We start from the raw sequence: 51,791 nt of genomic DNA, 5'->3' as shown, positions 1-51,791 counted from the left end.
ACAGCGATGATTTGAGCGTTAAATTAGAGAGACTTGCGTATGATACTCATATACGTTTTGAGTTCGCAAAAGCGGGACAACTCAAAGCGATGGAAATGTTTGAAAGTCAAAAACAGTTTATGTTACTTGCAAAAATTTTACAGGTTATATAGGGGAATTGAATGTATTTATGGTTTCAAAGAGGCGCAGCCTGGGCATCAAAAAAAGGGTGGAAAAATGCTCAAGCACTTCAGCGTGAAGAAGTTAACCAGATAGCTATTATACGTCATGGTGCTATTGGAGATCAAGTTTTAACACGCGTTTTTATTAATGAAGCTAAACGTTTTTTTCCAAATGCAAAAATTACTTTAAGCCTCATAGATACCCGAAGTTACGGAGCACCTGTAGATATGGTAGATAGTATCCATGTTGTAGAAAAAGTGCGTAATGGTAAAAAAACTTCAATTTTTGAACGTTTTAATCAAATCAAAGAATTAGGAAATCAAGATATCATTTTCGATTTAGCAAATACTAATGTTTCAAAATGGGTTTGTATTTTAAATAAAGCTTCTTTAAAAATAGGTTTTCCCTATCGAAGTCTAGAAAACTTTTTTTATCATGTAACTGTCAAACGTTCAGATTTGGTTTTAGAGACAGAAACAATGCTGCATCAACTATGTATTTTAGGAGCGAAAACACAGAGACCTTTTGATTATGGATTTCCTAATTATGAAGTGAATAATGCAAATCCTTATATTATTTATTTTACCAGTGCTTCGAATGATGGAAAAACTTGGCCTAAAAATAACTTTATAGACCTTGGATGGAAAATGGCAACCGCTTTCCCTCATTATAGACATATTTTTCTTGATGGGTTAGATCAGCATGAAAAAGTTGATGATATTATTGAACAGCTTTCCAATTTAAACAATATTGAAAAACAAGAAGTTTTACCGTATGAAAAAGCGATGGAATATCTTGGAAAAGCTACTATGGTCATTTGTAATGATACTGGTGTGAGAAATATGGCTATCACGGTTAATACTCCAACTGTTGGAATTTTCTTTAATACGGTTCCTTATCGTTATTGGCCTAGAGATGGGTTACATGAGATTGCTTTTGGAGAAAATCATACTGTACCGACTCCCGAAGATGTTTTTGAGATTGCTTCAGTTCATTTGAAAACAATTAGAGGCATTGTATGAGTTTGAAAGGTTGGTTATTAAAACAGATTAGGAAAAGAAAAGAAGTATTTGACCCTAAAAAAGTAAAACGTGTTCTGGTAATTAGAAATGCGCGTATCGGTGATGCTATATGTGCTTTTCCTCTTTTGCGTGAGATAAAGAAGGCCTATCCACATTTTGAGATTGATGTATTTGCTACTATTCATTGTGATTTTTTATTTGAAAAACTTCCCTATGTGAATAAAGTATTTATAAAATATAAAAAACGGCAGTTTATAAAAACATGGATAGAAATTTTAAAAATGAAATTTCGGAATTATGATTTGGTTATTGATGCCATGCCTTTAAGATTTGATCAATCAATGACAATCCTTTTTTTAAACCCAAAATGGATAATTGGATTAGGAGTTGAAAAACGATATGGTATAGAAAAAAAAGAAATTTCTTTTTATGATAAAGTATATACCCCTGATGTTGGAAAAGAACACATGGTAGAGGAATTATGTGGTTTATTGTATTTAATCAATATTGAGCATTTTGATACTACAATGGAGTTCCCAAAGGATTATGAAAAATCAAAAAGAGCAGAACAATTTATTCATTCAGTAAAGAGCAATATTATTATTGGATTGAATGTGGATGCAAGTAGTTTAACACGTAATTTATATGAAAAACAAATTGTTGAGATCATAAAAGGATTGAATGATTACAAAATAATTTTGTTGTCTTTACCTCAAAGACGTCTTGAGTTAGAATCAATTATCTCAAAATATAAATTGTTAAATTGTCAATTATCTTACCAAACGGATTCGATTTTTGATGTTGCAGAACTCATGCGTGTTTTTACTTTGGTCATAACGCCGGATACTAGTATCATCCATATAGCCTCTGCAATAAATACTCCGATAGTTGGTATATATCGTGATAATAATGAACACATATCAGAATGGGGCCCTCGAAGCGAATTGCAAGCAATTATTCGTTCATCATCAACAGAAGAAAATACACTTGAAGGATTCAGTACTGAAGAAACAATAAAAAAGTGTTTAGAATTGTTAAAAGTTATGACTTCCAAATAATATTTTCTTTGATCACTTTTGCCGGTATGCCTACGATTATTGAATTTGAGGGCATGGACTTTGTTACCAACGAGTGTATTCCAACAACAGAACTTTCACCAATACTGACACCCTTTAATACGGTTACATTATCCGCTAGCCAAACTTTATTTTTGACCATGATACTTTGAGCAGGATTGATTCTTGTCTCATTGTGAAAAATCGGATGCCCATCAGAAGTTAAAATATTGACATTACGTGAGAACATACAATTTTCACCTATCTGTAAATGAATATTTTCTTCTTTAGCACTGAGATAGCATCCCTGTCCAATGATACAGTTTTTTCCAATATTTATAGAACAGCTATTCCCAACAATTTCAATTGTCATATTTCTTAGTCTTGAACCGTCATTGATTATGAGATGATTATTTTGCCCTTTAATGATAATTGTACATCCGGATAATCCAACATCATTACCAATTGTTATATGGTTGTTTTTTTGGATTTTAATTTTGTTTCTCAAACGTTTAAAAAAAAGTGTTCCTATCATTTTAGAACTCTACTGAATTGGTGAAATTTCAATTTATTCGAGAAAGCCTTCATAATATTGCTGCATTTTTTAAATAACTCTTTAAATCTTCCGGTGTACCAATTCCATGCATTTGTTTGAAATCAATATTAAAAATACCAATTTTCTTCCCTTCTGCGATTTCATAATTATAGGTAGGGCAAGTATAAAATTCATTATTAACGCGATCATTCTCAATGATCATATCGATCGCTGCATTTATAAAGTCATTACCTTTTGAGTAAAGATAAATACCAACAGTTGCATACTCCGAAATAACTACTTTTTCTTTTACTTCACTTACAAGATCATTTTCATTCAGTTTAGCAAATGACCATTTTGGATCTTGATGCTCATCTATAAAGGTTAAGATTGAACCATCAAGATTTCTATTGATACAATCATCAATGAAATCACTAATATTTATATCGACAATTTGATCAGAATTGGCAATCAACAGAGGGTAATCATTATTGATATATTTGCGAGCATAAAGGACAGTACAGGCTGTTCCTTCTGTCAGTTTATCAATAGGGATAAATATTGCATTGTATTCTTGCTCGATTTGTTTTACAAGTTCTTGCTCTTTTTCAATATGCTCTTTTCTTGCAATCAGGATATACCGCGCTTCTGGATATGACAAGTTGTCCAATACCCGTACAATCATTGGTTTACCGGCTACATCAATGAACGGCTTTGGTTTTTCGTATCCTGCTTTAGCAAAGCGGCTACCTAATCCTGCCATAGGTATAACAATATTAATCATTCGCGGGTTCTCCTAAATATTTATCATTGGTCGCACCTGGGTATTTGACGACGGAATTGACACTGTCTTCAAGTGCTTCAAAGTCCGTTGATTCTCCCGGTTCAATAATGATGATATCCCCTTTAGAATATTCTACACCATTCATTCGAATGCGACCGCTGACAACCACGGTAATTTCAGTTGCAACTTTGTGATAGTGGCGTTTTTCACAATCGCCTTTTTTGTATTCTTTAACTGCTACTTCAACATCGTTTGTTTTTAAAAGAGACGGTTCGAAGTTACCGACAAACCATCCTTTGATCATATCTTCAAGTTTGGCTGTTTTCATTTTGGGATATCCAGATATGCTCGTAATTCAGTCATTTGATTTTGCTCATTCCACTCAATGATATCAGTACCGGTTAAAATGGTTTCATCAAGTTGTAAAATAAATTCAATAATAGTTGTCATATGATCTTGATAAATATTTTTTGCTTTGAAATTGAGTTTCTCACATGAATCAAATATACTTTGGATAGCTTTTAACACTTCTCTTTTACCTTCGATTCGTTTGACAACCGGGTCTTCCAATGCAAATGTTTTTGATAAAAGTTGTTCGATACTTTTTATGTCTTTGGTATCAAAAGCCTTTATGTATTGAGTGGTCAATATTTTTAGCATTGGGTATTTCTTTCATATTCATAGATTTTAGAAGGAGTATAAAAAGTATGGTAGTGATTGTTTGCTATAGGAATAATTTTCATTTGCTTATTACTCAGCACCATTTCATTAAGTACCGGAGCAATAAAATACACTCCATTAACATTAGCATCTTTTTTTATCATTTGCATTGCACTGTTAATAAAATCTGATCCTTTTGCAAAGTAGTAGAAACCGGCAATTGCATGTTTGCTAATCGGTCGTTTTTCAGCTGTCTCAGTGATGTGTTTATTGTCATCAACACGAGCATATGACCATCTAGGATGAACGGATTCAAATGTCAGAACTCCGGCATCATTTCCATGAAAATGGTTAATCAACTCGCCTAGATTTTCATCAAAAATCTGATCCGCATTGGTGATGATCAACGGCATTTCGTTATTAATATACTCAATTGCCATCATGGCACTACAAGCCGCACCTTTTGTTTCTCGATCAATTTTAATGACCTTACACGAATGATCGGTCAAAAGGTAAAGTATATTATCCAAATGATATTTTTTACACTCTTCTGAATTAACAATAAAAATAAATTGTTTCTTTTTTTGGATTGTAGCAAAATTATCAATAACATGTTCAATCATTGTTTTACCATTAATTTCGATTAATGATTTTGGATATGGGTACTCGGTTTCAGGAAAAAATTGATTTCTTCCTGCAAGAGGAATGAGGATATTGATCATTTTATACTCATTTCAAATTTTTTAATGTGTTGACTAATATTCTCGTAGTTAACATCTTCAACGGTTTCAACCTCCATGACGTGAGCTCCACTTGCTCGTGCAGCTTTGATTCCATTTTCATTATCTTCAACAATCATACACTCTTCTGGGGCTAATCCCATTTTACTGATTGCTTTATTATACATTTCAGGATCAGGTTTACCGTGTGTGACGTCTTGATTTGAGATATAAAAGTCTAAATAGGACTCTAAAGAGGCTTTTTGCATCATAACTTCGATCGTATTTCGGATAGAATTTGAACATACTGCCATATGATACCCTGCATTTTTCAGCTTTGAAAGGGCATATTCATGATTAAATTTTGGTTTGCACTCGGCATAGACGATTTCCATAGTATATTGCTGCTTCATATCATTAATAAACGTATGGAGCCCTTTTGGAAGACCTCGTTCAGCAGTAAGCATTTCTAGTTTCTTTTTGGTAGGAAGTCCATCATAGGTTACGAGGTGGTCGTAACGGCTTATTTCCATTCCAAAAAGCTGTAATGCTTTATTTAGGGCTTCATAATGCCAATCTTTTGCCTCGATTAATACTCCGTCCATATCAAAGATGACGGCTTTAATTTTACTCATAGAAAAATTCCTTTGCTTCTTCTGGATAATCAGTACAGAGCATAAGATTCATGACCCCTAGCTCTTTTTCTATTTCTTTATAATGAACCCATTCATTCTTGTAATCTCGTTTATGTAAATCAGGAGAAACTATACAAATTTGTTTTTTATTTTTAAGATGATTTTCAATAATTTCTTTCGTTATCCAGTGAGTATGAAATTCATCAAGCCACACCCCGCAAGCTTCTTCATAAAATGGTTGTTCTTTTTCGTACTCACTTTGGCGTGTAAAAGTATTAATCCCTTGTTTAATATAGCCTAAACTATCAGGAACTGACATGTCAAAGACAAAATAGTTAGTAATTTTGAAGTGATCCAATAACTCTTTGAGTTTAGTTTGTAGGCCATCAGCTTTAATATTTAAGGCCAAAGGTACAGATAAGTTATAGCTCATATAAATTTCAAGAAAATTAAATACACTGATACAATTTTCATTTGCGATATCATGTGAGATAACTAACTCTCCTTTATAATCACGGATATCAGTTTCGGTTCCAAACCCAAGTGAAAAACTACGTTCAAATGCAACTTCTAAGTTTTTTTCATCCACTTCTTTCCAGAAGCCTCGATGCGAGAGAATAATCATTATATCTTCTTTGTTGTCCTATTGAGTTTACCTCTTATATAGTGTCTGATTCGTCGTTCAGGGTATTTTATCACCATATAGAAAAGTTTCATATAATAAAAGACTTTTTTTGTTGCAAAATATATAAAAGATTCTAAATCTATCTTCTCATTACATATCTTATTATAAAGATAGATATAGTCATTCTGAGAGATTAAGTCTTTATCTTTTATTTTATTGATGGGATATTTTAAACAATCAATGCCACTTTTTTTTAAGTCAATCAAAATACAATTTGATACTAGTATCTTATCATGTAAATCTATTAGATATTTGTTTGAATCAAATCGATGTTCTATATTAATTGGATGAAATTTTTGTATAAAAGAAATCCAAATATATTGTTCTGGAAAATATTTACAAAATATTTTTGTGTTCTCTTTTGGATTGAACTTATGATCTCGAAAGTATAAAGCAACATTTTGAGATGCTAGTTCAATATCGAAAATCGTTAAGATATCTTCTTTCAAACCAAAATAAAAAAAATCACCAATGTGAAAAAGCATTTTGTCGTAACTATGATGCGGATTTCTTGTATATATATTTCCAATTAATATTTTTTTGTTTAAAAATGTATATTTCGTTTTAGTCGGAAAAGAATGAAAATAATTGATAAAATCATTGCTATGAAGTTCCATATCAGATCTTAGTTTTAGTACATAACGTCTTTTAGCAATTTTAACACCTTCACGTGTACTGACAATCAATCTATTCACATTATACAATTGGCCACAATCGAGGCAAAATTCATATCCTCCTGGGTCATCATTTAATTTTAGCGTATCATAATCAAGATTTTTTAGATCACTTTCTTTCCATGTACTAAGTATAAGTTCAGCCCCAGGTAAAATTTCACGGACTGATTGCAATGTCCGTCTTGTAAACTCATTAATAGGGCCTTGTACAACAACAGAAATATCACTCGTTGAAACCATTGTCATTCTTTATAGACTATAATTTTAGAAAAATAGTTTTTTTTAATTTAATTGCATATTGTAGCATGATATCCTTATCAATCTGAAAAGAAAAAGTTATTTTCTAAGTTTTTTTAAATAAGCTACAAGAATGGAGAACTTAGATGTATCGTATATTTGGAATCACAGTGAAAGTAATTATTGCATTCAACGAAAAACAAATAAAAAATATTATATAAAAGGTTATATAAATGCAATTTACTATTAGGGCTATAGAGGATATTTATACCATTCAATTTGTTTATGATCAATATGACGAAGTCGTAATTGATACTAGTTTATTGAAGTATTTAGGAGTAATGCGATATGCAATAAAATATGCTTTTTGGGCATTAAAAATTAATGGAAGTTTAATTATTGAGGAAGATTTTTCTAAAAACTCAAAAGCTTCACATAAACGCATTGCCTTTTGGCAAGTAAGATTAGAGTTTTTTAAATCTTTAGGAGATGATATTGAATTAGTTGAGTTAGATGATTCGAAAGGATATTTAAAAGCTAAAAAAATTCAGGATAGATATACCAATAATGGGTTCTCATTCGGGATCATCTACGGTGCAGCTAATAATGAAGAAGAACAATTGACGAATTCAATTTTAAGCATTCTAGAAAATATCAATTTGAATCACTATGAATATGAAATTTTAATTTGTGGCCCTTCTAATTTTGAAGCTAATGATTATTTAACACAATTCAACTCCAAAAATATATACTATATACCTTATGATTTAACTTCGAATAAAAGATTTCTGATTACGGCTAAAAAAAATTATTTATTTTTACAAACAAAATATAATATTGTTGCAATCAGTCACACTCGTATTTTATATGCAAAAGATTTTGCGATGGAGACATTCAAGAAAAAATTTGATCTTTCAACCACTAAAGTTTTAGTAGATCAAAAAGGGTCTAAAGAAAAATATTTAGATTTTAGTTTAATTACTTCATATGATATTATAAAATATCCTGTTGATGGAATTCCTGCTGGAAATATTACTCATGATTTTTTATATTATATGCAAAAAAGGGTCCCATATATTGATGGAGGTTTGACAATTTTTAATAAAAATATTATATTGGAATCTCCATATAATGATAAAATTGCTTGGGGCGAAGCGGAAGATGTTGAAATGTGTGCCAGTATGTATTTTAAAGGATTGCTAATAGATTATTTTGATTCAATAGAATCGGAATCTTCTACTTGTAAAATAAAAATAAAAACAAGTTTGAGATATAAAATTAAACGGTATATTTCAAATTTTTTAATTCGAAATGGATTGCTTTAGAAGGAAGCTATTAATAAAGTACTGTAATCATCGTCATTCTTTATTTAATTGGCTCTGAATATATTCAATCGTTTGGGTTTGATAGGTTACTTTTCGAGAAAACTGTTCACTGTCATTTGCTGCAATGAGGTTAATACACCAGAAACAGATAAAAGTTGGGAGGAGGTACACTAAAAACCGTTGCGTATTATTTTTACGATAGTGATCGATAAAAGCGGTCGGAACTTTTTTCCAGCCGTTCCGTACCGGTATTTACTGAATCCTAAGATGCATAGCGATGTACATAATGTGGATGGTTCGATCCCATTAGTTGAGCTTGTTTTAGCAACGTTTCAAACATTTGTAGAGAGGGGATAAAAATTGGATACGATTCACATAGCATTTGGATGCGATGATAATTATGTCAAACATTTGAGCGTTGCTCTACTTTCTCTTTTGGAACATGCTGATCCACTTAGAGAGATTGTTGTTCATGTCATGATTGTCAAACTGAGTAAGAAAAATAAAGCGGGATTGCGAGCGATCGTAGAAAAATTTGCAAAAGAAATTGAATTTCTTATAATAGATGCTTCTCTTTTTGAAAAAGTATATTTGAGGGGTCATATACTTTCTCCTGTTACGTATGCGCGAGTACTTATTCCTGATATTATAGATGTTGGAAAAGTGCTTTATTTGGATTGCGACATGCTCATTAAGCAGGATATCTCCCAACTTTATGATGTCAATATCGAAGATTGGTATTTGATGGCAGTTCGGGAACCTATGATGGACCGGAGTCGAAACCGTGCGCTTGGTATGCCGGAAACGGCACCGTATTTTAATTCCGGTATGCTATTGATCAATTGTAATAAATGGCGAGAGGATAATATTCCTCATAAGGTTCTTGAATTTGCCAGCAATGAACATGAGAGAATGTTTTTTCATGATCAAGACGCATTGAATGTAATATTGCAAAACAAATGGAAGCTTCTTCATCCAAAATGGAACCAGATCGCAAATATATACGATTTCGAATCTTTTATTCAGACTGATTATTCAGAGAATGAATTTGAAGAGTGTCTTAATAACCCTTATATCATCCATTTTACCTGGATAAAGCCTGACTCTTATACATGTAAACATCCATCAAATGTAGAATATGGGGTATATCTGCTTCAAACGCCATGGGCAGGAGCTTTACACAAAGATAAGCTGAAGGTCTTATATAAAGAGTGGAGAGCACGGATTAAACAAAAGAGAAGAAAGATTAAGGCGAAGTTGAAGGAATTGCTCAATATTTAGAAATAATTTTAAACTGTTTATGCTCGCTTTTTAGCTCTTTCGGATAAAATTTCTAAAAACATATATGGGATAAAATTTGCAGAATAAAAATATTTTATTCGTTATTGATTCGATGGGAATAGGGGGGGCTGAGCAAATCACCCTCACGCTTGCCCGGAGATTTGTGGACAACGGATATGATGTGGATCTGATAGTATGTGACAATGTTGTCCTATTGGGAATTCCGAGTGAGATAAATCTTCATATCCTAGATTTTAAAAAATCGTTTATGGATTACACACGATATCGCAACAAACTCCATCGCAAGATAGATAATCTCATCAAAGAAAACGGCTATGAGTATGATTTGATACTGGTTGAATTGCAAAAAGCAACGAGATTGATGCGTGGATATAATCATCCGAACCTCTATCATTGTATCCATTCGACACTCTCCCAGACCGCATTTAAAAACCGAAAAGGGGTAAGACTTTTTTTTAAAAAACGTTCATTGCACAAGATTTACAACGGGCTGAATATTATCACAGTTTCTGATGGGATCAAAGATGATCTGCTGACGACCATAGGGGTTAAACCTCAATCCATACAAACGATCTATAACCCGATTGATCGTGAGCGTATAGCTCGTTTGGCGTTAGAACCAAATCCGGTTCAAGAGGACGACTATATCGTCCATGTCGGACGGTTTGACCCGGCAAAACGTCATGATATTTTACTAAAAGCATTTGCCTTCTCAGGCCTCGATACAAAGCTGGTACTGGTTGGAGACGGAAACCAGAGAGATAGGATCATCGCATGGATTGATGAGTTTGGAGTGAAAGAGAAGGTGATAATATGCGGATTTATCCAGAATCCGTTTCCAGTCATAAAAAATGCAAAGATGCTGGTAATGTCCTCTGAATATGAGGGCTTTGGTAATGTTATCGTAGAAGCGTTGATGCTTGGGACTCCTGTCGTCAGTACCGATTGCAAATCAGGACCGAATGAAATTATGACAGACTCACTTGTAGAGTACTTGGTTCCTATTAATAATGCAGAAAAACTCTCGGAAGCTCTACAGATGGTCTATTGTAACCCTTATGTTATCCCTAATACGTTGATGGATAGATTTTTGCCTGAAACCATTATGCGTACATATATGGAATTAATGGAGCCGTAACGTTTTTTATTTTAACAACGTGAGGTAATCCCTGATCACTCGCTCTGTGTTAAAGATATGTTCTATTATCTGTCGGTTAGCGGAAGCGGATGATATTTCTTCAGAAAGATGGGTGCCACTTTCCAATAAAGTATTTTTGACGGATTCGATATTTCGGTTGTCGCATAAATGACAATATAACCCAAGTTTTTGGAGCTCAGGGAATGAGGTATTGTTATAAGTGATACAGACCAAATTATTGGCAAGAGCTTCCAAAAAGGCGTTACTCAGACCTTCTCCGTGACTCGGAAAGAGAAAAATATCGGCTTTTGCATAATACTCGGAAACATTTTTTGTAAATCCGACAAGTATGATTTTTTCTTTGTAGGGTAGGGAATTATAGAGTTCCATAAACGGTTGTTCATAACGTGCATCAAATCCTCCTACAAGATAAAAAATAAAATCGATCCCTTTTTTTATGGAGGATTTCACACGCTTGGATCGCATCGGCTTGTCCTTTACCTTTTGCAATTCTGCCTACATGGATGAGAGTAAGGGTATCATGGGGTGCTTTTTCGATCTTTGAAAGTTCTAAAGAGGGATAGATCATGACCGATTTGGTCTGCTTCCCAAAAGGGATGATGTGTTCGACATTTTTTTGCAAATGTTTGCAGATAGAGATGTGAGTATTAACGTTGCTGTAAATTAGACGGTGAAACCAATCTTTTTTTGGGCGGGACTTGGTCGTACCGTGGCGGACGATGAGGTTGATATCAAGTCCAAGGAATGAGAAATAGAGTGATTTGAGTTCACTTGCACCGAAAAAAATTATATTTTTGATCCCTTTGTCCTGCACAATGCGCCGTACGCCTAAAACGATTGACAAACTCATAGAAGATCGAAAAGAAATGGTTTCGAGCTCAATATTGTTATACCCTGCATAGTCGTCTTTGGAATTTGCGATAAAGCAGTTCGTTTTGGCTATAAGTGTGATCGGAACGTGGGCACTTAGTTTTTTTGCTAACTTGATACTGTCGATTTCCATCCCTCCGGAATGGTGAGAGAGGCAAATAATAGCGGTCGGTTGTTTGGTTGACACAGTCTCTCCTGAACGTATTAAAAAAATATTTTTCTGAGTTTTCTGAACGTATAAATCATAGGGTGGGCAAATTTGTTTTCATTTTTTATTTGAGTCGATACGATGAATTTTTCATCATTATGGATAAAAAACAGGTCTAATTTTGAGAGGGAAAGATTCCTTTTGATCTCATTATAGATTTGTGCCGTTTCAGGGAATTCTCGATAATTGAGCGATAAATAATAGAATCGAAAGAGATAGTCGTAAAGGCGTTTTTTGAGGTATTTTCGAAATCCACTGTGTGATTCTTTTTGGAAGAGTGTGTTATAGCTTGCAATTACAGCAGCAAGACCATGAAAATGTTTGAGAGAAATTTTTTGTCTCATGATCGAGTTTGAACGTTGGCGGTAGGCGTATAGGAGCGTGTCAAGATGCATAACTCGCGAAGCATTGATATAAAGTCTTGGCAGAGATTCATCATCTTCATAGATAATCTCAGCATAAAGAAAATGAATGGAATCGAGATAGCTTCGTTTATACAGCTTGTTCCATACCATCACGATATTGTCACTCTGTATTAAAAATTCTTTTCCATCACTGATGATATTTGCTTTGCTTTTCGAGCGATATTCGCTTTCTATTTCACCGACCAAGGTAAAATCGAAACTCAAAATATCTAAATTTTGTTCGGACGCAGTAGTGTATAGAAGGAATAAAGCAGTCGGTTTAAGCAGGTAGTCGTCACTGTCAGAGATGAAAATGTACTCCCCCTTTGCTTGTTGCAAACCGGTGTTACGAGCACTGCCCACTCCGTTATTCTCTTTGTTGAAAAGGATGATTCTTGAATCTTTAGACGCGTAATGCTGGAGTATCTCTAAAGAAGTATCGGTACTGCCGTCATTGACACAGATAATTTCGATATCGTTTAGATCTTGTGAGAGTATAGAATCCAGACACTCTTCGAGATATGCTGCAACATTATAAACGGGGAGGATAACACTTACTTTTGGAGCCATTAAAAGCCTTTAACCGTTATGAAAAAGAACATTAGGGAAATATTCTTTTAAAGTAGACAAAAAAACTTCTTTGTTTTTGAAATAAGAACCTGCATATAGATGTACTTCTTTGCCCATCAGGCTGGATGCTATAGCAACATGCAATCGATCTGTCATTATAATGGAAAATTGTGCAAGCTCATCGAAAAAAGAATAAATCGGTGTGTTATGATCTCCTATAGCACTGATATCATGGTTTGATGGGGGTATTTCCACCTTGTTGGCACTCTCTTTATCTGTCCTGAAAAAATAGCCGGTTCCGTTTCCCTCAGGTGCTGAGATGTTCCCTAGATAGAATGCCATATCATGGCAAAACAAAGCTTCCGGGAGGTACTCTTTACTCTCAAACTTACCACGGCAAAAAAACGTTGCGTTGGAAATGGAGGGAGTTATTTCATAAGTAGAGGGCAAAACAATGACATGTCTAAAACGTTTGCTTATCTTTTTTACTAACTTTTCATGATTCCATAAATTGCACCATGCTCCGCCACCGCCAAATATTAATGTGGCATTGGATTGGAATAGGGTAGGCCACCATTCACGCTTTTTCATTTTGAATGATTTTAATTCTGTAAAATTCAAACCGATGTCACGAAAAAATTTTAGCGTCGCATAGCGTATCAGGGAGTCTCCGTAATTTCCGGGGTTGGCTATATAATAAACTGGTCCATCTTTGGATTTTTCTTTTATCACTTCTTCCAGTAATAAAAATTCTTTTTGCACTTAATACCTCAATTGTGTTTGAATGTATTCAATCGTTTGGGTTTGATAGTTTACTTTTCGAGAAAACTTTTCACCGTCATTTGCCGCGATCAGATTGACACACCCGAAATAAATAAAAGTCGCGAGGAGGTACACCAAAAACCGTTGGGTATTATTTTGACGGTAGTGATCGACAAAAACCAAAATCGGGAATAATGCAAATCCAAATGCGATAATCAGATGCCAGTGACTAAATACGATCGGTGAGAGCCCAGCACTGATAATAATGGCGATAAAGGCACCGACACTGTAAAGCAGTAGCCACTGCAGCGGTGAGGGAGGTACAGATCGTGAAAAAGCGATAGGCTTAATGCTTTTCCAGCTATAGCCGTTTGCTTTTAAGGCTATCCAAACGGTTATGACACCGATAATATCAACGATCGCTCTGTAGGAGAATACTGTCGCTTTTTGTATTTGTACAGAAGTCGAAATCCAATCGAACGTAGTGCCGAGAATCTCTTTGTTACTAAAGAAGAATGAAGCATATCGGAACCAGTAGAGGATAGCCTTTAAGATGGGATAAACGTGCACAAGTCCCCATCCGATATAGCGTGCTCCGTCTTTGTTTCCGGGATTTTGTCGGATTTCGGGGTGGGAGAGATAATCATGAAAATAGGGGATCAATGATGCTACGGTGACAATCAGGGCACTTAGAATCGCAAACCAGTTGACTTTGATAACACCTCGTAGGAAAAGATAGAAAGAAATCAGTGCGAGGATAATCCACGAATAATGCAGCTGCATCGCCATCGCTATCGAAAGAACATGGATAAAGGTATAGCCGAATGATTTATTTTCGCGCATGTGATATGCCGACCAAAAATGCAAAGCGCTAAAGACGAAAAGATACGAAGGATTATAGAGCATACTTTCATATAAAAACCATGGATTGAGCCAATACAGAAGTAAAAACACCAGACGGATCGTAGGGTTAAAAATATGTTTGATGACAGAGTCAAAGAGGAGAAAAGAGATCAAATGCAGTGTGATTAGAAATACCATAGGTGCCCATGGCGAATCCCATACCATGAGAGGGACGCCGATAACCAATGCTGAGAGGGTACCGGGGACATTTCCGACGACACTGGCAGCATTCCCATACCCCATCCATATACCGTTTTTGGCTCCGAGATAGCCTTTCTGGAGCATCTGAAAATGATCCCCCATCAGTATCTGATGATCTGCGTAAAGGAAGGAAAAAAATAAGCCAATTAGTAATCCGAGAGTAAAGAGAAACGTGAAGTTTTTTTCAAGGATATTAGGCTGCAAAAGTCTCCTTTAATGACGACGAAACGTCCAAAGTTTATGTATAACAAATGTTATCAATGGCAACAGTATAACAACGATGAGCGTCTTTATATAACTATTATACCCAACTAGCATATCAGAAAGAAACAATGAGACTAAAAGGGCTCCGAATTGAACTAGAAAATAGCGAAATGCTTTTGGGAGGGAGAGGGGATGGAGAAAAACATACCGTGATTGCACCGTATAGGAAAATAGATATGCAACGCAAAATCCGGCAGCATTGGCAAAAAAGAACGATTTGTTAACAGCATAGAGCCATAGAAAAGCGATGCTTAGATGGATCAGCGTTGAAGTTCCTCCTATCACTGCATAACGGATCAGTTTGCTGTGATAGAGTTTTGTAATCATCGCGTTAATATTCATTTTCGATAATGTATGCCGGTCTGCGTTTGGACTCCATATAAATACGCCCGATGTATTCTCCCAAAATTCCGATACCCATGAGCTGGATACCGCCGATAAATAAGATAATGGTGATAAGAGAGGCATATCCCGGGCTGTCGATTCCGTAAATTAGGGTTTTGACGATGATGACACTGCCATAGATAAATGCCAAAAAGGCGATAATCATTCCCATATAGAGCCAAATTCTCAAAGGAACGGTACTAAAACTGGTGATACCGTCCAGTGCAAAATTCCATAGCTTCCAACCATTAAAACTGGTGTTGCCGGCTTTGCGCGGCGGACGTACGTATTCGACAACCGCTGTTTTAAATCCGACCCATGCGAATAGCCCTTTCATAAAACGTTGGTTCTCGGGGAGTTTTTGAAGCTCTTTGACTACTTTTCGACTCATCAGCCGATAGTCGCCGACATTATCTGGGATGCTAACGTGTGAGATCTTATTGTGCAGTTTATAGAAATATGACGCACTCAGTTTTTTAGCCAAAGAATCAGACGTCCGATCAACCCTTCTTGCCACCACGACATCGTAGCCGTTTTCATATTCTCGGATAAAATCTTTGATCAATTCGGGAGGGTCTTGGAGATCGACATCGATGGGAATGACAACTTCACCTTGGCACACATCGACTCCGGCGGTCATCGCCGCTTCTTTACCGAAATTTCGGGAGAGATTGATTATACGGATATTGGGATAATCCCTTTTTGCATCCAGGAGAACATTAAAGGTATTGTCCCGACTGCCGTCATTGATAAAGATAATCTCATACGGTTTTTTGAACGACTCTAAAATAGGGGTAACAGAGGAGAGAAAATAACCGATAACCTCTTGTTCATTATAGCAAGGGCAGATAAGTGAAATAAAAGGTATGTTTATTGGATTCATGTATATTTTCCAAAATACCATTGGATAGTTTTAATGATACCCGAATCGAAATTCTCATCTGCTTTCCATCCCAGTTCTGTCTCGATTTTGGTCGCATCAATGGCATAACGTCGATCATGTCCGGCACGATCTTGGACGTAGGTGATCTGCTGTTTATAGCTTTCACCATCTGTTCTAGGTTTTAGAGTATCCAGCAATATACAGATTCGTTCGGCGATTTGATTGTTATTATGCTCATTCCGTCCTCCGATATTATAGACCTCTCCGTTTCTTCCAGTGTGAAAGACCAGATCGATTCCTTTACAATGGTCCAGGACATAAAGCCAATCACGGATATTTTTACCGTCACCATAGATAGGGATATTTTCTCCGGAAAGAGCTTTACGAATAATAGTCGGGATTAGTTTTTCATCATGCTGTTTTGGACCATAATTATTGGAGCAGTTAGTAATGACCGTATTCATTCCATATGTATGGTGATAGCTACGAACGATCATATCGCTTCCCGCTTTGCTCGCACTGTAAGGTGAATTGGGTGCATAGGGAGTCTCTTCGTTAAAATAGCCCGTTTCTCCGAGCGTTCCATATACTTCATCGGTACTAATATGATGAAAACGGCATCCTTCATACCCATGTTTGTAAATGAATGGTTTTTCCATCCAAAATCTGTAAGCGACATCGATTAAGGTAAAGGTGCCATTGACATTTGTTTGGATAAATACACCGGGATTTTTGATCGAGTTATCAACATGACTTTCTGCGGCGAAGTGAATTACACCACGAATGTCATACTGTGTGAAAAGAGATTCAACCAAAGTTCGATCACATATATCCCCTTGAACAAAGATATGGCGCTCATTGCCTTCGATTTCTGAAAGATTAGTTATATCTCCGGCATAGGTAAGCAGGTCAAGATTGATAAGTTGGATTTCAGGATATTTCCGAAGAAAATAAGGAACAAAATTACTCCCGATAAATCCGGCACATCCTGTAACTAAGATAGTATTCATTCATTGACCAATGCTTTTAAGTATTCACCGTACCCATTTTTACTAAGCGGTTTTGCTATTTCAAGTACCTCTTCTTTGGTAATCCACTTTTGATTATAGGCAATTTCTTCCAAGCATGCAATTTTATATCCTTGACGATGTTCAATCGTTTGGACAAATTGACCTGCATCAAGTAGAGAATCATGAGTTCCTGTATCAAGCCATGCAAATCCACGACCTAAAAGTTCAACCCTAAGCTCTCCTTTCTTGAGGTATTCTTCATTGATAGATGTAATTTCCAATTCTCCACGATTTGATGGCTTAACATTCTTAGCAATTTCAATAACTTGATTATCATAAAAATAAAGCCCTGTAACGGCAAAATTTGATTTGGGTTTAGAAGGTTTTTCCTCAATTGATATTGCTTTACGGTTTTCATCAAATTCTACAACGCCGAATCTTGAAGGATCTTTGACTTGATAGCCGAAAATTACTGCTCCGTTTGTTAGATTGGCACATTCTCTTAGTAAAGGAGAAAAGCCTTGTCCGTAGAAAATATTGTCACCGAGAATCAGACATACAGTGTCATTACCGATAAAGTTTTCACCAAGTATAAATGCTTGGGCCAATCCGTCGGGAGAAGGTTGAATTTTATAGCTTAGTTTTAATCCCCATAAACTACCATCTCCAAGCATCTCTTCAAACTTACCGATGTCTTGGGGTGTAGAAATAATTAATATTTCTTGTATTCCAGCCAGCATCAGAACAGATAGAGGATAGAAAATCATGGGTTTGTCATAGATTGGTAAAAGCTGTTTACTAATTGACTTAGTGATCGGATAAAGTCGAGTTCCTGAACCACCCGCTAAAATAATCCCTTTCATACTGCCTCCGCTAAACTCATATTTAAAGTAATTATAGTCAAAGAAGATTGTAGATCGGTTTAATCAACTTTAACGGTTCTTTCGCAATAATAACAACATGAAATTATTAATGATAGATCGAAGCGGCTTTCAGCTTCAAACCCGGAAAATGTTGTTAGAAGAAGCGATAAAGGGAACAGTTGATACTGCTTCTACACTGGGTGAAGTTTTTATCACCTATCAAAAAGGGAAATATGATGTTGTCATTATTGATCACAATATCGAAAACGGCCAACAATGTATCGATCATATTCTTCAGATAAGTCCTGATCAGTCTATTTTGGTCGTTAGCGATGCTATCCAATGTGTTATACCGAGATGTGAAGATTGTGTGAATAATCATCATATTCGTCGTTTATTTAATCCGACACCGATAAAAAATATCGTCCGAATGGTAGAAGGGTTCAGGGGTTATGAATGTGATCATTATGATGCGGAGACAAATCGAATATAAGGGCAAAAAGGATTTTTATGGGTTTTGAATCGGATAAGTCAATCGTGTTTCTCATAGCAAAGGTGAGAAACGTACTCAAAAAAGAGTTTGAAAACGTACTCAAACCATATGACCTTTCTTATGCCCATCGCGTGATTTTAATCCGATTAAGCGAAAAAGATGACTGTACACAGAAAGAGTTAGCCCAAGACACCTATTTTGAACAATCCAACCTTACTCTGATGCTGGATAAACTGGAGGCAAAAGGGCTTGTAAAACGTGTACCGAAAGAGAACGATAGACGAGCCTATATTATTAAAATAACTCCGGAAGGAGAGAAGCTTAGAAATGTTCTGATTCAAATGGGTGAGAATGTTATGGATAAAGCGTTAAATGGGGTTAATAAAAAGCAAAAAGAAGAATTGGCCAATTTACTGGAATTGATGTATCAGAATTTAAAAAGTTAAAAACAGTAAAAGAATAAAAAAAGTAGTGCATAAAATCCCAAGAAGATAGGGGTTTTTGCTAAAAAAAGTGGCTCCGAATGCTGGATTCGAACCAGCGACCAAGTGATTAACAGTCACCTACTCTACCGCTGAGCTAATCCGGAACAGAAAAATAGAAGTATCATAAAATGGCTCCGAATGCTGGATTCGAACCAGCGACCAAGTGATTAACAGTCACCTACTCTACCGCTGAGCTAATCCGGAATGTTTATGAGGGCGTAATTATACGTTATGAAGGCTAAATTGTCAATAAAAACGGGGTTATTTAGAGCGTTTTCGGTTTATATTTTCACTTGGAGTGAAAAAGATTACGTTTGAACGTTCGATTTGGAGAATTTTCCCCTGATTCAGGAGAATTTGGAAGCGTTCTTTAGATTCAGAATCAAAGAGGGCATCGATATCATCACGGGTGAGCGGACGCTTATCGAGTGTTGATAGGATATCGCTATCGCTGTAACTGCTCGGAGTTGCTTGTGCATGGGTACGTGAAACGATATGAATCGGAAGTGTCGGATCAAAATGGTGCGAGAGAGCATACAGCTCCTCAAAACGCAATCCTTGAACTGCATATGCCGGAGGACGATCGATCGTGCCGATATCGATACGTTCACAGTGAATCCCGAGTAAAGCACTATTAAGCGCTTCTATTTCACTGAGGGAATCATTGATCCCTTTGACGAACAATATTTCCAAAAAAAGCTTTCCTTTAAATACATGAGAAAATCGTGTGATACTTGCGATGATCTCACCAATCTCGATCCCTTCAGCCGGACGGTCGATTTTTTTGAATGTTTCGGGAGTTGCCGCATCGAGCGAAAGTTTAACTTGATCCAGATTTAAAAGAGAATTGAAAACTTTCTCATCGTTCAGGCAGGCACTGTTAGAGAGAATCAGGGTTTGAATGTTCCCTTTGATCGTGTCGATTTGTTCGATCAGTGTATTTAAATAGGGATACATGGTCGGCTCGCCGTTTGCAGTGATCGTTATGACATCAATAGAGGGGTGTTTGGCCAGAGCTTCTTTTAAATCCGCAATAACGGCTTCTACGGGAGTGATGGTATGCTGATGTATCATTGCGGGTGCAGGGGCAAGTTCGCAGTAGAGACAGTCAAAATTGCATTGTTTAACCCTAGACGAGAGATCGATCCCGAGCGAAACGCCGAAACGGCGTGAATGCACAGGTCCGAATATGGTAGACATAATCAGGCTTTTTTGCTCACACGTTGGCATTCAGAGACAAAATGCTGAGCATTTTCAACAGGTACATCCGGGAGAATTCCGTGACCGAGATTGAATATATGACGTTTGCCGCCCATGATCTCTTGGATTGCTTCGACGCACGCGGTTGTTTGTTCTTTTGAGTACAAACGGCATGGCTCCATATTTCCTTGGAGAACGTAACGATCCCCGAGTTTTTCTTTGGCTAACGCCATAGGGGTACTCCAGTCGACTCCGAACACATCGAAGTTTCCGTACACTTTGTCCAAAAATGCCGGGATCCCTTTCGGGAACATAATAACCGGAACATGCGGATATTTTTCTTTTAAATACTCCGCGATTTCCACCATGTAGCTCCATGAGAACTCATCGTATTTACTCGGTTCGATTGCAGCAGCCCAGCTGTCGAAGATTTGTACGACATCGATACCTGACTGAATCTGTTTTTCCATGTAAAGTTTAACCACTTCGGTCACTTTACGGAGGATTTTATGGAGAAGTTCAGGGTTTGAATACATCATTTTTTTACAAATGTTGTACGTCTTTGTCCCTTGCCCCTCGATCATGTAGGTTACCAGTGTCCATGGTGCACCGGTAAATCCGATAAGAGCTTTGTTGTCATCACGTGCATCGAGCTGCGCTCTTAAAATTTTGATGGTGTCGTAGACATAGGTGAGTTTAGATGCCGCTTCATCTCCACCGATAAGTGCATCTAAATCTTCTTCCGTTGCAACAGGGTTTTCAAAAACAGGACCTTCCCCTTTGATGAAATCGAGTTTCATCCCCATTTCGTTCGGAACGACCAGAATATCGCTGAACAAAATCGCCGCATCCACTCCGACTATATCTACAGGTTGGATGGTTACTTCCGCTGCCATATCAGGTGCATGACAAAGGTTTAAAAAGTTTCCGGCACGTTTGCGAACTTCCATGTATTCCGGAAGATAACGTCCTGCTTGACGCATCATCCATACAGGGGTATAAGGTGTCTCTTTCCCGAAACACGCATCTACGAAAATCTTACTCATGATGACCTACTTTGCTAAGAAAATAAAGACCGACGGCAACGGCCGTGATCGAGAGTGCAAGATAAAATAGTTCTAACGCACCAGTAAATACGGTATGTCCTACTTTTTGGAAAAAACCGACGACAAGAACCATCACGATGACTTTTGAAATCTTGTCTTTGAGTTGATCCAGAGAGTGAACCGCCAAAAGTTGATTTTCTTTCCCATCTTCGTCTTTTGCCGGATCAATATCAGAGATAAAGAGTTCATACAGACCGAAAGAGAAGATGATCATAACGACACCGATGAGATATAAATCAACCGCACCGATAATACCGCCGACAATTTCTTCGTGAAAGTGTTCCGGATGCGCATGGGTTGCATAGGTATTGATAACGTATCCGGCAGTTTGGAAGATATCAATACTGGCAATCGCAAAGAGTAAAACTGCCCCGACAAGACCGAAAATTACCGCTAAGACGATGATGAAACGTGAGTTCCAAAGTCCGTGTTCAAATATTTTTTCGATCAAATTCATGATTATTCTCCTTGCATTTCTACCCATTTTTGGGCGATTCGAACGGCATTTGTGGCAGCTCCGACACGTAGATTATCGGCTACAACCCACATGTGCAGTACATTTTCTCGATAGATATCATTGCGGATACGTCCTACGAATGTCTCATTTTGATCCATACACAGTGACGGCATTGGATAAATACTCTCTTCCGGAGTGTCCATAATAATGATATTTGGAGCTTTTCGTAAAAGCTCTCGTGCTTCATTAGCATCAACCGCACCGTCAAACGTAAGAGTCAGTGTTTCGGCATGACCGCGCAATGTCGGGATACGGACACAGGTTGCACTCACTTCGATCTCTTTGTGCATGATTTTTTGGGTCTCATTCACCATTTTGAGCTCTTCTTTGGTATAGCCGTTATCGGTGAATGAATCGATTTGCGGAATAGCATTTAAGGCGATTCGGTGAGGGAATTTTTTAGGTTCCACACTATCGAGTTTAAATGCAAAAAAGGCCTGCATTTGTTCAACTAACTCTTCCATAGCTGTTTTACCTGCACCTGAGGTAGCTTGGTAGGTGCTGACATCGATACGTTGCAGATCGTATGCATCATCGAGAGGTTTGAGTGCTTGAACCATTTGGATGGTAGAACAGTTCGGGTTTGCAATGATTCCGCGGTTGCGCCATTGTGCGATGTCTTCAGGATTGACTTCAGGAACGACAAGAGGGACGTCCTCATACATACGGAAATGACTGGTATTATCGATGACGACTGCACCTGCCGCAGCGGCATAAGGGGCAAATTCTGCCGATACACTGCCGCCGGCACTGAAAAGAGCGATTTCAATGGCTTCTTCATCAAATACGGTTGGTGTCAACTCTTTAATTACGAGTTCTTTATCATTGAATGTAACGGTACTTCCTGCACTGCGTGCACTGGCCAAAGGGACAAGTTTGGCAAGAGGAAAATCGATCTCTTCGAAAATGCGTAAAATTTCTTCTCCGACAGCACCGGTGGCACCGACGATAGCAACGTTATAACGTTTCATAGGAAGCTTTCCTTGGGGATGAATAGAAGTCACCCGTAAATATTTTTACGCGATTATATCGAATGAAGGCTTGTAGGGGATTGAAATTATTCTGGCTCTGAAGAGAGGCAAGCTTTATATCCTCCCCAATCCCCGTGCTTCTAAAAAAAGGTCTTCGGTATCGATTATAGCTCCGTCGCTCAAAATAGCAGAACGTTCGACAACTGAGATAAGTTCACGGATATTTCCGGGCCAGTTGTATTGTTCCAATGCATTACGGGCACTGAGTGTAAATGATTTGGTCTCAAACCCGTATTGGGCACAGTTTTGGATGAGTACCGATTCGGCGATGGAGAGTATCTCTTCGCGCCGTTCGCGTAGCGGAGGAATATGCAAGGGGATAGTGTTTAGACGGTAATAGAGATCTTCGCGAAATTTCCCTTCGGTAATTTTGGTATGAAGATCGGCATTGGTTGCCGTGATAATTCGGACATCGATTTTGGTGTTTTTGGAAGCACCCAAACGGCGAATTTCGCGCTCTTGCAAAACGCGTAACAGTTTAGCTTGGAGAGGGTAGGGCATTTCGGCGATTTCATCGAGAAAAAGGGTTCCGCCTTCGGCCAGTTCGAATTGTCCTGCTTTGCTTTCGCATGCGTCGGTAAAGGAACCTTTTTCAAAACCGAACAGTTCACTCTCTATTAGATTGTCCGGGATTGCTGCCATATTGATCGCGACAAAAGGTTTGGAAGCACGGGATGAACTTTCATGAATGTGACGGGCAAAGAGTTCTTTTCCGACACCGCTCTCTCCGAGCAGCATAATGCTGGCATCGGTGGTTGCGGCTTTGGCAATACGGCTGAGAAGTTTGTCTAATGCAGGAGAACTGCCTAAAAAGGTGCTATTGGTTGGAGTAGGCAGTGATGAATCTTTGGGTGTTTTTTTACTCACAGTCATACTGCGTTCAATCGCTGTAATCAGGGTTTCAATTTCGAAAGGCTTGAGGAGAAAATCTTTAACACCCAGTTGGATAGATTCGATAGCGCGGGTGAGGGTTGCATTGCCTGTGATAATAATTACCTCGTATTTGCCTCCGAGTGTTTTAACGAACTCAATCCCATCCATACCAGGCATATTGATATCGCTGATGATCAGATCGAAAGAATCGTCTAGTTTTTTAAGGGCATCTCGAGGGCTTTTAAAGGTATGAACATCGTATTTAGCATAATCGCCCATCGCGATCTCCAGTGATTTACGCATATTGATATCATCTTCGACAATGGCTATTTTCATTCGCCCCCCTTATTTGAGTAGGGTGATTGTAACCAAGTCTCCATTAAACTCGACTGCATAACATTGTGTCGGAAGGGTGAGGGTTTGAATGCTTTTAAGTTGGGTAGAGGTGAGGGTTTCATCGCTTTTGAGACGAAAATCCTGTGAAGCGGCATACTCTAAAAAGAGGGTTCGATCACGGTTTAGAACCATTTCAAGAGATTCATCGTCATGGCGTTGAAGCGATAATGCAGATCCGTGATTTTTAGGACAGGGCTGCATTGCTTTGGAGAGGGAAAAAGTCTCTTCAATAGGCTGAGCATTTTTAGTGGTGAGCCGATATCCTATATAATAGTTTTCGGCTCCGTAAGAGAGGATCGAGATTAGTGTAAGACTCGTGAATACGAAAGGGCGATTTCCATTTCGACTTCGCACAGGCCCTCTTTGAATGTGGTATTGAGAATATTGGCTCCGCGAACGATCGCTTCGACCGATGTTTTGGTACTGGATTGTTGCAGCATCATATTTTTGATGGTGTCTTGGCCTTCGACCTGTACCCCTTTGACCCGTTCTGCGATGAGACGGTATCCATCCACCATTGCGGCACGTTTAGCGAGTGCATACGCTTGGGCAGGAGAGGATGTGACGGATGGGGCAACGCCTTGACCTGTGACGGTGATAACAAGCTCATTTTGCGATCGTAAAATCGGTTCAACACAATTGCCATCGGTGCCGCTGTAGACACATTTGACTTTTTGTTCAGAGGATTCATCACTCGAAAAAATACCCGCTTGCAGTGCAGTTACACTGAGCAAAAGGGCGAGAGCAGCAGATAGTCTCATTCTGGTTCCTTGAAGGGGTTTGGAATAGTTGCTAATGAATAGCAAATACTATTCCAACTCTAGGGTTCCCTCTGCCGATCCTTCGGATTCTTCTTCCTCTTCATCTTTTTTCGGACAACGTGAGATACTCGCGACATCATCACCTTTGATAATGTACACACCGCTGGTATTACGTCCCGATTTGGCAATCGTTTGCATATCGACACGAATCATTTTGCCTGCTTTGGTGAGGGCCATCATATCCATACTCTCATCAACCATCAGACACCCAACAACCGTAGTTCCGGTTTTTTGGTTGAGTTTCATAGCGATAACACCTGAACCGGCACGGTTTGTGAGACGGTACTCTTCCGCAGTGGTTCGTTTTCCGATTCCTTTTTCACTGACCATGAGAATCTCTTCTTCATCGCTTTTAATGATATTGGCATCGACAACGACGTCACCGTCTATTTTAAACTTGATACCGCGAACACCGCGGGTACTGCGTCCCTGATCACGGGTTTTTTCGATTTCGAATTTAATACATTGTGCGTATTTAGTCACGATAAAGAGATATTTGGTCTCTTCATTTGCAATGTGCGCCGTGATCAGTGCATCATCATCATCCAGAACGATAGCTCGGACACCGTTGCTTCGTACATTAGAGAATTCACTCAATGCAGTACGTTTGACGATACCGTTTTGAGTAAAGAAGACGAGAGATTTACTCTCATCAAAATCGGTTGTAGGAATGATTGAACGAATTTTTTCATCCGCTTCAAGGTTGATAAGGTTAACAACCGCTTTCCCTTTGGCTGTACGTGACCCTTCCGGTATTTTATACACTTTGAGCCAGTGAAGTTGTCCGCGATCGGTGACAAACATCAAGGTATCATGGGTGTTACAGGTATAGAATTTTTCGATAAAGTCATCATCGTAGGTGGTAACGGCAATTTTACCTTTACCACCACGGATTTGTTTCTCGTATGCAACGAGAGGAACACGTTTGATGTATCCGCGGTGGCTGATTGTAACAACCATAGGCTCGTTCGGAATCAAATCTTCGATGTTGATATCATCGTAGTTGTCTTCGATATCGGTAACACGAGGGATATTATATTGCTCGACAAGCTCAACAAACTCCCCTTTGATAATATCTTTGAGAACCTCTTCGCTGCGTAGAATACTTTCAAGGTATTCGATGTGTGCCAAAATCTCTTTGAGTTCATTTTCGATTTTATCACGTTCCAAGCCTGTAAGGCGTTGGAGACGCATATCCAAAATCGCTTGAGCTTGGATCGGTGAAAATCCAAACTCTGAGATCAAGCCATTTTTAGCCGCTTCACCGTCATTGCTTGCACGGATCAGTTTGATGATCGCTTCGATATGATCGAGGGCTTTTTTCAAACCTTCCAAGATATGTGCACGGGCTTTTGCTTTTTCGAGATCGAAAATAGTACGACGGATAATAACTGTTTTACGGTGATTAATAAAGTGCCCCAACATCTCCAATAGGGTGAAGACACGCGGCTCTTGGTTGAAGACCGAGAGCATGATGATCCCGAACGTTGTCTCCATATTGGTCGATTTATAAAGGTTGTTAAGGACGATTTCACTCATCGCATCACGTTTAAGCTCGATAACGACACGGATACCTTCACGGTCGGATTCGTCACGGATCTCAGAGATACCTTCGATGAATTTGTCTTTAACCAAATCGGCGATGGTTTCGATCAAGCGTGCTTTGTTGACTTGATACGGAAGTTCATCGATAACGATAACGTCTTTATTCGATTTTTTCTCGATATGGGTTTTGGCACGGATACGGATGCGTCCGCGACCGGTTTCATATGCGTCTAAAATCCCTTTTTTACCGTAAATGGTTCCTCCCGTAGGAAAATCGGGAGCTTTGATAAATTGCATAATCTCGATAAGCGATGCATTGGGATTATCCATAAGATGAACCAGTGCACTTAAAACTTCATTTGGATTATGTGGAGGGATATTCGTTGCCATACCGACGGCAATACCGGATGAACCATTAATGATAAGGTTCGGTACACGTGTCGGAAGGACTTCAGGCTCGAAGGTTGTGCCGTCGTAGTTTTCAATCATATCAACGGTATCTTTTTCAAGATCTTTGAGAAGTTCTCCCGCATAACGTGTCATTCTCGCTTCGGTGTAACGCATAGCCGCAGCGCTGTCTCCATCGACTGAACCGAAGTTCCCTTGTCCGTCTACCAGTGGTGCACGCATTGCGAATGGTTGCGCCATACGAACCAGTGCATCGTAAACGGAAGTGTCACCGTGCGGGTGATACTGTCCGATGACATCCCCGACGATACGGGCTGATTTTTTATATTTAGCACCTGCGGAAAGGCTAAGTTTGTCCATGGCATATAAAATACGTCTATGTACCGGCTTAAGACCGTCTCGGACGTCTGGAAGGGCACGCCCGATGATAACACTCATCGAGTAATCAAGATAACTGCTCTTGAGTGTGTCTTCTATATTAATGTCATTTATTTCGCTGTTGTCTAGCAGATCGTTCATGCGGTCCCCAAAAGTGAAGATAATATGGCTGATTATAACCGAATGAGCCTTAAAATCTAAAAAGCGCTTTGATTTGCTAAATTAGTTAAATAAGGTTACAATTATCATAGACTATTCGATGGAGCATATACTATAATGAAAAAAATTGAAGCGGTTATCAAACCTTTTAAACTCGAAGAAGTAAAAGACGCATTGGCGGAGATCGGGATTACCGGAATGACGGTAAGTGAAGTAAAAGGATACGGTCGACAAAAAGGGCACAGTGAATTGTATCGCGGTGCCGAGTATGTTGTTGACTTTCTTCCGAAGATCAAAATGGAAATGGTAGTGGATGATGCGATGGTGGATCAAGTTGTCAATGCAGTGGTTGAAGCGGCACGTACCGGCAAAATCGGTGACGGTAAAATCTTTATCAGCGATATCAACAAAATCATCCGTATCCGTACGGGTGAAACAGATAGCGACGCGATTTAATCTGCAAATCAATCTTCTTGCAATGAGATCGTGTTCATTGCAAGATCTAAATTATCACTCATTCGTTTAATAAAGACTTATTCTCTTTCCTTATAGATAAAAAATCATATGTTTTTTAATTCATCTCTAAAACTGATTAAAATTTAATCAATAATTTGCGCTATTGCTTTTAAATTACTCTGTACAATGGTACCTGACATTTACGTTAATACGGACCGATTAAAAAGTCCAAACATAAGGAGAAAAAATGAAAAAGTGGCTTTTAGCTTTATCGCTATTGGGCGTATCGGCATTTGCTGATGATGCAAACGCAACTGCTGTTGCTGCAGCTGCGGAACCGGTACTCAACTCTGGTGATACAGCATGGATGATGATGTCGACAGCATTGGTTATGTTGATGACGCCAATCGGTTTGGCACTGTTCTACGGCGGTATGACAAGAGCGAAAAACGTTCTTAATACATACGCTATGGTATTCGGTGCATTTGCAGTCGGTTTTGTTGCATGGGTAGTTGCTGGTTATTCGGTTGCTTTTGGTACAATGGACGGTTCGATGAATCAAGTCATCGGTGGATTCGGCAATGTAATGCTTAGCGGTATCAGCTGGACTGAATTTGCAAGTGTTGATCTCGGTCAGCTTTATCCAAAATACGTTTTCGTTGTCTTCCAAGGGACATTTGCGGCCATTACGATCGCAATTGCTGCGGGTTCGGTTATTGAACGTATGAAATTTTCAACTTGGATGGTTTTTGCGGCAATCTGGACAGTCGTTGTTTATGCTCCGATTACGCACATGGTATGGGGTGGAGGTTACCTTTTCAACCTAGGTACACTTGACTTTGCCGGTGGTACGGTTGTCCATATGAACGGTGGTTTGGCTGGTCTTGTTCTTGCATTATTGCTTGGTAAACGTTCAGGTTATCCTAAAACTGCGATGAAACCTGCAAGTGTTATCTTGACTGCTGCCGGTGCTGGTTTGCTATGGTTTGGTTGGTATGGATTCAACGGCGGTTCTGCATTCGGTGCAAACGCTATCGCTGGTGTTGCTTTCTTGACTACAACGATTGCTGCAGCTGTTGCAACATTGACATGGATCGCAATTGAGTATGCAGTGTTCAAAAAACCGACATTGCTAGGTGCTGCTTCCGGTGCTATCGCTGGTTTGGTTGCGATTACGCCTGCTGCGGGATTCGTTGGAGTATCCGGTGCATTTATCATCGGAATCATGGGTGCATTGATCGCTTTCTTCGGTGTAACGGCTCTTAAGAAAAAATTGGGTTACGACGATTCTTTGGATGCATTCGGAGTTCACTTCCTTGCAGGTCTTTGGGGTGCGATTGCTACCGGTATCTTCGCTCTTAACGATAAAGCATTATTATGGGACGGTCCGCTTAAAGCATCAGATGACCGTATGGGACAAGTCATGGTTCAACTTCAGTCGGTCCTTGTTGTAGGAGTGTTTACATTGATCGGTACGGTCATCGTTTACTTTATCGCAATGGCATTAACTGGCGGTTCACGTGTTAACGAAGAACAAGAGAGCCAAGGTTTGGATGAATCAGTACACGGTGAACGTGGATTTAACCTATAAGAAGGAATGAACAATGAAAAAAATTGAAGCGGTTATTAAACCATTTAAACTCGAAGATGTAAAAGACGCTCTTGCCGAAATCGGTATTACGGGCATGACAGTAAGTGAAGTAAAAGGTTACGGACGACAAAAAGGGCACAGCGAGTTATATCGCGGTGCTGAGTATGTCGTTGACTTTCTTCCGAAGATCAAAATGGAAATGGTTGTTGATGATGCAATGGTTGACCAAGTGGTTAACACGGTAGTTGAATCAGCTCGTACCGGTAAAATCGGTGACGGCAAAATCTTCGTCAGCGAAATCAGTAAAATCGTCCGTATCCGTACGGGTGAAACCGATATTGAAGCAATTTAATCATTTGATTAAATTTTAATCACTTCTTCTTCTTAAATCCATTTGTTTGGATATATAATGCACACCTTTATCTCAAATTAAAGGTGTTGCGTGGATACTGCCTACGTTATCGATACTCTCTTTACTCTTTTTTCAATCACTTTGATTATTTTAATGGTTCCCGGTTTTGCGATGCTCGAGGCAGGTTTGGTTCGTACAAAGAACGTTTCAAGCGTTTTGACCGTCAATGTAATGATCTATGCAGTTGCATCAATGGCATTTATTTTGATCGGATTTCATTTGGCATTTGGTGATGCTGAAACGACTACCATGAGTAAATGGGCTTTTTTTATGTTTCAAATGGCGTTTGTCGGTAAAGCGATCAACATTATGAGCGGTGGGGTGGGAGAGCGAGCCAGATTGCTTCCTCTTACACTGTTTACGGTAATCATGGGTGCACTGATCTATCCTACAGCAGTGAATATCAGTTGGGGAAGTGATTGGCTTAAAGATACACTGTTTGATATTAATATGGTTGATTTGGCCGGTTCTACTGTTATCCACTCTACCGGTGGATGGGCATTACTTGCGGCGATTTTGGTGATTGGGTCTCGTAAAGGCCGTTACGTTGGTGATCAAATGCGTGTTATCCCGGCTTCAAATATACCTTTGGTTGTTTTAGGAGCGATGCTGTTGTGGATCGGATGGTTCGGATTTAACGGCGGTTCCGTTGGATCGATAGCAACGAAAGAGGCTGCTGATAGCGTAGCGCTGACAATTTTTAATACTAATGTTGCCGGTCTTGCAGGGGCAATTTCAGCGGGTATTATGATATATGCCCGCTATAAACTTTTTGATATTACGATGATTCTCAATGGGGCACTTGGCGGGTTGGTTGCTGTTACGGCCGGTGCACATTTATTTACTCTATATGATGCATTGGCGGTAGGATTTATCGGAGGTCTTTTGGTTGTTCTTGCCATTCCTTTATTTGATAAGGTGCGCATTGATGATCCGGTTGGGGCATTGTCAGTACATTTAGTCAATGGTATTTGGGGAACACTTGCAGTAGGAATTTTTGCGAGTAATGCGGTGAAAAATATCACCTTTATGAATCAACTTAAAGGGGTGGCTGAAATTGCAATTTTTGTATTCACCGTCTCTTTTGTCATTATCTATCTTATTAATAAAGTCTTTCCTTTCCGTGCAACCGATGAAGAACAGCAGCAAGGGCTCGATGTCAGCGAATGCGGACTTGAAGCGTATCCTGAATTTAAACGCGCCATTTAACACTTTTGTAACACTTCTTTACTATTCTTCTACGGGGCCTTTCGCCCCATAATATACTCTTTTACTGTTCGCATTGTATAATCGGTTATTGTTTAAACGAAAGGGTTTTATGTCTATTTATCGTGAATATGATATCCGCGGGATTTATGAGAAAGAGTTAAACGAAGAAACAATTACCCGTTTGGGGTATGCCTTAGCGAAAGAGATGAAAGAGTACGGTGAATACGTTGCTGTCGGATACGATGCACGGTCACATTCACCGATTCTTTTTGATTACTTAACCAACGGACTCAATTCAGGGGGGATGAAAGTACTGGGGATGGGAATGGTTCCGACTCCGGTTAACTATTTTTGCAATTACCAAAGTTTTGAGGGGATAACCCCGTGTGCTTCGGTGATGATTACCGGTTCGCACAACCCGAGTGAATATAACGGATTTAAAATTACGATCAATAAAGCCCCTTTTTTCGGTGAATCGATTTACGCACTTGGGCGGACAATCGAGGCATTGCCTTTTCCTCCGAGGGTTGAGCGTCAAGTAATAGAAATTGATGCCCTAAGTCGGTACAAAACTTTTATGGTCGAATCATTCGGACATTTACGCGGAATGAAAGAACGGATTGTATATGACTGCGGTAACGGTGTTGCAGGATTAGCAATTGAGGATATTTTTAACGCACTTGATCTGAAGAGCAAAGGGATGTATGTCGATCCTGACGGAACTTTTCCGAACCACCACCCCGATCCGAGCGAGGAACATAATCTCGAAGACATTAAAAAACTTTTGGCGGGTGAGGGTGATATCGCTTTTGCCTATGACGGAGATGCGGATCGCATTGCAGTATTGACCCCTAACAACAACATAAAAGGGGACATGATGGCGATCTTGTTTGCTCTTAAGATGAAGAATCCTACCATTATCGGTGAAGTGAAATGTTCACAAGTAATGTATGACATATTGCGTGAACGCGGAGCGACAGCCGTGATGTACAAAACGGGGCACTCAAATCTAAAAGTCAAAATGAAAGAACTCCATGCTGATTTGGCATGTGAAGTTAGTGGACATGTTTTTTTCGCCGATCGTTATTTTGGCTACGATGATGCAATATATGCGACATTGCGAATGCTTGAACTGATTCAAGAAGGTATCGATTTGGATGCCGAGATTGCAAAATTACCGCAAGTTTTTTCTACCGAAGAGATCAAGGTTAAAACAACGGAACAGGAAAAATTTCCGCTCATTGCCAAACTGAAAGAACTTTTACATACTCCTCCGGCAGATTTTCCTGTTATTCGTGATATCATCGAAGTGGATGGGGTTCGGGTCATTTTTGAAAAGGGGTGGGGTTTGGTGCGTGCCAGCAATACAACTCCTGTTCTTGTAACACGTTTTGAATCAACGGAACAAGCTGAAGCGGTACGTTATGAGGAAGCCCTTAATGTCTTGATCCTAGAAGCTCAACATCAGTTAAAGGTACACTAAATGAAAACAATTACATTAACCATGCCATTAGATATGCATGTCCATCTACGTGACGGAGAAATGCTCGAAACGGTCGCTCCACTCACCTCTTATAGCTTTAGCGGTGCACTTGTTATGCCAAATCTCGTCCCCCCTGTAACCTCAAAAGAGATGGTCAAAGAGTATAAACAGCGGATCAAACATGCGATTGGACGGGATGATTTTGAACCCTACATGACACTGTTTTACCAAAATTACAGCCGTGCTTTTTTGGAAGACGTGGCAGATGAGATCACCGCAATCAAACTCTATCCCAGCGGTGTAACGACCAACTCAGAGGGGGGTGTTTCAAGCTTTGATATTGAATCGATGCGTACTACCCTTGAAGCGATGGCTGATTTAGGGATCATACTCTCAGTACATGGTGAGACAAATGGTTTTGTTATGGATCGCGAAGCGGAATTTATGAGCGTCTATGAGATGCTGGCATCCAACTTCCCGAAACTTAAAATCGTGATGGAACATATTACGACCAAAGAAGCGGTAGATATGCTTGATCGATATGATAATCTTTATGCGACTATCACGGTCCACCATTTGATGATTACTCTCGATGATGTTGCCGGCGGAATGCTCCGTCCTCATTTGTTTTGCAAACCTATCGCCAAACGTCCTGAAGACCGTGCTGCGCTGCTTAAAGTTGCATTGGATGCTCATCCGAAAGTGATGTTTGGTTCTGATTCCGCGCCGCACCCGAAACATATGAAAGAATCGTGCGGATGCGGAGCAGGGGTGTTTACCGCTCCAATTGCACTGCAGCTGTTGTGTGAAGTATTTGATGCACACCATAAACTGGATAATCTCCAAGCATTTATCAGCGATAACGCCCAACAAATTTACGGAATTTGTGCCGAATTTAAAGAGGTGGTATTGGTAAAACATGATTTTGTGGTTCCTGAAATCTATGGCAGTGTTGTTCCGATGAAGGCGGGAGAAACACTCCGATGGGCGATTGAGCGTGTCGACTAAAATTTTGCTTCTTGAAGACGATTTGCTGTTCGGTGAATCGATTATGGACCTCCTCGAAGAAGAGGGATTTGAAATGATTCATTGCCGTAATGGGCAAGAAGCGCTCGATGAGACGTACAAAAATCATTTTGATCTTTATCTTCTTGATATTAATGTCCCTCTCATAGACGGTTTGTCACTATTAAAAGAGCTTCGTCGTGCAAATGATACCACTCCTACGATCTATCTTACATCCCACCAAGAGATTGAAAAAATTTCTCAGGCATTTGAAATCGGAGCGGATGATTATCTCAAAAAACCGTTTAATACGGATGAACTGCTGGTTCGTATACACGCTTTATTGCGCCGCAGCAAAGGGAAAAATCGTCTGTGTATAGGAGAATTGTGTCTCGATGAATTGCACAAGTGTATTTTGTTAGCGGGAAAGGAGATTCCTTTCTCGCTAAAAGAGTATCAGTTGATGTCCCTTTTTATCCGTAATGCCGGGGAAATAGTGACAAAAGAGATGATTATGGATACCCTCTGGAACCCATCGGAAATGATCAGTGACGGTGCTATACGGGTTTATGTAAATCGTCTCAAACAAGAGATCGGCAGTGAGTCGATTGTTAATATACGCGGGGTAGGGTATCGTCTTGTTCCGTAGTTTTACCATCGCACTAGCCTCGTTGTATGTGACAACAACCGCTATTTTGATCACCGGGATCTATTACGTGCATCAGATATTAGGTGTTCAGCATTGGGGAATTATCGTATTTGTTTCTTTGCTGATCACCCTTGTTGCAGGAGGTGTTTTGGCTAAAATTGCGATCACGCCGTTGAGGGAGCATTTTGAGCATTTGGAACGTTTTTCAAAAGAGACATTGCATGAGTTGAATCTTCCGATCAACACGATCACGGCCAATGTCCAAATGCTCCGTAAAACGCATGATGACGAAAAATCTCTCAAGCGCCTTGAGCGAATCGAGACGGCGGCGGAGATGTTGAAAGAGCGGTACAATGAACTCGATTATCTGATAAAAAAACAGACGGAACGTGAGCAGATCGAATCTTTTGAGCTGCGAGATGTCATTGAGGAGCGTTTGGGGTTTTTGCGCGCTCTTTATCCTGCCGTGGAGTGGGAAGTTGTACTGGAATCATGCGACGTCAGTTTGGATCGAATCGGATTTGGAAAGGTCATCGATAATTTAGTCGAAAACTGTGTTAAATACTCTCCTCACAATCCGCATATTACTATTACACTGTACAATTGCGTTCTGAGCATTTGTGATCAGGGAATCGGGATGGATGAGATCACTTTGATGCGAATCTATGATCGTTATTTCCAAAATGATACTACAATACCGGGATATGGAATCGGGCTAAGTCTTGTGAAACGGTATTGCGATCGTCATCATATTAATCTGCATGTCTCCTCCAAAGTGGGAGACGGGACATGCGTCAAACTTGAATTTAAAAAAAAGGAAAAAAATGGAAAACAGTAGCTGGTTGGAGTTTGCACATTCGGCAGTGGATTATGGGATTATCGGTATATTGGTACTGATGAGTATCGTCTCACTATGGCTTTTTATTGAGAGAATGATGGCGTACGGTTCGGTTCGTATCGGTGATTATGAGACGAAAGAGGAACTCGAACTCGATTTAGGCAACAATGTCAGTACGATTGCTACGATCGGCTCAAACGCTCCTTATGTCGGACTCCTTGGAACCGTTTTGGGGATTATGATCACCTTTTATACGCTCGGAGATGTCGGTGCCGTCGATCCGAAGAAAATCATGACAGGTCTTGCTTTGGCACTGAAAGCGACTGCAATGGGCCTCGTAGTTGCCATACCTGCTATTGTGTTTTACAATATTCTGCTTCGTAAAATGGAGCGTCTTTTAGCTCAGTGGGATATCAACGCTCACCAAAAACGAGGGTAATTTTATGAGAATGAAGCGTATCGATACGATCAACGTTATCCCGTTCATCGATATCATGCTGGTTCTTTTGGTGATGGTTTTGACGACCGCAACGTTTATCCGAACGGGGCTCATCCCTGTCGATCTGCCGGAAGCCAAAGGGACGGCAGCCGAACATAAACCGAGTGAGATGAAGTTGACAATCAAAAAAGACGGTACTCTGTGGATCGATGAAAAAACGCAGGTGAGTCTGGAACAATTTGAACAGCGTGTCAGCGAAGGCGGCAAGAATATGACGGTAGTACTTTACAGCGATAAAGAAGCGGCATTTCAAAATTTTGTCGGAGTCATGGATGTCTTAAAACGTCTCGGACACGAGCAACTCTATATCGTCACCGACAAGCAGAAATAACCGTGCATCAAATCAGCAATTATGTTTACGCGCGAGATGAATTGCTAGGAATGAATATTCCTACTAAACGTCTCCCGAATCCCTATCAGGATTTCCCCTATATGGTCATCGAAGGGGTACTTAGTCCTCACGAGTGCCGTGCGATTACCGCAGCGGCTTTAGAGGATAAAGAAGCGGTACAGGCAGAACTTCGAGGGCGTTCTCTTGATACAACTATCCGTAAAACAGATATTCATACCCTTTCTTCTGAACATCGAGCTGTGTACGATCGCCGTTTTGAAGCGGTGAGAAAAGAGATTGAGGATTTTTTTGCCCTTTCGCTCAGTACCTCTACCGATGTCCAAGTATTAGGGTATGAGAGCGGTTCATTTTATGTCAGGCACAGTGATGATGCGAGCGAACTGCAAGATCATAATGGCAATACGGTCGGGTTTCGTACCGTAGCACCCGAGCGAAAACTCACTACAGTATTATTTACCACCTCATACACTCCCAATCCGACGGATACCGACCATTTCAGCGGGGGTGAACTTCTTTTCAATTATTTGTGTGATGCCTCAGGCAATACGATCACCTTGCGACCCGAAGCAGGCGATATGGTGGTATTTTTTAGCAACCCTTATTTCTCTCACGAAGTACTCCCTGTAAAATCAGGATATCGCCTCAGCCTCGTACAATGGCATAATGCCCACACTTAAGCTATAATTTCCTATCTTTATTTCAAGGGTAGCAATGCGCTATTTTTATACTTCTTTTATTATTCTTGCTATTGGGCTGATTGCCGGATATTTTTTGGGGGGACTAGAGGGCGTTTATATTGCCGCCTTATTGGTTGTATTGGAAATATCGCTTTCGTTTGATAATGCCGTAGTCAATGCCAAAATTTTAGAGACGATGGAACCGGTGTGGCAAGAGCGGTTTATCCTTTTCGGTATGCCGATTGCGGTGTTTGGGATGAGGCTTTTGTTTCCGTTGGCGATTGTTTCGATTGTAACAGGTATGGGGCTTTTTGAGACGCTCCAGGTGGCTATGGATGAACCCCATCGGTATGAAGCAATCCTCAAAACAACCGAAACGACCATTTTCGCCTTCGGGGGCGCTTTTTTGCTCATGGTATTTTTGGATTTCTTTTTTCAGGAACATGATGTCAAATGGGTCACCTTTGTGGAAGGTTCCAAAATGATGGAACAGTTTTCCGGGGTAGCAAATATTGAGCTGATTACCGCGATTATGGTTGGGATCGGGTTAGGGCATCTTACACAAGACTTTGGTGTCGTATTGGCCTTTATGTACGGTGTTCTGCTTCACTCGCTTCTTAATATGCTGGATCACTTTCTCTCTTCCGATACGGTCAAAAGCGGGATTGCCGGATTTATCTATCTGGAAGTATTGGATGCAAGTTTCAGTTTCGACGGTGTAATCGGAGCATTTGCCCTTACCAGCAATATTTTTATTATTATGATCGGTCTAGGGGTCGGAGCTATGTTCGTGCGGAGTATTACCCTCTATTTTGTCGAACATAAAACCCTTTCGGAATTCCGTTATCTCGAACATGGTGCCCATTATGCAATCGGGATTTTGGCTATCATCATGCTCATGAAAATCACAACGCATATCAGTGAAATGGTGACAGGTACGATCGGTATCGGATTGATATCTGTTGCCTTTTTACATTCGATTTGGGAAAACAGACAAGCGATCAGTTCTACTGACAGCGACAGTGAATAATTTATAGTTTACTCTTCCGTATGCGTTTGAACCGTGAGCGGGTTGCGAATCGTAATATCGCTTCTCGGGAACGGGATCGAAATGCCGTGCTCACGGAATTTAGTTAATATGTGACTCATGAGTTCCCCTTTGAGAATTCCAAGTGCCTTTACCGTTCGAATATTGATCCAAAAATAGGGGGCCAGATCGAGAGAGCTGGAACCAAATTGGGTAAATATGACCCCTTTCGCCATCGACTGCTCAATATCATCGCACTCATCCATCGCTTCGATAATCAGTTTTTCAGCAAGATCCAAATCCGTAGCATAATCAACACCGACAGCGATTTTAATTCGTACAAAAGGGGATGTTTGAGAATAGTTAATGATTTTTTCGGCAATAAAAAAAGAGTTCGGAATAGAAATCTCGATCCCGTCGACGGTTTTGAGCGTTGTAGAGAGAATATCGATGGTTTCGACGGTGCCGATAATGGTATCCCCACTATTCCCTACAGCTCGGCCGGCATTTCCCGGAAGCTCGACAATATCACCGATCCGTAATTTTTTTGCATACAGAACAATAAATCCGCTCATATAGTTATTCAAAATCGTCTGAAGCCCGAATCCGAATCCAATCCCAAGAGCTCCCGCAATCGGGATAAAAACATGCCAAGAGATGTCCATTTGGATAAAAGCAAAGGTTAAAATCACCAGTAGGCCAATATTGAGAGTCAGTGCTTCAATCGATTTGGCATTGATACTGTTGCGAAATGTCCGAAACACCCGTATCCGTTTGGAAATGACAAAGAGAATGCTATAGAGAAGATTAAAGACAAAAACGGCGCTGATCAACTGCAGCAGTGAAAGGTCCAGCAATGATGTCTTAACAAGAATGACCGATTGAAATGTTTCTGATAATCGTTGCAGCTCACTAAAATACGGAGTCAATTTGTAAACAAAGAGCACTAACAATAGTAAGACACTTTTTTGGAAATGGTATGAAATGTTCTCTAGCTCTAAGGGTGTATAGTATAGAGATTGGTAAAGAGTATTCATCAGCCACTCGGTACGATTGCGAATCATAACCAAAATCCCGATGAGTACCGATCCGATAAAAATTAGCATCAAAGCTTTGAGCGAGATGGTAAGAATATTTACAAGCCATAGCAATGCGGTTATTAAAAAAAGTGTCCGTAATAAGAAGCGCAGTACCCATATGGATATCCATGAAGGAAAAAGATATGACCATCGTGTCAGTAACGTAGGTAAAAGCATATGACCATACAAGTAAAGCCCCGTGATAATCCCCAGTTTTGAGAGAATTTCAAGCAGAGTAAAGAGGGAGACTGCATCGAAATAAAAATGACTGGAGGCTATTTCACTGAGTTGTTTGAAGAGTAAAATGACCCCGGATAGAGCGAAAAAAGTACTTGCAATGTAAAAGAGTCTGCGATTAAAAAAGTTTAATATTTTGAGAGGTATTCTAAGAAGCGACATTGCTAACCAAAAAGAGACAATAGAATGCAAGATCAGTAATACACTGTTAGAAGGTTCTTCACTGAGCGCATAAAGGGTCACATTCATGATTAAAAAAGGGGAAAATGAGGCAATAAAAATCGGAATAATAGGTGAATTTTTCCAGAAATGTGCCATGTTTAACCGAACAAACCATGTAATGACAATCAGCGTGGCAATAGTTCCCATCCACATTAGTGTGGATGGCTGAGCAATATTCTGGAGTATATCAATTCCGATGTCGGAAGTGATATGATCAAATTGTATCGGTATGAGATTGAAATTTATGAATGGAATCATCTATGCCTCCTTAGAAGGATAATAGACCTATTCTAGCCAAATAACCTAAACGACAGCGTTTTAAATCGATTTATAGGTGAGTCCTATTATTGTTTAAAAATTAATCGATTTACTTTCTAGATATTCTATTTATTAAACTATAATTATTTCATGTAGAAAATTCGGGGGGAATATATCTCCCAATATTGTCAATAAATGGATACTAGGGTTCCGACTGCAAAGTGCTGGTCCGAGAGCATCCGGCCTCGTAAGCGGCTACACGGAGGGATAAAAGCCCGGGAGAGAGAGATATTTCTCCCAGTTTTTTCTCAAAAACCGTTTAGGAGTCATTATGAGAGTTAGAAAAATAAGTTTATTGGCGTCATTGTTGTTATGCACGTCATCTTTTGCTGTCGAAAACATAGAAGTTACCGGTGCCGGTAAATTCTTTTACGGCACGGTAGACGGATCTCCGGATGGGACTAACCGTCCTAGCCTTTTTAACAAAGAAGGAGCATTCGCTCAATTCGGTCTTGATATGGGTGTCGGTGCCGATCTGGGAGCCGGATTCAAAGGAAAAATCGCCGGTACGGGATTAGCCACGGCAAATATGGGCGGCAATATTGCCAATGCACCGTGGGCAACCGGGATGATGGGAAGCCAAGTCTGGTTGAGCGAGGTTTACATCAATAAAAATGTATTGGATAAAACAGCGATAACCCTTGGTCGCCAGAGCCTTGATACCCCTTTTGCTTTTACCGAACTTTGGAATATCGCGTCTAATACGTTTGATGCTGTTTTAGTTGAAAATACCGACTTGTCGGATACGACACTTATCGGAGCCTATATCGACAAGGGCAATGGCGTTAACGGATTCGCATCTGTCAATCCGGCGATTACCGACTCAGGAAGATTAAAAAATCCATTCAAGAAGTTTTATGAAGGGGCCTATGTCGTAGGTGCCAAAAATAAATCTTTGAACGGCACTGAACTTCAAGCATGGTTCTACGAACTCAAAAATACGGCTAAAGCATACTGGATTCAGGGAGATACGGAGTATTCCGGAATGACGTTTGGAGTTCAGGCAGCTGTTTTAAACCCGGATAATATGCTCGATTCATCGGACAATTCCAAAGCGTTTGCCGCTAAAATCGGGTACACCGGTATTGAAAACCTCACATTAAGCGCTGCAATTTCTCAAACAGATAAAGACGGATCATCCAACTTTCAAATCGCCAACTTGGCCACGGGCGGCAATGGCGGAGCGCAGTCAAAGCTTTATACCGAAGCATGGTGGAATTTTGGCTATGTAGGTGCCGCAGGTGTGAGCGCCTATAATGTGACTGCACTCTACAACATTCCTGATATCGTCTCTCTTGGATTCTTTTATACAGATGTTAATCAGCGTGCAGAAAATGGCAATAATGATATGAGTGAATATACAGCAACAGCAGCTAAATCTTTTGGTTCACTGGACACAAGTCTCGCGTATGTCTACTCTAAAGCCAATGATTATAACGATGCTAAATACTACAATAACATTCAAGTTTATCTAACGTATAAATTTTGATCGATCTTCTTTAGACCGCTTCGGCGGTCATTTGAATCTTTATTCCCCTAAATGTTTATACTTTACAAATATCTATAAAAATGATTGAAATAAGGGAGAGTAGTGAAGTTTAATGCGGCTACAGCAGGCTGGATAAACACACCTGCTGATGAGAACTGAAAGTGTAGGGCTTTTTATTCTAAATAATTTCTCCATCCACCTAATGCTGTAATCTCTTTGGCACCGTCAACTGCGTATCCCTCACAAAGAAATCCTTTGACAACTTTACCATCGGCCAATATCAAACTTCCCAGTGCTAATGGAGGCGGAACTCCGTTGAAAAATGATCCGAACTCTTCTGATGGCATCTCCCAAATTTCCACTTCAATGTGGGAACCCCCGCTGCGAACATGAATAAGGCCGGGACGCGGAGGTGTAAAACTTTCCAGCGCAAAAAATCGATACTGCGGAGCGGTGGAAGATTTCTTTACCATTTTTGCTCCACGACTGGTCAGTTCATGATTCAGTGGAAGACCGGACATATGAGCGCCGCAAACGGCTAATGTCACTGTTTTCGGTTTGCTCGCTTCGATAAGGCCGCTTGTATGTCCCGACGAAGTATGCAGTTTTGCACCGACACTTAAAAGAGAATGTTCATTCCAAGCGGGTGCGGCAAGGGTTACACCAAACGGTAACCCCTCAGGGGTAAATCCTGCAGGAATAGCACACGCGCTTAGATCAAGCAAATTCATAAAATTGGTGTAATAGCCGAGATTCGTATTCAATGCGAGAGGCTGTTCGCGAATCTCATCACGACGGTAAATTGTTCCGGCCGTAGGGGTCACGATCATATCGACCGAAGCCATTATCCCCTCACTAACTTTCTTGAGTTCTGATAGGCGGTAGAACCCTTCAAAGGCGTCGATAGCACTCGGTTTGGCACCGGAGAGGATAATCCCACGTGTCACATCCAGCATCGCGTCACTCTGAGTTTCGGCAAACTCTTTTATCCCGCAGTAGCGTTCAGCAATCCACGGTCCGTGATAGAGCAGTTTTGCGCTCTCCATAAAAGGGGTAAAATCAATCTCGCATCGGATACCCCCTAACGATTCGAGTTTTTCAACACTCTCCCAAAATAAGGTTTCGTATGCACGGTTTCCGAAAAATTCCAGCTGATCCGCTCCCGGTACTCCGAAGCGAAACGTCCCTCCGAACGGAGTGATGCAACTTTTCGAACGTGAAAAAGAGTCCTCGTCATCCACGATGCTGCACAGATCATAAACACGTCCGGCATCTTCGCAGTTTTGTGCAAAGATAGCGACACAATCGAGACTTTTACACGCAGGGACAACACCCCGTATACTAAGTGCCCCGCGTGTCGGTTTTAATCCGACGATGTTTCCGAACGCGGCAGGGACACGACCCGAACCTGCCGTATCGGTACCCAGAGAAAAAGGGACGATTCCCGCGGTCACAGCCAACGCAGACCCTGAACTCGAGCCTCCGGAGATGTAATCGGGATTAAACAGGTTGATCCCCTCCCCATAAGGGCTGCGTGTCCCTACAAGTCCTGAGGCGAACTGATCCAGATTGGTCTTTCCGATCGGAATCGCACCGGCATCAATCAGCTGTTGCACCACAAACGCATGTTCACTCGGGAGATAGGAAAATTCTGCACATCCCGCCGTTGTGTTCATCCCCGCAACATCGATGTTGTCTTTTACCGCAAACGGGACACCGAATAACGGCAATGAGCTAGGATCACGCGACTCCAAACGGAGATAATACGGCTCAAGGAAGGAAGCGTCCGCTTTGGTAACCCATATGTTCTTGTCGTCATACATTTTTGAATCATTGAGACAACTTTGGATCACTTCTCTGACGCCACGACCTTCCACCCGATATTGATGCAGATAATCACTGATCGTTTTTAATTGACTCATCCTAACCCTCCTTGTGAACTGCGTTCTGCAAAATGAAGTCCCACGACTCCAAGCCCGATTAGAGCGATACTGGCCAGTTTGATCGGATTGGATGACTCACTAAAATAGGCAATCCCTATCACGGTCACCATTACCGTCCCAGCACCTGTCCAGATCGCATAAACTGTACTCATCTCAATTTTTTTCATCACAAACGGCATTAATACAAATGCCATCGCATAAAAGACAAAAATCATAACTGTCGGGAAAATCTTTTGCATCCCGTCGGAAAGTTTCATCGACGTCGTTCCGGCAACTTCCAGTAAAATAGCCAAGGCCAATAAAATCCAGCTGTTCATCATACACCTTCTGTTTTGATAATGATGAGGGTATTTCCCGTATGAACGGTATCGCCTTGTGTACATAAAATCTGTACTACTTCACCATTGACGGGAGACTCGATCATCACTTCCGATTTCATCGCTTCGATAACGACAAGCGTATCGCCTTCCGTAACACGGTCGCCGACTTTGACCGAAATTTCCCAGACATTACCTGAGAGAAAACTTGAAACCGCTTCACACCCTGAAGGAACTTCCGCGAAATCACTCTCATCATTCGTTTCGAGCGTTTCGCTCACATAGGCTGAAATACCCGATGCCTCCCAACGTTCGCGTTCTTCCTTGAACGATTCCTGCTGAATATGCTTGAATGCGGCGATCGATTCGCTGTTCGTTTCAAGGAATCCGAGGTACTCTGCCAAAGAGAACTCTCCCTCTTCGATTCTCAAAGAGAAGGTCCCGTTGATAAAATCTTTTCTCATTTGAGCCAGGTCCTCTTGGGCAACCGGATAAAAACGGATACGGTCAAAAAATTCCAATAGCCACGGTTTCCCCGGTTTAAAATCAGTCGTCGATTTATACCGGTTCCACATCTGTACGGTCCGTCCGACGAACTGGTATCCGCCGGGGCCTTCCATACCGTAAACACACATATAGGTACCGCCGATTCCTACCGCATTTTCAGGTGTCCAGGTACGGGCAGGATTGTATTTGGTCGTAACCAAGCGGTGGCGCGGATCGACAGGAACAGCAACAGGAGCTCCCAGATAGACATCCCCCAATCCCATAATAAGATATTCCGCTTCAAAGAGGATATTTTGGACATCTTGGATACTTTCCAGGCCGTTCATCCGTCGGATGAACTCGATATTACTCGGGCACCACGGCGCATCATCACGTACCGACTGCATATACTTCTCAATCGCCAGTTTCGTAGAGGGATCATCCCACGAGAGGGGAAGATAAACCGTACGGCTTGGGACGATAATGTCCCGGGTAGCCGGCATTTGTGAGAGTTCACTCTCGATTCGAGCCAATAACTCGCTCAAAGGGAGCTTCTGACTGTCATAGTGAACCTGCAGCGACCGGATCCCCGGAGTAAGATCTATTAATCGAGCATCCTCCGCAGATTCGAGACGGCGCATCAGTTCGTGTACTTGAAAACGCAGCGTCAGATCAAGCTCCATAGGACCAAATTCGATCAGAATGTTATGATCCCCGGACAAACGGATACGAACCGTATCATGACGATCATTTTCAGCAATTTCCGCTACGATCGGATCGACAACCGTTGACACCGGAAGAGTCGGCAATGATCCATCCAGTGTTACGATCTTTTCTTCTAGTTCACGTTCCATTAAAACCGCATCATCATACGCCATCGGAACGAATCGGACTCTGTCTTTTGGACCCAATTGTCCCATTTTCCACAATTCCGCACCGACAATCGTCACAGGACAGACAAAACCGCCCAGACTTGGGCCGTCCGGACCTAAAATAACCGGCATATCTCCCGTAAAGTCAACCGTTCCGATCGCATAGGCGTTATCATGCAAGTTCGAAGGGTGCAACCCTGCTTCTCCGCCGTCTTCTCTCGCCCAAAGCGGTTTAGGACCGATGAGACGGATTCCCGTACGGTTCGAGTTATAGTGTACTTCCCAATCGGTTGCAAAAAACGTCTCGATATACTCCTCTTTAAAAAAATCAGGTGCTCCGTGAGGTCCGTAAATCACCCCGATTTTCCACTCTTTGGCCATTTGCGGGCGCAATGCGGCATCGAGGATTGCCGGGGTTTTCTGTGTGTCACTGATATGGGTACTCAGCTGATCGCCGATCTGTAAAATACGCCCGCCATGACCGCCAAACTCACCCAGTGTAAATGTTGCCGTACTTCCAAGATATTCCGGCACATTAAATCCGCCGTCAATCAGCAAATAGGTGCGGGCACCGTCTCCCTCAATGATCCCCATTTTAAGGACATCACCTCCGACAATCTCGATTGTTTCCCAATACGGAACCTCTACACCGTTTAGCTGCGCCTTCATCTGTGCCCCGGTCAGGACGATCCGTGTCGGATAATGAAATTTCAGTGTCGATCCCGTCACTGTCATTTCAAGGCCGGGAGCTTTTTCATCATTGCCTAAAAGGCGATTTCCCAAACGGAATGAGAGTGAGTCCATCGGACCTGAGGGCGGAACACCGATATCCCAGTAGCCGATCCGTCCGGGAGCCGATTGGATCGTCGTATGGGTTCCCGGTTTGATCACTTCGACAATATCTGGCGAATAATTGAGTGTTCCCAGATACTTTGTCGTCTGCTCTCCTTTTGCAAAGACCTCTTGTCCTAATACAAAATCCAAATACCCGAGATTCGTCACGATCCCGTACAAGGTCGTTTTTCGAAGCGCCGAAATCATCGATTCAATCGCTTCCTCACGTGTAGACGCATGTACGATGAGCTTGGCGATCATAGGATCGTAATACGGAGAGATAGCGCTGCCGCGCTCAATCCATGTTTCACAGCGCACACCCTCAGGCAATACCACTTCGCTCAAAACTCCGGAGCTGGGCTGGAAGTTTTTCAGCGGATCTTCCGCATAGACACGGACTTGAATCGAGTGGCCGCTTGGCACATACTGTTTCGTCAACGTATCGCCCAATTCTTCGGCAGCTTCGAGAATCATCCACTTGACCAAATCCACACCGTAGATCTCTTCCGTGACACCATGTTCGACCTGCAAGCGAGTATTGACTTCGAGGAAATAAAACTTTTCTTCCGTCGTGTCGTAGACAAACTCTACCGTTCCCGCTGATTTGTAGGATGCAGAGCGTGCCAGATTCACAGCAGCAGTGCGTAATGCGTCCCTGATCTCTTCGGATAATCCCGGTGCCGGCGTCTCTTCGATCACTTTTTGGTTACGGCGCTGGAGCGAACAGTCCCGTTCTCCCAGTGCTATCACATCCCCTTTGCCGTCACCAAAGATCTGTACTTCGATATGGCGGGCTGAAGCGACGAATTTTTCGAGGTAGATTCCCCCTTGAGAAAAATTGCTTTTACTGAGACGGCCAACCGATTCAAATCCGTTTTCGAGCTCATCGGCGCTGTAGCACAGCTGCATCCCGATTCCGCCGCCGCCGGCCGTGCTTTTGAGCATCACCGGATAGCCGATCGTTTCGGCTGCGTTTAGAGCTTCTTCTACATTTTCAAGCAGCTCCGTCCCCGGCAGCAGTGGAACGTTTTGGGCTTTTGCCATAGAACGTGCCGTATGTTTAAGGCCGAATTCTTCCATATGCCGAGGGGTCGGACCGATAAAAATGATTCCCTCTTCCGCACATCGGCGTGCAAATGCCGCATTTTCACTCAAAAAGCCATACCCGGGATGAATCGCTTCCGCTCCGGTATCTTTTGCCGCCTGAATGATTTTTTCGCTATCCAAATAACTCTCTTTGGCTGGCGGTTCACCCAAACATACCGATTCATCGGCCATCATCACATGAAGCGATCCGGCATCGGCATGCGAATAAACCGCAACCGAACCGATCTGCATTTTTTTAAGTGTACGGATGATGCGGCATGCAATCTCCCCACGGTTGGCAATCAGTACTTTGGCAAACATTTTTTTTCCTCACATGAAAAATTTATCAATTCTTATCAAACAGGTTTATAGATACTCAATCGAACAGGACTCGGATTAAAGGCGTTACACGGGTTATTGAGTTGCGGACAATTGGAGATCAAAACCAAGGTATCCATCAGGGCAAACAGCTCGATCGTACTTCCCGGGCTCGATATCCCGTCGATAATGGCCAATGTCCCGTCTGCTTCTACCGGAACATTCATAAAAAAGTTAATATTGCTCACTAGATCACGCTTGTCCATCCCCATCTGTCCCAAGGCCAAAAGGTAATTATCCCGGCACGAATGCATATCGAGTTTGTCCAGCGCATAACGGACAGTATTGCTCTCGGCACTGCATGCACCGCCCAGTGTATCGTGACGACCGCAGGTATCACTGATCACTTTCATCATCGTATTTCCCAGATTGGAAACCAGTTCTGTCCCGGTTTCGACAAAAATATTTTTTTGGCGTACGATCGTTTGCGGAGCACTGTAGCGTTCCGTGACGTCATTGGCATTGTAAAAAAGGGTATCCACCGCCTGGCACCCTTCCAAATCGACGATCCGCAGTACTTCACCGGCTTTGACTACTCGATACCAAGGTTCTCCGGCAGGGATCGTTTCATCATAAATAGGTTCGTTTATGGTCAAATCGACCGTAATCATCTCAGACATTTCTGTATCCTTGAATAAACTGTTTCATATAGTTTTTGGTGTTTACAAATGCACGTTCGCTTCGTTCCGAATCGATCACGCACATGTCATCGGCTGCCGCCTCTTCACCCTGATACACGATCAGACTGACCGGTTTCACATCGTACGATTGATTCGTGCTCAGTACATGCACCGTATTGGAAAGAATGACCAATACATCCATCTCTGCACGCAGTTCGATAAAACTTCCCGCTGGTACGGAATCATCACGATAAATCAGCTCTCCGCTATCACCGATTCGTGCATCGGAAAAAAGATTAAGACACGGCATGATGTCACGGCGCCCCATTCCGTATTTTCCGAGTTCCACCAGGAAATTATCGAAATCGTTTTTGTAATAGCAGTTGCGTTTGCTCTGATAGTTTCCGATTCCGCAAAGTCCTGCGATATCAGCAGCCATGGTATAGCCGCAAACTGTGTCATGGGTTTCACAGCTGTCGGTGATGATCGACATCAAAATACGTCCCATATCCGAATAGAGCGCTTTGCCCTCTTTGAGATACGCGTTGTATTGAATCTTGACCGTATCGGCAGCGTTATACCGTTCTGTCCGTTCATGCACATTGTAAAAAAGTGCCGAAAGGCCGCTTGTCGCTTCCGTATTCACGATTCGCAGAACCTGTCCTTTGCGGATGATTTTACTCCAGCGTCCGCCTCCGACCAGCACCTCATCAAAGAGGACCGTCTCAGGCAATAGTGGTTTCATATTTTTCGACATTCTCTTCTCCTTTATTTTTTCGTTTATTTTTATCCAGTTTAATATCATTGACGACCGTAGCACCGTATGCGTTCGGTGCTTGAGGATCATGTCGGACTTTATCAAAGACCAGCAATCGCGTCCCCAGTTCAAAGGCCTCTTTTACGTCGTGTGTGACCATAAAAGCAGTCAGCCCGTACATTTTCCATAATCCTCGGACAAGCTCTTGCATGTCCGCTCTGCTTCCCGGATCCAATGCGCCGAACGGTTCATCCAGCAGCAAAATTTTGGGCTTTTTCACCAACGCCTGTGCGATGGAGAGACGCTGCTGCATCCCCCCGGAAAGCTCGGAAGGATATTTGAGCGCCGATTGTTCCAATCCGACCGATTCCAGCATTGCCATCGCTTCCTCTTTGATTCTGCGGCGTGTGCTTCCGAATACTTTGCCCAGTAAAGGAGAGTGTTCCATTTCCAATCCCAACATCACATTTTCCAATGCCTTAAGGTGTGGAAACAGGGTGTATTTTTGGAATACAACCCCGCGATCACTCCCCGGCTCTGCAGAGAGCGGTTCCCCCTCCAGCAGAATTGTTCCGCGTGATGGGGTATCCTGTCCCAGCAGCATCCGCAAAAAGGTACTTTTACCGCATCCGGAAGGTCCGATAAGGGTACAAAACTCCCCTTTTTCGATCGTAAAATTGAGTTTTTCGAGAATGACATTGTCATCGTATGTTTTCCATACATTGCGTATTTGCAGATAACTCATTACTTCTCCTTCCGATACCATGGAAATGCTTTACGGATAATCACTGCGAGTACCCAATCCATCAGAAATGCCAATAACGTAATCCATGCGACATACGGCAAGATCACATCCATCTCCATGTAACGGCGCATCAAAAAGATCCGATAACCCAACCCTTCCGATGAAGCAATCGCTTCCGCAGTGATCAGAAACAGCCATGCCGATCCTAAAGAGAGTCTCAAAGCATCCAAAAGACGAGGCATGACATGCGGCAAGACCACACGTACAATGATCTGCCATGTCGATGCCCCAAGCGTTTGCACTTTGATCAACAGCTCTTCGGAAAGTTCCATAGAACGCTGCTGCGTATCACGGACCAAGAACGGAGCGACACCGATCGCGATCAATGCCACTTTAGCCGACTCTTCCATTCCGAACACCACTAATAATATTGGTAATATCGCAATCGGCGGTATCAACGATATTGCCGCTGAAAACGGTGAAAGGAGTGATCGAAACAGCGGTAATGTCCCCTGAACAATCCCCAAAATCAAGCCAATAGCCGTCGCAATCCCCAGACCCTTTGCGATCCGGGTAAGGCTTGCTATTGTATCGGTATATAAAATCGGCTCTTCCGTCAGTTCATCCGGTTCCATTACCATCGTTTTGATGGCATCTCCGAGTGCTTCAAATGTCGGAAGAAGCTTGTCTTCCGGGTTCAGCGCATGACGTGCATCTGCTGCAATCCAATAGACCAACCCGAGAATCACAAACGGCAGTATCTTTAAAAGCGGTGAAAACCGTCCAGCGTTCAGATTGATCAGACGCATGGATTACAGTTTCCCTTCTGCCGCTTGTTTCATATATTCCGAAGTAAATCGAAGCTTAGTATTTTTAGTATTTCCGAGCGTTTTATTTGCCGGGAACGTCATACCGATAAAGCCTTCATTTTTGGCTTTGCTTCCTAAGAGTCCATGGGCAAATGAAAACTTGCTTACATCTCCCATCGTCGTGATGAGTTTAGGATCTTCCGTAAACTTTTGAGCTTCTGCAGCCGTATAAAACATTTTGGTGGTTGTGAGCTGTGATTGATAATCTTTGAGTGATGCCCCTGAAGCTTTTGCCATTAACGTCCGAGCTTCAATCCCTTTGGCATCGTTTTTGGACATAATTCCCATAATCTCATACCATGCGCCGGTCAGCGCTTTACCCAGTTTTGGATTGTCTTTGAGAGTTTGGGTGTTTACAACCATCATGTCGATAATCTCACCCGGGATTTTGCTCGAGTCAAACAAAAGGGTCGCATTCGGCACTTTTTTGACTTCGCCCAGCTGCGGATTCCATGTCACCACATTTTTCATAGAAGGCGAATTGAATGCCGAAACGATGTCCGCATCGGACGTATTGATTGTTTTGACATCTTTGGCGCTCATTCCTGCAGAAGCGAGTCCCCGCTCCAGCAAATAATGAGAAACCGAGTATTCAACCAAATTGATTTTCTGCCCTTTAAGCTCTTTCATACTTTTGGCAGTTTTCGAGACGATCCCGTCATTCCCGTTTGAATAGTCTCCGATAATTACAGCAGTCGAATCAACCCCGCCCGCAGCCGGGATCGTCAATGCATCCATATTGGTCATAACGCATCCGTCGAACGATCCGGCGCTGTATTGATTGATCGATTCAACATAATCGTTGAGCTGAACGACATCGATTTGAATACCGTATTTATCGGCCCATTTTTTAACGATCCCTTTTCGGGCACCGTAATCCCACGGCATCCAGCCGGCATAAATGGTCCATGCAACTTTAAAGTGGGTTTTCGGAGCGGCAAACGCTGTCGTAGATGCGACGGCTAAAGCCAAAACAGCCAATGAAATACGGGTGGAAAGCTTTGATGATGTATGTTTGATTGAGCCTGCAGCAGATGTGCACTGAGTGAATGAATGTGTCATAAAAATCCTCCTAAACGGTGTATCGAGAAAAAACGGGGAGAAATATCTCTCTCCCGGGCTTTTATCCCTCCGTGTAGCCGCTTACGAGGCCGGATGCTCTCGGACCAGCACTTTTCAGTCGGAACCCTAGCATCCATTTGTCAAACAATATTGGGAGATATAATCCCCCCGAATTTTCTACATGCAAAAATTATAGCTGATTTGGCAATATCAAAAGACTATGAATTGATTAATATTTATACAGTTATATATCTATATATCCAATCTGAGGATAAACATGATTTTAAAAGATAAAAAAGAGACTAATTACCGATCGATACCTTTCTTAGCTGCCTATTTGTACTCCGCGCTCGAGTGAAGAAAAAGAATGAAAAATTCAAATGATGATTTAAATAGGATAGAAAAAATATTTTAGAGGATTGAAAACCCCTAAAACAGGGGATTTCAGAGAGGGTTGTGGGGAATTACATCATATTCCCACAGTCATATACCCGAATTGTACCACATACCAATCAGCTCTATTTCTAGTAGTTATGTACAGATAAATACATCCGCAAACTATCTTATGCAACTAATTTACGCTTCTTCACA

General features: G+C 41.2%; 54 protein-coding genes, 2 tRNA genes and 2 riboswitches. Of the genes, 20 read left to right on the top strand and 36 right to left on the bottom strand.

Annotated features, from left to right (window positions below):
* Positions 1 to 161 precede the first annotated feature (161 nt).
* Both PHP90_RS02765 and PHP90_RS02760 read left to right on the top strand, forming a co-directional pair.
* Positions 162 to 1,184, top strand: coding sequence for a glycosyltransferase family 9 protein (locus PHP90_RS02765; protein WP_299924882.1), 1,023 nt, complete (start codon positions 162 to 164; stop codon positions 1,182 to 1,184).
* Complete coding sequence (locus tag PHP90_RS02760; RefSeq protein ID WP_299924879.1) at positions 1,181 to 2,242, top strand: glycosyltransferase family 9 protein; 1,062 nt, start codon at positions 1,181 to 1,183, stop codon at positions 2,240 to 2,242. Before PHP90_RS02765 ends, PHP90_RS02760 begins: the two co-directional genes overlap by 4 nt.
* On the opposite strand, the gene PHP90_RS02755 is transcribed toward PHP90_RS02760, so the two are convergent.
* The 8 genes from PHP90_RS02755 to PHP90_RS02720 are packed head-to-tail and all read right to left on the bottom strand — an operon-like array spanning position 2,226 to position 7,171.
* Positions 2,226 to 2,774 carry an acyltransferase gene (locus PHP90_RS02755; protein ID WP_299924877.1) on the bottom strand — a complete coding sequence of 183 codons (549 nt, stop codon included), beginning with the start codon at positions 2,772 to 2,774 and terminating at the stop codon, positions 2,226 to 2,228. The two genes, PHP90_RS02760 and PHP90_RS02755, sit on opposite strands and share 17 nt — an antisense overlap.
* 49 nt (positions 2,775 to 2,823) lie before the next feature.
* A complete protein-coding gene (locus PHP90_RS02750; RefSeq protein WP_299924885.1) occupies positions 2,824 to 3,555 on the bottom strand; it encodes a glycosyltransferase family 2 protein in 732 nt (243 codons plus the stop codon).
* Positions 3,551 to 3,886, bottom strand: coding sequence for a hypothetical protein (locus PHP90_RS02745; RefSeq protein ID WP_299924874.1), 336 nt, complete (start codon positions 3,884 to 3,886; stop codon positions 3,551 to 3,553). Before PHP90_RS02745 ends, PHP90_RS02750 begins: the two co-directional genes overlap by 5 nt.
* On the bottom strand, positions 3,883 to 4,218 hold the full coding sequence (locus PHP90_RS02740; RefSeq protein ID WP_299924871.1) for a nuclear transport factor 2 family protein: 336 nt from the start codon (positions 4,216 to 4,218) through the stop codon (positions 3,883 to 3,885). The genes PHP90_RS02745 and PHP90_RS02740 overlap by 4 nt, the downstream gene beginning before the upstream one ends.
* On the bottom strand, positions 4,212 to 4,940 hold the full coding sequence (locus tag PHP90_RS02735) for a glycosyltransferase family 2 protein (RefSeq protein ID WP_299924868.1): 729 nt from the start codon (positions 4,938 to 4,940) through the stop codon (positions 4,212 to 4,214). The genes PHP90_RS02740 and PHP90_RS02735 overlap by 7 nt, the downstream gene beginning before the upstream one ends.
* The gene (locus PHP90_RS02730) at positions 4,937 to 5,572 is read right to left on the bottom strand and encodes an HAD family phosphatase (protein WP_299924865.1); all 636 of its coding nucleotides are present in this window, start codon (positions 5,570 to 5,572) and stop codon (positions 4,937 to 4,939) included. Before PHP90_RS02730 ends, PHP90_RS02735 begins: the two co-directional genes overlap by 4 nt.
* Positions 5,565 to 6,197 (bottom strand): hypothetical protein, encoded by a 633-nt coding sequence (locus PHP90_RS02725; RefSeq protein ID WP_299924862.1) that lies wholly within the window; start codon positions 6,195 to 6,197, stop codon positions 5,565 to 5,567. Before PHP90_RS02725 ends, PHP90_RS02730 begins: the two co-directional genes overlap by 8 nt.
* Positions 6,197 to 7,171, bottom strand: a complete 975-nt coding sequence (locus tag PHP90_RS02720) for a WavE lipopolysaccharide synthesis family protein (protein ID WP_299924859.1) — start codon at positions 7,169 to 7,171, stop codon at positions 6,197 to 6,199. The genes PHP90_RS02725 and PHP90_RS02720 overlap by 1 nt, the downstream gene beginning before the upstream one ends.
* A gap of 230 nt (positions 7,172 to 7,401) precedes the next feature.
* Here PHP90_RS02720 and PHP90_RS02715 point away from each other — a divergent pair, with 230 nt between their 5' ends.
* The 3 genes from PHP90_RS02715 to PHP90_RS02705 all read left to right on the top strand — a co-directional run bounded on the left by PHP90_RS02715 (position 7,402) and on the right by PHP90_RS02705 (position 10,933).
* A complete protein-coding gene (locus PHP90_RS02715) occupies positions 7,402 to 8,493 on the top strand; it encodes a hypothetical protein (protein WP_299924856.1) in 1,092 nt (363 codons plus the stop codon).
* Between the two features lie 360 nt (positions 8,494 to 8,853).
* Positions 8,854 to 9,774, top strand: coding sequence for a glycosyltransferase family 8 protein (locus tag PHP90_RS02710; RefSeq protein ID WP_299924853.1), 921 nt, complete (start codon positions 8,854 to 8,856; stop codon positions 9,772 to 9,774).
* A 76-nt stretch (positions 9,775 to 9,850) separates the two neighbouring features.
* Entirely contained in the window at positions 9,851 to 10,933 is a 1,083-nt protein-coding gene (locus PHP90_RS02705) for a glycosyltransferase (RefSeq protein WP_299924850.1), read from the top strand.
* 6 nt (positions 10,934 to 10,939) lie between these two features.
* On the opposite strand, the gene PHP90_RS02700 is transcribed toward PHP90_RS02705, so the two are convergent.
* The 9 genes from PHP90_RS02700 to rfbA form a co-directional block, all read right to left on the bottom strand.
* Complete coding sequence (locus tag PHP90_RS02700; protein ID WP_299924847.1) at positions 10,940 to 11,419, bottom strand: glycosyltransferase; 480 nt, start codon at positions 11,417 to 11,419, stop codon at positions 10,940 to 10,942.
* Positions 11,346 to 12,011: a hypothetical protein gene (locus PHP90_RS02695; protein WP_299924845.1), complete on the bottom strand. Its 666-nt coding sequence runs from the start codon at positions 12,009 to 12,011 to the stop codon at positions 11,346 to 11,348. The genes PHP90_RS02700 and PHP90_RS02695 overlap by 74 nt, the downstream gene beginning before the upstream one ends.
* Before the next feature lie 17 nt (positions 12,012 to 12,028).
* Complete coding sequence (locus PHP90_RS02690; RefSeq protein ID WP_299924842.1) at positions 12,029 to 13,006, bottom strand: glycosyltransferase; 978 nt, start codon at positions 13,004 to 13,006, stop codon at positions 12,029 to 12,031.
* 9 nt (positions 13,007 to 13,015) lie between these two features.
* Positions 13,016 to 13,768: a polysaccharide pyruvyl transferase family protein gene (locus PHP90_RS02685; protein ID WP_299924839.1), complete on the bottom strand. Its 753-nt coding sequence runs from the start codon at positions 13,766 to 13,768 to the stop codon at positions 13,016 to 13,018.
* Positions 13,769 to 14,974, bottom strand: coding sequence for a 3-deoxy-D-manno-octulosonic acid transferase (locus tag PHP90_RS02680; RefSeq protein WP_299924836.1), 1,206 nt, complete (start codon positions 14,972 to 14,974; stop codon positions 13,769 to 13,771).
* A gap of 111 nt (positions 14,975 to 15,085) precedes the next feature.
* Entirely contained in the window at positions 15,086 to 15,478 is a 393-nt protein-coding gene (locus PHP90_RS02675) for a GtrA family protein (RefSeq protein WP_299924833.1), read from the bottom strand.
* Entirely contained in the window at positions 15,468 to 16,403 is a 936-nt protein-coding gene (locus tag PHP90_RS02670) for a glycosyltransferase family 2 protein (RefSeq protein WP_299924830.1), read from the bottom strand. Before PHP90_RS02670 ends, PHP90_RS02675 begins: the two co-directional genes overlap by 11 nt.
* Positions 16,400 to 17,413, bottom strand: coding sequence for a dTDP-glucose 4,6-dehydratase (gene rfbB / locus PHP90_RS02665; RefSeq protein ID WP_299924827.1), 1,014 nt, complete (start codon positions 17,411 to 17,413; stop codon positions 16,400 to 16,402). The genes PHP90_RS02670 and rfbB overlap by 4 nt, the downstream gene beginning before the upstream one ends.
* Positions 17,410 to 18,276: a glucose-1-phosphate thymidylyltransferase RfbA gene (gene rfbA / locus PHP90_RS02660; RefSeq protein ID WP_299924824.1), complete on the bottom strand. Its 867-nt coding sequence runs from the start codon at positions 18,274 to 18,276 to the stop codon at positions 17,410 to 17,412. The genes rfbB and rfbA overlap by 4 nt, the downstream gene beginning before the upstream one ends.
* Before the next feature lie 97 nt (positions 18,277 to 18,373).
* On the opposite strand from rfbA, the gene PHP90_RS02655 reads away from it, so the two are divergent.
* The gene (locus PHP90_RS02655) at positions 18,374 to 18,769 is read left to right on the top strand and encodes a hypothetical protein (protein WP_299924821.1); all 396 of its coding nucleotides are present in this window, start codon (positions 18,374 to 18,376) and stop codon (positions 18,767 to 18,769) included.
* A 17-nt stretch (positions 18,770 to 18,786) separates the two neighbouring features.
* Positions 18,787 to 19,215 carry a MarR family transcriptional regulator gene (locus tag PHP90_RS02650; RefSeq protein ID WP_299924818.1) on the top strand — a complete coding sequence of 143 codons (429 nt, stop codon included), beginning with the start codon at positions 18,787 to 18,789 and terminating at the stop codon, positions 19,213 to 19,215.
* Between the two features lie 68 nt (positions 19,216 to 19,283).
* On the opposite strand, the gene PHP90_RS02645 is transcribed toward PHP90_RS02650, so the two are convergent.
* The 10 genes from PHP90_RS02645 to gyrA form a co-directional block, all read right to left on the bottom strand.
* Positions 19,284 to 19,358, bottom strand: a tRNA-Asn gene (locus PHP90_RS02645).
* A 25-nt stretch (positions 19,359 to 19,383) separates the two neighbouring features.
* Positions 19,384 to 19,458 (bottom strand) — tRNA-Asn (locus PHP90_RS02640).
* A gap of 57 nt (positions 19,459 to 19,515) precedes the next feature.
* Positions 19,516 to 20,454, bottom strand: a complete 939-nt coding sequence (locus PHP90_RS02635; protein ID WP_299924815.1) for a radical SAM protein — start codon at positions 20,452 to 20,454, stop codon at positions 19,516 to 19,518.
* A gap of 2 nt (positions 20,455 to 20,456) precedes the next feature.
* The gene (gene hemE, locus PHP90_RS02630; RefSeq protein WP_299924812.1) at positions 20,457 to 21,500 is read right to left on the bottom strand and encodes a uroporphyrinogen decarboxylase; all 1,044 of its coding nucleotides are present in this window, start codon (positions 21,498 to 21,500) and stop codon (positions 20,457 to 20,459) included.
* The gene (locus PHP90_RS02625; protein WP_299924809.1) at positions 21,493 to 22,017 is read right to left on the bottom strand and encodes a YqhA family protein; all 525 of its coding nucleotides are present in this window, start codon (positions 22,015 to 22,017) and stop codon (positions 21,493 to 21,495) included. Before PHP90_RS02625 ends, hemE begins: the two co-directional genes overlap by 8 nt.
* 2 nt (positions 22,018 to 22,019) lie before the next feature.
* Positions 22,020 to 23,048 carry an aspartate-semialdehyde dehydrogenase gene (locus tag PHP90_RS02620; RefSeq protein WP_299924806.1) on the bottom strand — a complete coding sequence of 343 codons (1,029 nt, stop codon included), beginning with the start codon at positions 23,046 to 23,048 and terminating at the stop codon, positions 22,020 to 22,022.
* Between the two features lie 114 nt (positions 23,049 to 23,162).
* Positions 23,163 to 24,317, bottom strand: a complete 1,155-nt coding sequence (locus PHP90_RS02615; RefSeq protein WP_299924803.1) for a sigma-54 dependent transcriptional regulator — start codon at positions 24,315 to 24,317, stop codon at positions 23,163 to 23,165.
* Positions 24,318 to 24,326: 9 nt separating this feature from the next.
* A complete protein-coding gene (locus PHP90_RS02610; protein WP_299924800.1) occupies positions 24,327 to 24,731 on the bottom strand; it encodes a hypothetical protein in 405 nt (134 codons plus the stop codon).
* Positions 24,680 to 25,138, bottom strand: coding sequence for an LPP20 family lipoprotein (locus PHP90_RS02605; protein ID WP_299924797.1), 459 nt, complete (start codon positions 25,136 to 25,138; stop codon positions 24,680 to 24,682). The genes PHP90_RS02610 and PHP90_RS02605 overlap by 52 nt, the downstream gene beginning before the upstream one ends.
* Before the next feature lie 48 nt (positions 25,139 to 25,186).
* On the bottom strand, positions 25,187 to 27,670 hold the full coding sequence (gene gyrA, locus PHP90_RS02600; RefSeq protein ID WP_299924794.1) for a DNA gyrase subunit A: 2,484 nt from the start codon (positions 27,668 to 27,670) through the stop codon (positions 25,187 to 25,189).
* 135 nt (positions 27,671 to 27,805) lie between these two features.
* Between gyrA and PHP90_RS02595 the strand changes: the two genes are divergently transcribed.
* The 12 genes from PHP90_RS02595 to PHP90_RS02540 all read left to right on the top strand — a co-directional run bounded on the left by PHP90_RS02595 (position 27,806) and on the right by PHP90_RS02540 (position 37,889).
* Complete coding sequence (locus PHP90_RS02595; RefSeq protein WP_299924792.1) at positions 27,806 to 28,144, top strand: P-II family nitrogen regulator; 339 nt, start codon at positions 27,806 to 27,808, stop codon at positions 28,142 to 28,144.
* 247 nt (positions 28,145 to 28,391) lie between these two features.
* A complete protein-coding gene (locus PHP90_RS02590; protein WP_299924790.1) occupies positions 28,392 to 29,735 on the top strand; it encodes an ammonium transporter in 1,344 nt (447 codons plus the stop codon).
* Positions 29,736 to 29,748: 13 nt separating this feature from the next.
* Entirely contained in the window at positions 29,749 to 30,087 is a 339-nt protein-coding gene (locus tag PHP90_RS02585; RefSeq protein WP_299924788.1) for a P-II family nitrogen regulator, read from the top strand.
* Positions 30,088 to 30,177: 90 nt separating this feature from the next.
* Positions 30,178 to 31,356: an ammonium transporter gene (locus tag PHP90_RS02580; protein WP_299924786.1), complete on the top strand. Its 1,179-nt coding sequence runs from the start codon at positions 30,178 to 30,180 to the stop codon at positions 31,354 to 31,356.
* 109 nt (positions 31,357 to 31,465) lie between these two features.
* On the top strand, positions 31,466 to 32,839 hold the full coding sequence (locus PHP90_RS02575) for a phosphomannomutase/phosphoglucomutase (RefSeq protein ID WP_299924784.1): 1,374 nt from the start codon (positions 31,466 to 31,468) through the stop codon (positions 32,837 to 32,839).
* Complete coding sequence (gene pyrC, locus PHP90_RS02570) at positions 32,840 to 33,847, top strand: dihydroorotase (RefSeq protein WP_299924782.1); 1,008 nt, start codon at positions 32,840 to 32,842, stop codon at positions 33,845 to 33,847.
* Positions 33,837 to 34,493 (top strand): response regulator transcription factor, encoded by a 657-nt coding sequence (locus tag PHP90_RS02565; RefSeq protein ID WP_299924780.1) that lies wholly within the window; start codon positions 33,837 to 33,839, stop codon positions 34,491 to 34,493. The genes pyrC and PHP90_RS02565 overlap by 11 nt, the downstream gene beginning before the upstream one ends.
* Positions 34,483 to 35,331: a HAMP domain-containing sensor histidine kinase gene (locus PHP90_RS02560; protein ID WP_299924778.1), complete on the top strand. Its 849-nt coding sequence runs from the start codon at positions 34,483 to 34,485 to the stop codon at positions 35,329 to 35,331. Before PHP90_RS02565 ends, PHP90_RS02560 begins: the two co-directional genes overlap by 11 nt.
* Positions 35,318 to 35,770, top strand: a complete 453-nt coding sequence (gene exbB, locus PHP90_RS02555) for a TonB-system energizer ExbB (RefSeq protein ID WP_299924776.1) — start codon at positions 35,318 to 35,320, stop codon at positions 35,768 to 35,770. Before PHP90_RS02560 ends, exbB begins: the two co-directional genes overlap by 14 nt.
* Before the next feature lie 4 nt (positions 35,771 to 35,774).
* Positions 35,775 to 36,161, top strand: a complete 387-nt coding sequence (locus PHP90_RS02550) for a biopolymer transporter ExbD (RefSeq protein ID WP_299924773.1) — start codon at positions 35,775 to 35,777, stop codon at positions 36,159 to 36,161.
* 2 nt (positions 36,162 to 36,163) lie between these two features.
* Entirely contained in the window at positions 36,164 to 36,859 is a 696-nt protein-coding gene (locus tag PHP90_RS02545) for a 2OG-Fe(II) oxygenase (protein ID WP_299924770.1), read from the top strand.
* A 34-nt stretch (positions 36,860 to 36,893) separates the two neighbouring features.
* Positions 36,894 to 37,889 carry a DUF475 domain-containing protein gene (locus tag PHP90_RS02540; protein WP_299924767.1) on the top strand — a complete coding sequence of 332 codons (996 nt, stop codon included), beginning with the start codon at positions 36,894 to 36,896 and terminating at the stop codon, positions 37,887 to 37,889.
* A gap of 8 nt (positions 37,890 to 37,897) precedes the next feature.
* Here PHP90_RS02540 and PHP90_RS02535 read toward each other — a convergent pair whose 3' ends face one another.
* Positions 37,898 to 39,682, bottom strand: a complete 1,785-nt coding sequence (locus PHP90_RS02535) for a mechanosensitive ion channel domain-containing protein (RefSeq protein ID WP_299924765.1) — start codon at positions 39,680 to 39,682, stop codon at positions 37,898 to 37,900.
* Positions 39,683 to 39,873: 191 nt separating this feature from the next.
* A riboswitch (guanidine-I (ykkC/yxkD leader) is annotated at positions 39,874 to 39,966 on the top strand.
* A gap of 47 nt (positions 39,967 to 40,013) precedes the next feature.
* Between PHP90_RS02535 and PHP90_RS02530 the strand changes: the two genes are divergently transcribed.
* Positions 40,014 to 41,231 carry a hypothetical protein gene (locus PHP90_RS02530; RefSeq protein ID WP_299924762.1) on the top strand — a complete coding sequence of 406 codons (1,218 nt, stop codon included), beginning with the start codon at positions 40,014 to 40,016 and terminating at the stop codon, positions 41,229 to 41,231.
* A gap of 173 nt (positions 41,232 to 41,404) precedes the next feature.
* Here the strand turns inward: PHP90_RS02530 and atzF are convergent, their stop codons facing one another.
* Genes atzF through PHP90_RS02490 form a run of 8 tightly spaced genes read right to left on the bottom strand, consistent with a single transcriptional unit; the run spans position 41,405 to position 51,200 of the window.
* On the bottom strand, positions 41,405 to 43,153 hold the full coding sequence (gene atzF, locus PHP90_RS02525; RefSeq protein ID WP_299924759.1) for an allophanate hydrolase: 1,749 nt from the start codon (positions 43,151 to 43,153) through the stop codon (positions 41,405 to 41,407).
* Positions 43,150 to 43,491 carry a multidrug efflux SMR transporter gene (locus PHP90_RS02520; RefSeq protein ID WP_299924756.1) on the bottom strand — a complete coding sequence of 114 codons (342 nt, stop codon included), beginning with the start codon at positions 43,489 to 43,491 and terminating at the stop codon, positions 43,150 to 43,152. Before PHP90_RS02520 ends, atzF begins: the two co-directional genes overlap by 4 nt.
* Complete coding sequence (gene uca / locus PHP90_RS02515) at positions 43,491 to 47,090, bottom strand: urea carboxylase (protein ID WP_299924753.1); 3,600 nt, start codon at positions 47,088 to 47,090, stop codon at positions 43,491 to 43,493. Before uca ends, PHP90_RS02520 begins: the two co-directional genes overlap by 1 nt.
* A gap of 35 nt (positions 47,091 to 47,125) precedes the next feature.
* On the bottom strand, positions 47,126 to 47,767 hold the full coding sequence (locus PHP90_RS02510; protein ID WP_299924751.1) for an urea amidolyase associated protein UAAP2: 642 nt from the start codon (positions 47,765 to 47,767) through the stop codon (positions 47,126 to 47,128).
* On the bottom strand, positions 47,760 to 48,524 hold the full coding sequence (locus PHP90_RS02505; protein WP_299924748.1) for an urea amidolyase associated protein UAAP1: 765 nt from the start codon (positions 48,522 to 48,524) through the stop codon (positions 47,760 to 47,762). Before PHP90_RS02505 ends, PHP90_RS02510 begins: the two co-directional genes overlap by 8 nt.
* The gene (locus PHP90_RS02500; protein ID WP_299924745.1) at positions 48,493 to 49,269 is read right to left on the bottom strand and encodes an ABC transporter ATP-binding protein; all 777 of its coding nucleotides are present in this window, start codon (positions 49,267 to 49,269) and stop codon (positions 48,493 to 48,495) included. The genes PHP90_RS02505 and PHP90_RS02500 overlap by 32 nt, the downstream gene beginning before the upstream one ends.
* Positions 49,269 to 50,078, bottom strand: a complete 810-nt coding sequence (locus PHP90_RS02495; RefSeq protein WP_299924742.1) for an ABC transporter permease — start codon at positions 50,076 to 50,078, stop codon at positions 49,269 to 49,271. Before PHP90_RS02495 ends, PHP90_RS02500 begins: the two co-directional genes overlap by 1 nt.
* A 3-nt stretch (positions 50,079 to 50,081) precedes the next feature.
* The gene (locus PHP90_RS02490; protein ID WP_299924739.1) at positions 50,082 to 51,200 is read right to left on the bottom strand and encodes a putative urea ABC transporter substrate-binding protein; all 1,119 of its coding nucleotides are present in this window, start codon (positions 51,198 to 51,200) and stop codon (positions 50,082 to 50,084) included.
* Positions 51,201 to 51,248: 48 nt separating this feature from the next.
* Positions 51,249 to 51,341: riboswitch (guanidine-I (ykkC/yxkD leader) on the bottom strand.
* Between the last annotated feature and the right edge of the window lie 450 nt (positions 51,342 to 51,791).

This window comes from Sulfuricurvum sp., from assembly GCF_028712165.1.
Taxonomy (GTDB): Bacteria; Campylobacterota; Campylobacteria; order Campylobacterales; family Sulfurimonadaceae; genus Sulfuricurvum.
The sequence above is the reverse complement of the archived record's forward strand: the minus strand, read 5'-3'. Positions and strand labels throughout refer to the sequence as shown.

Excerpts from the sequence above, each read along its gene's own strand:
- PHP90_RS02760 (WP_299924879.1), top strand. The coding sequence starts at position 1,181 with ATGAGTTTGAAAGGTTGGTTATTAAAACAGATTAGGAAAAGAAAAGAA.
- PHP90_RS02585 (WP_299924788.1), top strand. The coding sequence starts at position 29,749 with ATGAAAAAAATTGAAGCGGTTATTAAACCATTTAAACTCGAAGATGTA.
- PHP90_RS02535 (WP_299924765.1), bottom strand. The coding sequence starts at position 39,682 with ATGATTCCATTCATAAATTTCAATCTCATACCGATACAATTTGATCAT.
- PHP90_RS02495 (WP_299924742.1), bottom strand. The coding sequence starts at position 50,078 with ATGCGTCTGATCAATCTGAACGCTGGACGGTTTTCACCGCTTTTAAAG.
- PHP90_RS02595 (WP_299924792.1), top strand. The coding sequence starts at position 27,806 with ATGAAAAAAATTGAAGCGGTTATCAAACCTTTTAAACTCGAAGAAGTA.
- PHP90_RS02505 (WP_299924748.1), bottom strand. The coding sequence starts at position 48,524 with ATGTCGAAAAATATGAAACCACTATTGCCTGAGACGGTCCTCTTTGAT.
- PHP90_RS02765 (WP_299924882.1), top strand. The coding sequence starts at position 162 with ATGTATTTATGGTTTCAAAGAGGCGCAGCCTGGGCATCAAAAAAAGGG.
- gyrA (WP_299924794.1), bottom strand. The coding sequence starts at position 27,670 with ATGAACGATCTGCTAGACAACAGCGAAATAAATGACATTAATATAGAA.
- PHP90_RS02540 (WP_299924767.1), top strand. The coding sequence starts at position 36,894 with ATGCGCTATTTTTATACTTCTTTTATTATTCTTGCTATTGGGCTGATT.
- PHP90_RS02510 (WP_299924751.1), bottom strand. The coding sequence starts at position 47,767 with ATGTCTGAGATGATTACGGTCGATTTGACCATAAACGAACCTATTTAT.
- PHP90_RS02670 (WP_299924830.1), bottom strand. The coding sequence starts at position 16,403 with ATGAATCCAATAAACATACCTTTTATTTCACTTATCTGCCCTTGCTAT.
- PHP90_RS02725 (WP_299924862.1), bottom strand. The coding sequence starts at position 6,197 with ATGATTATTCTCTCGCATCGAGGCTTCTGGAAAGAAGTGGATGAAAAA.
- rfbA (WP_299924824.1), bottom strand. The coding sequence starts at position 18,276 with ATGAAAGGGATTATTTTAGCGGGTGGTTCAGGAACTCGACTTTATCCG.
- PHP90_RS02720 (WP_299924859.1), bottom strand. The coding sequence starts at position 7,171 with ATGGTTTCAACGAGTGATATTTCTGTTGTTGTACAAGGCCCTATTAAT.
- PHP90_RS02650 (WP_299924818.1), top strand. The coding sequence starts at position 18,787 with ATGGGTTTTGAATCGGATAAGTCAATCGTGTTTCTCATAGCAAAGGTG.
- PHP90_RS02755 (WP_299924877.1), bottom strand. The coding sequence starts at position 2,774 with ATGATAGGAACACTTTTTTTTAAACGTTTGAGAAACAAAATTAAAATC.
- PHP90_RS02680 (WP_299924836.1), bottom strand. The coding sequence starts at position 14,974 with ATGGGGGATCATTTTCAGATGCTCCAGAAAGGCTATCTCGGAGCCAAA.
- PHP90_RS02700 (WP_299924847.1), bottom strand. The coding sequence starts at position 11,419 with ATGCGATCCAAGCGTGTGAAATCCTCCATAAAAAAAGGGATCGATTTT.
- rfbB (WP_299924827.1), bottom strand. The coding sequence starts at position 17,413 with ATGAATACTATCTTAGTTACAGGATGTGCCGGATTTATCGGGAGTAAT.
- PHP90_RS02575 (WP_299924784.1), top strand. The coding sequence starts at position 31,466 with ATGTCTATTTATCGTGAATATGATATCCGCGGGATTTATGAGAAAGAG.
- PHP90_RS02530 (WP_299924762.1), top strand. The coding sequence starts at position 40,014 with ATGAGAGTTAGAAAAATAAGTTTATTGGCGTCATTGTTGTTATGCACG.
- PHP90_RS02550 (WP_299924773.1), top strand. The coding sequence starts at position 35,775 with ATGAGAATGAAGCGTATCGATACGATCAACGTTATCCCGTTCATCGAT.
- PHP90_RS02735 (WP_299924868.1), bottom strand. The coding sequence starts at position 4,940 with ATGATCAATATCCTCATTCCTCTTGCAGGAAGAAATCAATTTTTTCCT.
- PHP90_RS02520 (WP_299924756.1), bottom strand. The coding sequence starts at position 43,491 with ATGAACAGCTGGATTTTATTGGCCTTGGCTATTTTACTGGAAGTTGCC.
- PHP90_RS02675 (WP_299924833.1), bottom strand. The coding sequence starts at position 15,478 with ATGAATATTAACGCGATGATTACAAAACTCTATCACAGCAAACTGATC.
- PHP90_RS02655 (WP_299924821.1), top strand. The coding sequence starts at position 18,374 with ATGAAATTATTAATGATAGATCGAAGCGGCTTTCAGCTTCAAACCCGG.
- PHP90_RS02620 (WP_299924806.1), bottom strand. The coding sequence starts at position 23,048 with ATGAAACGTTATAACGTTGCTATCGTCGGTGCCACCGGTGCTGTCGGA.
- PHP90_RS02590 (WP_299924790.1), top strand. The coding sequence starts at position 28,392 with ATGAAAAAGTGGCTTTTAGCTTTATCGCTATTGGGCGTATCGGCATTT.
- pyrC (WP_299924782.1), top strand. The coding sequence starts at position 32,840 with ATGAAAACAATTACATTAACCATGCCATTAGATATGCATGTCCATCTA.
- PHP90_RS02635 (WP_299924815.1), bottom strand. The coding sequence starts at position 20,454 with ATGTCTACCATATTCGGACCTGTGCATTCACGCCGTTTCGGCGTTTCG.
- PHP90_RS02715 (WP_299924856.1), top strand. The coding sequence starts at position 7,402 with ATGCAATTTACTATTAGGGCTATAGAGGATATTTATACCATTCAATTT.
- PHP90_RS02690 (WP_299924842.1), bottom strand. The coding sequence starts at position 13,006 with ATGGCTCCAAAAGTAAGTGTTATCCTCCCCGTTTATAATGTTGCAGCA.
- atzF (WP_299924759.1), bottom strand. The coding sequence starts at position 43,153 with ATGAGTCAATTAAAAACGATCAGTGATTATCTGCATCAATATCGGGTG.
- hemE (WP_299924812.1), bottom strand. The coding sequence starts at position 21,500 with ATGAGTAAGATTTTCGTAGATGCGTGTTTCGGGAAAGAGACACCTTAT.
- exbB (WP_299924776.1), top strand. The coding sequence starts at position 35,318 with ATGGAAAACAGTAGCTGGTTGGAGTTTGCACATTCGGCAGTGGATTAT.
- PHP90_RS02730 (WP_299924865.1), bottom strand. The coding sequence starts at position 5,572 with ATGAGTAAAATTAAAGCCGTCATCTTTGATATGGACGGAGTATTAATC.
- PHP90_RS02615 (WP_299924803.1), bottom strand. The coding sequence starts at position 24,317 with ATGAAAATAGCCATTGTCGAAGATGATATCAATATGCGTAAATCACTG.
- PHP90_RS02740 (WP_299924871.1), bottom strand. The coding sequence starts at position 4,218 with ATGCTAAAAATATTGACCACTCAATACATAAAGGCTTTTGATACCAAA.
- PHP90_RS02625 (WP_299924809.1), bottom strand. The coding sequence starts at position 22,017 with ATGAATTTGATCGAAAAAATATTTGAACACGGACTTTGGAACTCACGT.
- PHP90_RS02490 (WP_299924739.1), bottom strand. The coding sequence starts at position 51,200 with ATGACACATTCATTCACTCAGTGCACATCTGCTGCAGGCTCAATCAAA.
- PHP90_RS02500 (WP_299924745.1), bottom strand. The coding sequence starts at position 49,269 with ATGAGTTATCTGCAAATACGCAATGTATGGAAAACATACGATGACAAT.
- PHP90_RS02745 (WP_299924874.1), bottom strand. The coding sequence starts at position 3,886 with ATGAAAACAGCCAAACTTGAAGATATGATCAAAGGATGGTTTGTCGGT.
- PHP90_RS02605 (WP_299924797.1), bottom strand. The coding sequence starts at position 25,138 with ATGAGACTATCTGCTGCTCTCGCCCTTTTGCTCAGTGTAACTGCACTG.
- uca (WP_299924753.1), bottom strand. The coding sequence starts at position 47,090 with ATGTTTGCCAAAGTACTGATTGCCAACCGTGGGGAGATTGCATGCCGC.